The organism is Sphingobium sp. B2D3C (genome assembly GCF_025961835.1).
Taxonomy (GTDB): domain Bacteria; phylum Pseudomonadota; class Alphaproteobacteria; order Sphingomonadales; family Sphingomonadaceae; genus Sphingobium.
The window spans coordinates 1,084,479-1,139,868 of the sequence record NZ_JAOQOK010000001.1 but is presented as its reverse complement, the minus strand read 5'-3'; the positions used below and the strand labels follow the sequence as shown (position 1 = coordinate 1,139,868).

Here is a 55,390-nt window from a genome sequence, read left to right as displayed (position 1 = left end):
CTTCTGAACGGCTCGGTACATTCGCCGTTCCAGCGGCTGCGCTACGTCCTTGGCCTGGGAACGCGTCGTCGGGCTGCCGCAGCCGGCCGACCGCATGAATTGGCCTGCGCTGGCGCGGAAGTGGCGCCCGTGCGTTTATGACTGTCGGACCAGCCACCGGAGACGTCCATGCGCAATATCGATCTGCCAGGCGGCGAGCAGGTACCCTGCCTCGGACAGGGGACATGGATGATCGGGGAGCGCAAGGACCGTCGCGACGCCGAAATGGCCGCGCTGCGCGCCGGTGTCGATCTTGGCATGACGCTGATCGATACCGCCGAGATGTACGGCGAGGGCGCGAGCGAGACACTGGTCGGCGAAGCGATCGCCGGCCGGCGCGACGAGGTGTTCCTGGTCAGCAAGGCCTATCCGCAGAACGCCTCCCGCGCCCGGCTGCCGCGTTCGTGCGAGGCAAGCCTCAAGCGGCTCGGCACCGACCGGCTCGACCTCTACCTCCTGCACTGGCGCGGCAGCGTGCCGCTGAAGGAGACGATCGAGGCGATGCAGGCCCTGCAGCGGGGCGGAAAGATCCGCCACTGGGGCGTCAGCAATCTCGACACGGACGATATGGAAGAACTGGTGGCCGCCGGCGGCTCCTCCTGCGCTACCGACCAGGTCCTCTACAACCTGACCCGCCGCGGGCCGGAGCACGATCTCCTGCCGTGGCTGCATGACCATGGCATGACGGTGATGGCCTACAGCCCGGTCGAGCAGGGCCGCCTGCCGGGCAATCACCGGCTTCAGTCCCTCGCCTCGGACCTGGGCGTGACCCCAGCCAAGCTGGCGCTCGCCTGGGTGCTGCGACAGCCCGGCCTGATCGCAATTCCCAAGACGGCAACGGTCGAGCATGTGCGCGAGAATCGCGCCGCCGCCGATATTGCGCTCGATGCGGACATCCTCGCGCAGCTCGACGTGGCATTTCCCCTGCCGCGCGGGCGACGTCCGCTGGAGATGCTGTAGACCTCGTCTCCAGTCCCGGGTCACCTGGCAGCGGGGTCAGCTCGCCGGCTTGCGACGCTTGCGCCTTGGCTTGTCGGCCAGTTCGATCCAGACCGGGGCATGGTCGCTGGTCTTCTCCCAGCCGCGAACATGCCGGTCGACCTGCGCATCGACGAGCCGGTCGGCAAGCGCCGGACTGAGCAGCAGGTGATCAATCCGCAATCCGGCATCGCGCGCATAGGCGTTCCGGAAATAATCCCAGAAGGTGTAGATCGTCTCGTCGGGATGGATGGTGCGCAGGGCGTCGGTCCAGCCCTGGCCGGTCAGGCGAAAGAAGGCGGCGCGTACCTCCGGCGCGAACAGCGCGTCGTCGAGCCAGCGCTCGGGTTTGTAGACGTCGCGTTCGGTCGGCATGACGTTGAAGTCGCCCAGCAGCAGGACCGGCAGGCCGCTTTCCAGCAGGCTCGCGGCATGCTCGATCAGCGCGTCGAACCATTTCAGCTTGTAGTCGAACTTGGGGCCGGGCCTGGGGTTGCCGTTCGGGAGGTACAGGCCGCCGATCAGGATGCCATTGACCGCCGCCTCGATATAGCGGCTCTGCGTCGCGTCGGGGTCGCTGGGAAGGCCGCGCCTCGTCTCGTGGATCTCGCCGACACGGCTGAGCAGCGCGACGCCGTTCCAACTCTTCTGCCCGTGCCAGATCACATCATAGCCAAGGTCGCGGATCGCCGTCTCGGGGAACTTCTCCTGCGGTGCCTTCAATTCTTGCAGTACGACAATGTCCGGCTCGGCCTCTGACAGCCAGCGCAGCAGCACCGCAAGCCGGCCATTGACGCCGTTCACATTGTAGGTGGCGATCTTCACAGGTCGGGCAGCACCTGGTCGGCGCGGCCCCAGCCGGCCAGCACCTTCGACGATGCACGCTTCACCAGTTCGCCCGCGTCGCCAATGTGGAAATGGTTGGGCGCGTCGATCGTCTCCATTTCCTTCCATGTGATCGGCGCCGCCACGGGAGCTTCGGGCCGGGCGCGGACCGCATAGGGCATGACTGCGGTCGCGCCGCGCTGGTTGCGCAGGTAATCGACAAAGATGCGGCCCTTGCGCTGGACCTTGGGCAAGGCGGCGGTGAAGTTGGCGGGATCGCTCTGTGCGACCGCCTGGGCGAGGCGGCGGGCGAAGTCCTTGACCTCGGGCCACTCGGCCTGCGGCACCAATGGCGCGATGACGTGGATGCCCTTGCCGCCGGTCACCATCGGGAATGTCTCGAGCCCGATCGACTTCAAGATATCGCGGAAGTGGAACGCGGCCTTGCGCACCGCCTCGAAGTCAAGACCCTCATCGGGGTCGAGATCGAACACCAGTCGATCGGCCTTCTCGACATCCTCGATGCGCGCGCCCCAGCCATGGAATTCGATCGTGCCCATCTGCACGCAGGTGAGCAGGCCATCACTGGTATCGACGAAGAGATATGGCTCCTCATGGCCATCTTTCTCCATGATCCCGACATGCTTGACCGTGTCGCCGAAGCTGCCGGCATCGTGCTTCTGGAAGAAGCATTTCTTGGCGCGACCCTGAGGGCAGCGGACCAGGCTGATCGGGCGGCTCCCGGCCCAGGGCAGCATCACCGGCGCGAGCGCTGCATAATAGTCTGCGAGCTGGCCCTTGGTAATGCTCGACTCCGGGAAGATCACCCGGTCGCGATTGCTGATCTTGACCTTGCTGGCCGCAGGCGCCGCGACTTCGGCGACGTGCGCCTCGGTCTCGAGAACCACCGCCTCAGGCTTCTTGTCCTCGCGCAGGCCGAGATAGCTCGGATGGCGCAGTGTGCCCTCGTTGGTCATCTCGGTATAGGCGATCTCGGCGACCAGCGCGGGCTTCAGCCAGTGTGCGCCACGGACCTCGGCGCGCGGCGCCTTTACGGTCGGCTCCTTGCGTTCGAGCGGCTTCATCCGCTCCATGAGCGAAAGGATCTCATCCATCGTGAAACCGGTGCCGACCTTGCCGGCGTAGCGCAGTTCGCCCTTGTCATGGATGCCTAGGATCAGCGAGCGGAAGGCGCGCGACTTGTCGGACGGCGTCCAGCCGACGATCACGAATTCCTGGCGCTTGATGCACTTGGTCTTGAGCCAGCCGCCCGAGCGTGACCCGATATAGCGCGCGTCCGCCCTCTTCGAGATCACGCCCTCGAGCCCCGCATCGCAGAAGCTGTGCAACAGCTTCTCGCCATTGCCTTCGATATGCTCGGAAAAGCGGATGCGCGGCTCGCCATCTGGCAGGATCGCGCGGAGCTTCGCCTTGCGCTCGACCAGCGGCAGGTTGGTGAGGTCTTCGCCGTCCAGTTCGAGCAGGTCGAAGGCGATGAAGTCGATGATCGCGGGCGCTCCCTTGAGTGCGCCCTGCAGCGCCTGGAAACTCGACCGACCGTGCTCGTCCATGACGACGGCTTCGCCGTCAAGCAGGGCGGAGCGCACCTTCAGCCCGGCGGCCTGCGCGACGATGTCGGCAAACTTGTCCGACCAGTCGAGACCCGAGCGCGTATAAGCGCGCGCCTTACCATCGCCGATAGCCACCTCTAGCCGATAGCCATCGTACTTCATTTCGTGGAGCCAGCGGCTTCCTGTCGGGACGGCATCGACCAACGTCGCCAGTTGCACCGGACGAAACGCGGGCGGCGCCAGCGTCACAGTACGGGCCGGCTTGGCAGCCTTCGCGCTCAAGCGCGACATGATAGCTCAATGCATTCCATTGCAGTCGAAATACGTGCCGCGCCGACTCGTTCCGGCGCTCGAAAGACTCGTCTCGCCGACCTGCAAGACGGCGCGGAAACGTCATGCGCCGCGCGGCGTTTTCTGCAGCGTCATAACAGGAGAGAACCCATGGCAGACGACAAGACACTTCGCGGGCCGCAAGACGCGTCGCGCATCGCGCTCGGCGAGGACTATGAGGTCGAATATTGGACCAGCAAGTTTGGTGTGAGCCGCGAGCGGCTGGAACAGGCGGTGAAGGCGGTCGGCAACAGCGCCGACGCCGTCGAGCGGCAACTCAGGGGCTGACGGCGTCGCTCACGAGATAGTGGGGCCCGAGCGCGCGCGACCGAACTGCCAGCTGATGCCGTCGGTACGCAGGATGCCCGATGCGGCCTTGCCGATATTGCGCTCCAGCACGTCACGCCACGGCACCAGCGTAAAGTCGCGCGACCGCTCGACCACCGCGTAACTGCCACTCTCGAGGTCCACGCGGCGCGCGATCACGCCCTCGATCTTGTCGCCGTTGCCTGTCAGCGCGAAAGGCTTGCCGACGGGACGGGCAAGGCGCTCGCCCGCCGCCATCAACTCACGCTGGCGCAACTGGTTGAGCGCACCGCGCGCCAGCCGGAAATCGCGACCCTCGCCCTCGGCCAAGCCCTGCTCGACCAGCCACTGGCGGCGTGCGGTCAATGTCGTCCGCACCTCACGCCCGAACCCGGCGTCGCGAGGTGCGAGCTCTCCGGACGCGATCTCGCGGTCGACCCATGTCGGCGCGTCGATCGCGGCGAGGTCGCCGATCGCCCGTGTCGACAGGATGGACAGCGACACGGGGCGTTCGCGCTGCTGGCGCTGCGCGAAGGCTTCCGCGCGCGCCAGATGATCTTGCGGGATCGACCAGCTGCCATCGGCGGAGCGCTCGGGGCCGGCGCCGGCGCGGCGCATCGCCTCGAGCCGGCGCACGTGGCTGCTCGCATAGGCTTCGCTGGCCTGCGGATCGTGACGCAGATGCAGGTCGACCGAGTAGCGCCCGCCATTGGCGCGCGCGACGGCATCGATGGTGCGATCGGCCTGGCTGACCGTTGCCCTCGTCGCCTCGATGCGGACGGTAGCGCCTTCTGCGACGGACGGCGTCGCATCGGCCCGGCCGATATCGACATAATGGACGCGGCCATCGATGCCGTCGATCATGGCGTAGTGGCGGTTGCGGTGCTCGTCGGAGAGGCCGCGCTGGATCAACCTCCCGATGATGGGCTCGCGCACCTCGGTCGCGATGACGTGCTCGACGCCCGCCCGGTCGAGCCGGCGCGCGGTCAATTCGCGCTGCATCAGCCGGATGATGTCGCCACGCTCGCCCATGCGGCGCAGTGTATCTTCCAGTCCGTCGGCGAGCCGGTAGCGACCGCCGCCGATGTCCTCGGCGAGGTCCATCGTCTTGAGCTTCCGCAGCCGTCCGGCGGCTATCGATTGCTGGAACGGGTCGTTGTCAGCAGGTGACACTTCGCGCGCGTTGTCCGCCCGTCGCAGCAGGCGCCGGTCGATTGCGGTCAGCCGTTCCTGGTCTACATCGTGGCGCAGGCGCGCCTCGATCTCATGGTCGGTGCGTGGCCCCAGGTCGAGCGTCACAAGCTCGGACGCGCGCTCGCGCAGGCCATGCGCGATGTACTCGCGCGCGATGACGAGGTTGTCGCCCCGATCATCGACGCCGCGCAGGACGATGTGGGTGTGCGGGCGCTCGGTGTTGAAGTGGTCGACCGCGACCCAGTCGAGCCTGGTCCCGAGGTCCTGTTCGACCTGATGCATCAACCGCCGGACATAGGGCTTGAGGTCGGGATATTCGGCGCCGTCCTCGGCCGAGACGATGAAGCGGAACTGGTGCCGGTCGCCGCTCGTGCGCTTGAGGAAATCTTCGCCGTCCGCGCGGTCGGTTTCCGGGCCGTAGAGCTCGCCCGGTAGCCCCTCGCGCGTCACCCCGTCGCGCTGGATATAGCGCATGTGCGCGCGGGCGACCTGGCCGGCCTTGCCCTGGAGACGGATCAGGCTCGTCTTGACGACGGCCCGCCGACCGCGGAATCCAGCAAGCCGGTCGCGGCTCGACAGCAAGCGCCCCATGCTCGCGCCGCGCCCGATCCGGCTGCCATCGAAGCGGCGTGATCTGATGCCGGTCTTGGTGCCGGCAAGCCGCGCCGCGGCGAGGATGCGACCGACATATTTAGTGACGCGCTTGCCGTCCTTGCCGCGCTTCCTGCCGAGCCTGGGCGTGAAATCGTCGTCAGACATCGGAGAGACCCAGAGTCTCGCGATCTGGGCCGCAAAATGGCTGATTTCCGCCATTCCTGCCGCCGCTGTCTCGCGGCGCGAAGCGCCAGTCTCTATAAAAAAGGATGTGCAGACAAAGACTTATGCAGCGTCGCGAGACACTGCCTTTATCTTGTTTCCCCTCTCTTCCTTCCTTCCCACCCTCACGGCTCAAAAAAGGTGGAGAGACGCCGCCGAGCCGACGCCGCCTCTCTCCGTGGTATGCGCTGCGATCAGTGCGCATGGAGCATCGTATCCCGCGCCCTGACCAGCGACCGGAATTGCCGGCACCCCATCATTCCGTGGGCATTGCCATCGCCATCCACGAGCATGGTGGCGCAGAACCACTTGCCATCGAGCCGCCCGCAAATCGCGATCCGATCGAGTTCGAATTCCTCGTCGTCGGGGCCGTTATAGGCGCCGATCCAGCGTTCCTCGACACGCGCATCCCAGCGAAAATCCGCTTCCTCAGCCTCCAGAAACCGGTGCGCCAATGCCTCCCCGGCACCGCGCCCAAACTCCAGTTCCAGCCCAGCCTTCAAGGATTCCAGAACGCGATCCGACGCCGTTCCGATGCTCTGATACATGCTCATGATGACCTCCAACGCTGATGTTCCCATCATCGAGAACGGCGTTTGAGGGACGGGTGGCGGAGCGGCTGTCAGGGCCGCGGAGCGAAGCGCAGCGCCGCGAAGTGGACGTGGGGGGCACCGATTTTCGAAGAAAATTGGGGGGCACCCGCGGGCCTTGAGAGCCGTTCCGCCACCCGTCATGCTGGGCCTATCGAGACGAGCTTCCTCCCTCGCCGACACACGCGACATCACGATCAGTCCCGCTGCGACAGCGTGACGAACAGCGACGACGCTGGGGAAGAACTAGCGTCCGATGGACCAATCGCCTGCACGTTCCTGCGCACCGCGAAGATCGATGGCGATGGGGCTGGACGCATCGGCGCAGGCACCGGGCCGGGTACGGCAGGCGCGACCCTGGCGAGGTAGCCGACCGTCTCGGATGGCAGCCTGACCCGCCCAGCAAGATAGTCCGCATAGCGCTTCGGACCGGCGTTGTAGGCGGCGAACAAGCCCGGATAACCGAAGCGATCGTACATCAGCCGCAGGTAGAACGTGCCGGCGAGAATATTGTCGCGCGGGTCGTCGGGATTGCTGCCGAGGCCGAGCCGGGCGCGCATGTCAGCCCAGGTTCCGGGCATCAATTGCATCACCCCCATCGCCCCTGCCGATGAACGGGTCGGCTTGCCATTGAGATGGGTTCGGCCCCGGCTTTCGGCATGCATCACGCGCTCGATCCAAGCGACCGGTACGCCGAACCGGCTCGATGCCTCGAGGATGTATCGCCGCCAGTCCTGGACCGATTGCGCATGAGCTGGGCTGGAGATGGCCAGCGGCACGGCAGCGAGCAAAGCTTTCAGCGCGCCCATAGCAGCCGCGCCCCGCCGATGACGTCGTCGCCTTCTGTAACCCCGAAATATCGCCCGTCGAACGACGCCGGACTGTCCATCAGCAGGAAGAGTTGCCGGCCGCGCAGGCGAATGCATCCCAACCACATCGGCATCGGTCGCCCGGCGTGATCCCTCGACTTTCGCACGGTAAGCCACCGGCCGTTGAGGAAGATCTGGTGACCCAGCGCGCAGACTTCGTCGCCGGCCGTGGCGACGGCCCGCTTCACGAGCGGCACATTCATCGGCAGGTAGTGGCGCTCGGCCGCCATCCGCCGAAAGGCTTGCGGCGGGCGTGCAACCGCCATCTCACCCGGCTCGATGCTCGCGCCCGGCGTGATCCAGTAAAGGCCCATCGGCGCGCTCGTGCTCGCGTTCCAGACGAGGCGCGGCGTTGGCGGCACGATCGCCGGGGCGAGCAAGAGCGCGAGTGAGCAGCCAACGGCTGCCATGCGTCGCCGGAGCCGCCTGCGCCGCCGCTTTGCCGCGCGTAGGGCATCCCCCCAGGCTAGGAGCGGCGTCTCGGTGAGTGAAACAGGGCGCCGTCTCATCGTGCGAAATCCCGCCCGGCATGCTCGCTGGACCAACTGTCCAGATCGTCGATATGATATTGTACGAACCGGCTGTGCCGACGAAACACCGGTCCCTTGCCGGCGCGGCGAAGGCGCTTCAGCAGCCGGGTTGAGATCTTGAGATAGGCTGCGGCCTGGTCGGTATTGAGGAAGGGTGATCCGCGCTTGGCGCGATTCGCCCTGGCGATGTCATCGTCGCTCTCCATGAGTGCCTTATCCTTTTGAGGCGATCGCAACTGCGCGATCGAGGCACCGTGGATGGGCCGGGCGACCCTGGCTGATGAGTGCCGAAACAGGGAGCGGCTTGTTCGACACCCATGGCCCGGCCCCGCGCAGATCGCGCGGGGCCGAACGTTTCAGCGCGACCAGATGAGCTTGTGCTCGCCATCGTCACCCTGCGTGAGCGTCGCGTAGATCGGTGCAGGCAACGACGGATCGTCGAGCTTGAGGCTCACATATTCGGCACCGGATTCACGCGCCGCCTTGGTCCAGCCAGCGCCGAACTCGACGCCGCCTGCGCTGACACGATGGTCGGGAGCCTTGTCGTGGTCGCGTTCGACTGGCCGGATGCTGGCCTTGACGCGAAGGGTAAGGGTGCGAATCTCGCCATTGTAGACGCCGTCCTCGCTGCGGGTGAAACTACCGATCTGTGCCATGATAACCTCCATTTCGTGACCGATACCGCCCCATGCGGCCTCGATGCGGTTGTCACGCCGCCGGACCTTCGGCGCGCACCCCGCCAAAGGCCCCATCGCTCGCTGGCGATGGGGGGCGTGGGCCGAAGCGTAGCGGAGGACGGCATCAAGCCGAGCTTCTTGCCTCGCGAGGAGACGCGGGTACCGCGTCGGGGAAGAAGGTCGGCGTTGCCGTTGCGCGCCAGGAAAGGGACTGCGGCAGACCGCAATCGTCGAAGGCCACCGGGGCGGCGTGACAGCAAATGGAGCAACAGGGGGCTTGGCGATGGCTACACCTGCGAGACTGTAGGTCAGTGGCGGGACCTCTCCCTCTTCCGTCCCCGGACCAGGCAGACCATGCCTGACCGCCCCCAGCACCTCGCCATCACCCGTCCAGACGCGACGCTCACAGCATTCCGGACTGGATGCCCGCGCGTGCCGAAACCATCCAGCAAGCCGCCTCGAAACGCACCCGGTCGCCGTCGACATAGGGCTCGAAGGCGGCACGAACGCTGGTGACGATACGGGTGCGGGTGTCAGCGTCCGCTTCATGAAGGATCCGGCCCAAGGGGCCTAACCGGGTGAAGAAGGTTTGCAATTTCCCGCTCGGAAAGCTGCATTCGAAATCGATCGGCTGGAATTCGACGCCCGTCCAACCACCAGCTTCGAGAATGGCGCGAACGCGCGCGGTGTCGGCAAACGCAAACTGGCCTGGGCCGTCCACGCGAACGGGCACCGCCGGGAAAAGCGGCGCTGCGGCTCGCTCAGCGGTCGTCATGAACGGATTCTCGCTGGCGGTCCGGAACACCAGCAGGCGCATCTGTGCGGCGTCGCGACATGCGCGACGAAGATTGAGAAAGGCCGAGCCTGGCTCATCGAAGAACATCACCCCGAAGCGGGAAACGATCATGTCGAAAGTCGCGGCGAAAGCATGGGCCTGTGCGTCCGCGCAGACGAACTGCGCCGTGCTTTGCCGCGCGGCGGCCCGAGCCCGGGCCGCGGCGATCATTTCCTGCGATATGTCGATGCCGACGCATTCGACCGCGCCGTGGCCCATCTTGGACAGCGCCAATGTGGTCGCGCCAGTGCCACAGCCGACATCGAGGACCTTTGCCGCCCCCACCGTCCAGAGCTCCTCGACCAGGCGATCCTCCATCGGCTTGAATGCCTCGTTGATGAGGTCCTGTTCCTGTGCCCAGGCATGGCCGGCTACCCCGTTCCAGACGGCTGACTGTTCGTCATATTTCGCTTTCAGCTGTGTCATTCCTATCCTTTCGCGCTTGCCGCCAAACGGCATTGGGGGCAGCATGCCACTTCAAGCCAACTTGAGGTCAAGCATGAAAAGCCCGGATATTTCGCAAGTCGCCAAAGCCTCGGGCGTCCCTGCGTCGAGCCTGCGCTACTACGAGGAGCGCGGCCTCATTTCTCCCATCGGCCGCCGAGGCCTGCGGCGGATCTTCAGCCCGTCAATCTACGATCGCCTGGCGCTGATCGCACTCGGGCAGGCGGCCGGCTTCTCCCTGGATGAGGTTGCCGAGATGCTCGGCGACGATGGCCAGCCAGACATCGACAGGGCAACGCTTGTGGCGAAGGCTGACGAAATCGATCGACGCATCCAGCATCTCACCGCCTTGCGCGATGGCCTCCTTCACGCATCAGCTTGTCCGCAACCGCGGCTGGTCGAATGTCCGACTTTCCATCGCCTCCTCAGCGTGGCGGCCAAGGCAACGCGCCGGCGATCGATCCGATCGAAGGAAAAGCGTGCCTCACTGGCGCCAACGATTGGGACGCCGCTCGAGCGCGGCCACCTGATCGCAAGCAAGGAATGACAGCGCTGCATTGCGGTCAGGCTGTCGCGCCCCAGATGGCCCCGATCGCAGCCTGGCCAGCGCAGGACGAACGAAATGGCGTCTCCGGGATTACGCGAATGCCACAGCTTTCGAGGACATGATGATCATCATTCTAGGCGCCAGCGGACATGTCGGATCAGCGGCGGCGACAGCGCTGCTCGAACAGGGCGAAACCGTCCTTGCCGTCTTGCACAGTGCTCGGCACGAGCCAGTTTGGCGCTCGCGTGGCGCCGAGACAGCAGTCGTGGATGTGCATGACAGCGACGCCTTGCGCGCCGTGTTCCAGCGTGGCCGCCGCGCCTTTCTTCTCAATCCGCCGGGCGACGTCGCCGGGGACACCGAGCGCGAGGAGCTGGGTACGGTCCACGCCATCATGGCTGCGCTCGACGGTTCGGGCCTGGAGAAGGTCGTCCTCGAATCAACTTATGGCGCGCAGCCGGGCGAGCGTTGCGGCGATCTCAACATCCTCCATGAGTTCGAACAGGCCTTGTCTCGGCAACCGATACGCTTCGCCGTCCAGCGCGCAGCCTATTATATGAGCAATTGGGATGACCTGCTGGACGCCGCCAAGGCTGGGACGCTGCCGACGATGATCCCGGCAGACCTCGAGCTTCCCATGGTGGCGCCCATCGATCTCGGTCGCGCGGCTGCTCGGCGGCTGCTGGAGCCCGCCCGAAGCGAAGATCTGCACTATGTCGAGGGACCAAGCCGATACAGTCCGAGAGACGTCGCCGGCGCCTTCGCCAAGGCCTTGGGAACACCGGTCAAGGTCCTGGTCACGCCGCGTGAGCAATGGGTCGAGGCCTTCAAAAAGCTTGGTTTCTCCCAGGCTGCAGCGGAGTCCTATGCCAAGATGACTGCGGTAAGCGTCGATGGAGGCTTCCCGATGCCTGAGACATATGAACGCGGCGAGACCACGCTGCAGGCCTATATAGATCAACTCGTCGCGGGGGGATGACGCTGCGCCATGACGATGGGAATGGGTATCTTGGCGCTTCCGTCGATCCGCAAGGAGCAGGGTCATCGAGGCGAAGGAGACTGCTCCGGAGGGCGGCGAAACTGTGCCGTCAGGGGGGCAGCGGTCACGAAACGCTATCTAGGTAACCGAATACTGCACGCCTGACGCGGCGGCCGAGGGTCACCTGATCCCGTTCGCCACGTTGTCCGGCGGCATCGACCATGCCCTTGAGGATCGCCAGCACGTCCTGCGCCGCTGTCTCCGGATCGTCTTGCGGGGCGACATCCGGTCGGCCCAGCACGTCGAGCAGGATCGCATGCAAACGGGCTGTGACCTGAAGGGTACCCTTGTCGAATGGCAAGCGCGCCTCCTCTAGGTCCAGGATCCGCGCGAGGACCGGGCGGCGCAACTGATGGTCGACGGCTGCTTCCACCAGCATCGACAGCGTCTCATGTCCTTTTGGCGCGGTTCGTGCCGCCTCCCATTCCTTGAGGAGTTGGGAGGTTTCCCGAACGATCAGGGCGCCAATCAGCGCGTCTTTGCTGGGGAAGTACTGATAGAGCGATCCGATGCTGACGCCAGCGCGCTCGGCGACGGCATTTGTCGTGAAGGCGGCGAGTCCAGCCTCCTCCAGAATGCGAGCGGCGGCCTCGACGATCGCGCGTACGGTTTCTCCCGACCGGGCCTGTCGTGGCATTTTCCTGGGCGATGGGCGCTGCTGCTGGTCGGTCGTCCGCTGCATTTTCTATGCGAGTAGCCTGATATGAGGATTTGCTCGCATTCTAGGCGCGTCCATCAACGAGGCAAGGATGCATCATGAATTCGATCCAATCCCCTTTCGAGACGACCCTCTCGGTCTTCATGCTCGTAAAAACCAGCCCCGAATGGCTGGCATTCACGGTCGACCGCCGCTTTGAACTCTTGGCCGAACAGTTCACTCCGATCATCAAGAAGCACGCGTCCAGCGTGTCGCTCCGCTTCTTCGACGTGGAATTTTATTCGACGCGGGTCACGGATATCTGGCTGTGGGACGCAGCGGATCATCACGCCTACCAGCTTCTTGTCGAGGATCTTCGGGAGACGCCCTTCTGGGACCGCTACTTCGATATCGTCGAGATCCTTACCGGGGTCGAGAATGCTATGCCAAGAATTACGATCGCCCAGTCGTGACTGCCTGACGACTTCCTGGAGTGGGGAAGTCCGCGCGGCCGAGCCCCTCGGGCGAGGCCGCGCGGCAAAATTCTCGCAATTGCACACGGGCCGGGTTCGAGATCGAGGCGAAGGCCACTGCTAGCTGGCTCACCGCCGCCCTGTTGACCAGGGCGGTGCCGGCCCGGAATCAGGTTGGCTTTCGCGAGGGTTCGTCGTGCGCCTTTCCGGTCCGGCGCAGAAGGGTCCCGGCCCAGAGGATCGATCCGGCGCGCCGCGCCGTCTCGGTCCAGACAGTCAGCGGAAAGTTACTTTCAAACGCCAGGTCGCGCTCGATCGACAGCCCATAGGGCAAGCGTATCGATTGGATCTCCAACAGGCTGAAGTAACCGAGCTCGGGGCACCCAAAGCCAAGGTCGGCTAGCCCGAAGAGGGTGTCGTCGTCCTCGGCCAACTCGGTCGCGAGCCAGGTTGCCGCCCCGAGCGGATTGAACAGCTTCAGGACGGGCGGTGGATCGAAGCGCTCGCCCTTCGCCTCGCAGGCGCGACGGGAAAGGTCGTTAGCGCGGAGCGCAAAGCGCAATTCGGGAGTCAGAAGGGTCATGCCGCCAGCCTCCCGCCGTCGCTCGAATGCCAAGCTTCACGGTGCCGCGACAGCAGCCACTCGGCGGCCTTGCTCGCCGCGCTGGCGGCCCGGAAGATCGCGCGATTGTCTTCTCGCAACACGTCGAGCCACGCGCCGATATAATCGGCGTGACGTACCGTTGGCGTGATGCCGAGCGACGCGCATAGGAAGGCCGATCCCATTTCGGCGACGAGTTCCTCGCGGGCATAATCCTTGCTGCCGAAGCGATTGGTGAGGTCGCGCGCCAGTCGCGAAGCGTGGCCGGTCGCATGGGTCAATTCATGCAGGCAGGTCCGGTAATAGTTTACCTGCTCGAAGAATGCCGGTTGTGGCGGAACCTGCACGAAGTCATGGCTCGGCACGTAGAATGCGCGGTCACCGCCGATGCGGACGTCAATGCCGGAAGCGGCCATGACCTCCTCGGCAAGGGGCACGATCTCGCGCTCCGGCAGCGGGGCGGGATCGGGGGCGAGCCCCGCGGAAAGTCCCTCGCACTGTGCAACATTGAAAACGGTGAAGCGCTTGAGAAACGAAACGGCCCTTGCTTCACCACCCTCGCGCGAGGCGCGCTCCCTTTCGGCTTCGGGCGTGAAGCGGTCGGCATAGACGACGGCCACGCCGCGCTCGCCTTTGCGGACACAACCACCGGCGTCCTGCGCCTGGCGGAATGTCAGCCATGATTGCGAAGGCCAGCCTTGGGCGATCACCTCGCCCCAAAGGATCAGGACGTTGACACCTGAATAGTTGCGCGCGGTCACCGCGTTGCGCGGCATGCCTGGGCCCGTGCCGCCGGGCATTCCCCATGGCTGAACCCACGGCAGGCGCCCGGCCTCGAGTTCGGAAATTATCCGCGAGGTCACTTCGTCGTATAGGCTGGCCCGCGTCTCGGCTTTTGGAGCCTTCGGCGCGCCCTTGCGTCGGGCACTATGGCTGCTGGCGTTTCGCATCGTTATCCTCCTTCACGCCCAAAACCACATGGCCCCCCGGAAGGCGGGGGTGGGCGGCAAGGAGCGACCAAGAGGCCCGGCTCCAGCGGCCGGCGACACCGAAGGGCGTAACGAAGTGGAGCACCCCGGAGCGCGCGAAGGGGTTGCCGCTGGTCGCGACGGGCCTAGCGGGGCGCGCCGCCCGCACCCGCCGTAATGGGAAGCCCAGACAAATGCGCCGCCGCGTGACTCACGCGGCGACATCGTCCACCGTCAGCGATCGTTGCCTAAGGCCGAGATCCGCCAGGAACTCGGCGGCGCAGTGTAGCAAGCCGCAGAGCGCGGCCGCGTGAGCGCGGGACGGAAAAATTAGCCCACGAAAGCATTTTCAACGGATAGATTTTCCAAACGCCTTCACAGCAGATGGCAGGCCATTGCCGACTATCCAGCGAGCCCGGGCGACATGCGTATCCCAGCAGCGTCGAGCTGCGTCCTCATCAAAGCTCGGATCGAACCCCAGGATTTCAACAGTTCCGACTTGCCAGTCTACTTTTGCATCAGCGGCGTCGATCAATTGCGCATATAACGAAAGATGTTGACGGTCATACTCGACGATCTCACCTGCCGGGGCAACCTGTTGCAGCTTCAGCATTCCAACCGATCCTTACCCACTCACATGCCCTTATAACGAATAGGAACTATCGTTCCTAGAAGGATAGTTCCGGTCACGCGACCAGTGCGGGATGGAGCTCAAGGATCTTCTTGCGACAAATCTGCGCCTGTTGAGACAGGAATGCGGCATAACGCAAGAAGAGCTCGCCGATCGCACCGGTCTTAGTTCGCGCTATGTCGGGTCGATCGAGCGCGCACGCGTTTCTGCAAGCGTGACGGTCCTAGGGAAATTGGCCGTCGCCCTGAGGGTGGACCCTTGCGACCTGCTCAGGCCACCAAGGTCCTAAAAGCAGTAGAGTTACGCTATCATTCTAAGTCTCGTGATAACTCTCGATCCAGATGGAGAATGACTTGGCGAAAGAGGCTCTCGCTATGAAATTCAATCGATGGCTACTAATATCGGAAGACTCCCATCGGCCCGGTCTGTTTCAAAAGTCCCGCACGGGCCACTAGGCGCCGCACCCGCGATTTCACCCACTCCCCTTCTCCCGGCCAGTCGCAGTCGCCAAACAGCCCCCTTGCGATTTCCCGCAAACTCGCTCCTTCGCGGCGGGCATCGGCCACGCGGAGCGCCAGCACCAAGCGCTCGATGTGCACTTCATTCACTTCTGGCACGACAGCATCATGAAGCAGTGCATCCAGGCGCCGCACGGCCTTAATCTGTTCGCCCAGCGCGCTCCCGAGTTGAACCAGGGGATCAATCGTCACGGCCCCCGACAACATCGTGCCCGAGACCACGTCAAGCCGCAGCGATGTCGCTCCCAGACGGATTCGAACATGCTCGCCGGCCATCGAAACTGCGACGCATGCATCTTGTTCGACAAGGTCGAGGGCGCCTGGCCCTGCCGCCGAGGCCGGCCGGCAATGCACCGCGAGCACAGCCGGGTCCGTCCCCGCCGACCAGATCGGAGTGGCCTGGGTACAATCCTGCGCTGGATCAATCGGGAAAGTGCAACCCCCAGCGGCTCGAAGATGCGGGATTTGCCGTGACCACGCGGGACGGAGCGCTCGCTGGACCGCGGAGAGCTGCAGCGTAAACCGGGTCGCGCCGCAGCAATTCCCAGGCCAGCGCGCTGCGCCCCCCGGCGACGATTGCCCGATAGGCGACCTCGTCGCGCCATTGACCGGGAGGCACGACGCTCGTCATTTGTCGCCAGTGCGTTGGCTGGCGAGGAAGGCGGCAGCCGCCTCGACCTGGTCGGGCCTTAGCGCGTCGATCGCCGGCAGATGTTCGGGCAAGGCACCGCGGAGCAGGATCGATGGGCATTGTCCTTCGACGTTGCCGAGATTGGGCCGATGCTGCGCGTATCCGACAAGCGCGGCCAAGTCGGGTGCGAATGTACGCGCAATTGCCGGCGGGTAGACCAGCCACTGAAGCTCGAACGGCTTCAGCCAGCCCAGGCAGTAGCTTATGATTATGCCGCGCCGAACCGTCGTCGCTCGGTTTGCGCCGCCACCATGCAGTGTCGATCCAAGGAAGAACAATGCATCGCCCGGAGCGACGGCGGGCACCAGGGCCTCAGCCTCCGGCAGGACGGGCTCGTCCTGATCCTCATGGCTATGCGGCCAAAGCCTTGTACCGCCATTCTGACGGGTGAACGGCGTGAGCGGCCACATCACGTTGACGAGATATTCGATGCTCCCCTTGGGACCGGCCCACATGTCCTGATCGCGATGCGGTAGCTGCGGGAGCGCACCCGGATGGATCTCGATGGCCTGCGTAAGGTTGAGCGCGATCCGCTCGCACCATGGGGACAGGAGCCGCTCGACGACCTCCAGGACCATTGGGTGCATGACAAGTTCGGCGGCGCGAGGCGAGCGTTTTAGCAAGCCTCCGAACCGCTTGGTGCGCGCGCCATAGAAGGTGCCTTGGCACAGGGGCGTCGCCGCGAAACGCGGATCGAGATCGTGCTCTAGACTGGCGATCGTGGCGGGTGCGACGAGGCCCTCCGCCACGCACCAGCCCTCGCGTGCGAGGTCGCCGCTCAGGCGTTCCGCCTCGAGCCGGGGCCTCATGCCGCGATCCGTTCTTCAGCAGGGCGATACACGCCGGTCCATCCCAGGCGGTCGGGCGTATCGCGGTCGATGTCGATCGCGAAGGCCCCGATCATGCCGCCGCGGATACGAACGGCGGGCCCAAGCGGTTGGGCTTTCCAGCCCATGGCGAGCACGAGCTTGCGAAAGCCATCGGGTATCACCCCAGTGATGCGGTCGATGCCGCGGGCGAGCGCGAAATCGACCATGGCGGAGATGAGGCGATCGCGCAGGACGAGGCGCCGGGTTGCCCCATGCCGTTGTGGTAGACAGAGCCGCGTGCTCTCCCAGGTCGTCGGACCGGTCGGCACGCCGCGGAAGCAAAGATGGGGGAATAGCGTGTCGAGCAAATGTGGCAGGACGGTAGGCAACATCCGCATGGATGCCTCGTGCCTGCCTTCGTCGTCGGCCGCGATGATGTAGACGGCGCGCGGGCCATCGAACTGGTCGATCTCGAACCGCCCATCCACGACCGGCACGTCCCAGCCAAAGAAGTCGACGAACTGGAGTTTCCGGTCGGCGAACATGGATTCGAGAAGCGGGCGGTTGCCAGGCTCGAGATGGTTTTCGATGAGATGGATCATGGCTTGCTCCCTGATTGCGAACCGCGACAAGGAAGCACCAATCGGGTGCCTCGGCAGGCCGAGCAGTTGCTCGGGGTTGACCCGAGCGAATTCGGCGCCGCCGACCGTCCTCCCGTTGGATGGGCGGAGACTTGAAACCGTGAGGAACTGCTGCGGGCTTTGCACGCGATGCCGCGACCGGCGCGTCGTAAATAATGCGAGCGGCTATCCGGACTCGCCCTGCCTCAGCTCATCGAGGCCGACTTCGCCGGCGAACAAGGCACTCACCACCAGTTCCGTTCGACCATGCGCATCGAACAGTTCCCGAGCCTCGGTCATGTAGCCGTCGATGGTGCGGGGTGTCAGCCCGAGTGCGCGTGCGATCTGCTTGTTCGACAAGCCGCGACCGACAAGGACGACGCAGTCCCGCTGCCGGGGCTGGAGCCTTGGCAGGGCGACCAGGGGCCGTGGCCCGAGAATCAGTCGGCGGGCCGCCTGGAATGCGAAGACCCCGATCATCTGCGCCGGGCCCAGGAGACGAGCGACGCTGCCGGGCCGCCTCGTTCCTGCAAAAGTGCAGGATCCCAAAGTGTCGCCGAGCAGGCTACATGGCACGGTGATGCCTTCGTTCAGTCCCAGGGCCAGCCCTGCTTCCAGAGCGAGGCGGTCGCGGCGATCCAGGGCGATGATCCGATCGATCTCGGACCAGAGGAAGGCGGCGTCGGCGAACGCGCATGCGCGGAGCACTGGATCGCGTCGGTAGGCGCCACCGTCGATGAGCCGCGCGGTGATGAGCTCCGGATAGTGCTTGATGTTCACCCGGCCCGGGGGAGCCCCGCGCAGGTCGGCATGGTGAATGAGCGCGTAGTGGCGAAATCCCATGTCCGCGGTAACCGCTTCCATGAGCGAGGCCAGTTCCTGTGAAGAGGTGGCGGCGCGGACGGCGCGAATGAAGCAGTCGGCCAGTGCCGTGCCTGTCGCCAGCCATGGCCGCCATCGGTCCACCGGCATCCTCCGTAATCCTCCCGCCGTCAGCTAGCCGGCATCGAGCCCCCATTTTTGCAAAATCTGATCATCGAATTTCCGTCGTCGCGGCCGGCTTCAGTGCTGGCGCCCATTCAGGAGCAGCGACATTGGCGCACTTCTATGACGGGATGCACGATCGGCAGGGATCGCAGACGGCCGCGCAAGTCCTGCGGATCCAACTCTTCGTGGGCGACGACCTGGGCCGTCATCGTGAACAAGCCGGAACCAACCGACCACAGATGGAGGTCGGTCACGTGCAAGCCTGCTCCTTCGCCAATCGCCTCAAGGGCGTGCGTTCGCAGGGCGCCGGCCGCCTCGAGGTCAAGGAGTACCGAGCCGCTGGACTTGAGCAAGTTCCATGACCAGGACACGATGACCCCTGAGGCCGCGAGGGCGACCAGCGGGTCGAGCCAGTTCCAGCCAAAAGCCCATGCCGCGGCGATCGCGGTGATCGCGGCGAGCGACGTCAACGCGTCCGCGACCACATGGATGAAGGCAGCCTTGAAATTTGAGTCGTGATGATGCCCGTGGTGCCCTTTGGCATGGCCGTGGCCATCGCGGTCATGCGTGCCGCTCGTGCAATGGTCGTCCGGGGAATGATCTTCGCCAGGGCCGTGATGATGATGCCCGCTGCCAAGGATCAGCGCGCATCCCAGGTTGACGATAAATCCAAGGGTCGCGACGACAAGGGCATCGCTGTAAGCAATGGCGTGTGGTTCGAGCAGGCGCTCGCACGCCTCGACCATGATCCAGGCACCCGACGCGCCGAGAAGCAGGGCACTGGCAAAGGCCGAAAGCTCACCAATCTTTCCCGAGCCGAGGCTGAGCCGCCGGTCCTCGGCATGTCTGCGCATGAGGTAATAGGCTGCCGCCGCGAGCCCGAGAGCGGCGACGTGGGTGCCCATGTGGATGCCATCCGCCAGCAGTGCCGTCGAGCCGGTCATCCACCCTGCCACGACCTCGACGACCATGACGACCAGCGAGATAGCGGTGACGACGACCATGCTGCGCTCCGGGGCGGCCGAGCGCTCGCCGAAGCTGTGGTCCAAATGATCATGCCGCAGGCACAGCGTCACATTCCAATCCTTTCTTGTCGATGTTGGTAAGCGAGGCATGTCCGTTTCTTGGAAGCCGCAGCAACGGCACCAGGCAGATGCCGGCGAGAGCCAGGATCGCACTTGCAAGGAACGAGGTGGCGTAGCCGGCTTCCTCAGAAAGGAAGCCGGCAATCACCGCACCGCCCATTTGCGCGAATGACATGAGGCAGCTGAACGCCGTGACGTCCATGCTGCCTGACTCGCGCCCGGCGGTGGCCATGAAAGCGCTGTTGGTCCCGACGAGGACAAAGCTCATGGCAATATAGAAGCCGACGAATTCGACAGCGATCAGCATGGGGGAATTCGCGCCAATCGACGCATTCGCAGCGCTGAGCCCAGAAGCTCCGGCGAGGAGGGCGAGATCGACGGCGAGGCCCCATCGAAGACCGAGCTTCCGGATGATCCAGGCTGCGGCAGCGCCACCTATCACCCAGCTGGCGCAAGTCACGACGCCATTGAGCGTCCCGATCTCCGCCAGGGAGAAGCCGAGGTCGACTAGCCTTGGCGGCATCATCTTGAAGGTGGCGCCCATGCCGAGCCCGGCAGCGATTGAGAGCAGCGCCAAGGGAATGACGCCAGCCCTGCGCAGCAAATGAAGCGGTGCTGCGAGTCGCAACCGAGACGGTAAAGGTTGCTCGTCGCCCGACCCTGGTTCAGCAGCGCGACCTACGATCATCGCGCCGATCGCAAGGGAGGCGGCGCTGATCAGCTGGGTGCTCGCCCATCCAAGCTCGGCGAAGACAGCCAGGAGAAGCGTTCCCCCCGCCAGCGCTCCCATCCCGGCGCCCGTGCCAATCGCAACGGTGGCCCAGCAGTGCCTGTCGCGTGGCAGCGCCGCGACTGCATAGCCCCACGTTGCGGCGCGCAGCGATGCGGACGCAAAGGAAATGAGGAAGATAATCGCGACCAGGCCGGCCAGATTGTCAGCGGGCGGTGTCGCGGCCGAAAGCAGGTTGAGCAGCGCCATTGCTGCGAGGATCAGCACCAGCCAACCTCGGCGCCGTCCCAGGCCAAGCGGGTTGACCATGTCGAAGATCGGCGCCCAGATGAAACTGAGTGAATAGGGCAGGAATGTCATTGCCAGCAGGCCGATGAGATGGAGCGACATCCCTTGTTCTCGAAGGACTGCGGGCAATGACATTCCGTAGAACCAGATCGGGATGCTCTGTAGCAAACCAAGGATCGCGAGTTGGACGTATGTCGACCGGTAGGTCTCGCGGTACCCGGGATGTTCGCTCGCCGTGGTCGGCGCATGGTGGCAACTCATGTGCCAAGCTGCCAGGAAAGACCAATTCCGACCGTGCGGCGAGGTCCAAGGAAGACCGCCGCGACCGAGAGAAACTGGGTACCGAGCGTCTCGGCCCTGCGATCGAGGAGGTTGCGCGCGAACAGGTGTGCGCTGAGGCGGCCTTTCTTCCACGCTACCCTGGCGTTGATTGACGCATGGCCGGCAAGGTCGAAGGCGTTCGACAGGTCTGCCGCGCGAGCGCTGACGAACTGAATGTCGACCTGGGTGTCCAGCATGCCATCGACGAACGCGACCTTGCGGCCAACGCCCACGAAGCCGGTCGCGCCAGCCACGCCTGGGACCCGGTTCCCTCTTCGCGCCCCAGTCACGCTGCCCGTGGGGACCTCGCCGATCGACGTGCTGGTCAACCCGCCATTGGCCACGATGTCGAAGCCGACACCGGTGTCGAGGCGTCCTTCAAGCTCGATCCCATATGTCCTGTAGTCCAGGGCTTCCACGATCGTGCGGCTATTGACGAAGTCCAGCGCCTGGAGGTGTCCCGACCGCACATCGTTGTAGAAGGCGCTCACGCTGACATCCAATTTGCCGTCGAGGAGTGCGTGGCGGCCACCTATTTCGTAGGCAAGGGACATCGATCGGCGATACGGCGCTTGGCTAACTCCTTTTCCGGCGTTCGGATTGTAGCTGGCGAAGCCGGCCGGCGAGCGTCCTGTCTTGAAGGATATCCAGGCCATTCGATTACCGCCGGGTCGCCATTCAAATGTGACGCCACCGCTTGCCCAGGTCTCCTTGACGCGGGCGGCTTCGTTGAAAGCGGGGATGACCCCCGGAGTGCCGAGGGAGTCGAATTGGCTGCGAAACGTCGTGAGGTCACGGCCTGCTCGGGCGCCGAGCGTCAAGGCTGTAGTTCTGCTCAGCGGTATCCCGACCTCGCCAAAAATAGAGAGCGACCTCGTTGCGATCCGCGCGGTGACATCCGCATTGGAAGCAGGCGAGATCGAATTGGTCTGCCGGTTCCCATATGCATATCTTGACGCGTAGGCGCTCAGGCCACCGATCCACCGGACGCGTCCGCCGGGGTTGGAAGACAAACGAACCTCGGCGGACTGCACCCGTTCACGGCTCCGCACGGCGCTGAAGTCAGTCGCCGCGGAATTAGTGAACTCTTGCGGCGGCCTACCGAAAATGCGCGCATAAAGGAGGGCGTCGGTAAGCTCGAGATCGCCGTGCAAGTCGATTGCCTGCAGGCCTGCGCTCGCGGCGATCTCGAACCCTGGCGTCTCCTGGACAAGTTCCAGGGCGCCTGTCGTCACCCTGCGCGACTCGAAGGGGTCGACGTCCAGCCAGTTCAGGGCTTTGTCCTTCGTTTCCTTCACGACATAGCTGGAGGGATTGCCGGTCGTTTCCTCGCGGTAGAGCGACAGGCGCATGCGTAAACCAGATGCAGGCGTGAGGCGGAGCGAGGCCCTGCCAGCCGTCACCTCGTTGGCGCCCAGCGCGGATCCGGTTCCTAAATTGCGCAAGGATCCACGCGTCCGCGCCGATCGCACGGCGACCCTTCCGGCGAGGATCCCGTCGATCAGGCTTGCCCCCGCGGTCGCTTCAACGGTCCGGAGACCTGTGTCGCCGACTTCGAAGCTGGCATTCAGTTCGGAGGTGCCATCGGCTTGCCGAGTGACCAGATTGATCGTGCCAGCTTGCGAGCTGCGCCCGAAAAGCACATTTTGTGGACCACGCAACATCTCGACGCGCGTCACGTCGAGCGTCTGGCTGAACCCTACGTCGGACGAGAGGGGCATGCCATCGAGCGCGATGCCAATGGTGGTATCGAACGGGCTGATCGGAAGTCCAAGCAAGCCAACGCCCCGCACGAGCGCGACCCGGCGGCCTTGGCCAGCATCGGTGATGCTTACATTGGGAGCGCGCCTGCTGATTTCCGTGGCGGCATCCAGGGTGCCGTTCAGCGACGCATCGGGCGCGATTGCCGTGATCGAAACCGGCACGTCGCGTAAGCGTTCGCCGACGCGACGCGCCGTGACCACGATATCTCCATGCGCGCCGGAATTATCCTCGTGGACCGGGCAAGGCGTCACGCTGGCGAGGCAAGCCGCACATTGCGACAAGGCTAGCAATGGCGTCATAGCCCATTCCCCACGACGGCACCGTTGCTCAGTTCGATCACCCGGTCAGCAGCGCCGATGGTGGTTTGGCGATGCGCGATCACGACCAAGGTTCGGCTTCCGCGAATGGCGCCCAGAGCCTGCTGGAAGGCATGCTCGCTTTCAGCGTCGAGGTTCGACGACGCCTCGTCGAGGATGACGACGGGAGTATTGCGTACAAGCGCGCGCGCGATGGCGATGCGCTGTCGTTGTCCGCCGGACAGGCCTGTCCCGCCCGAGGCGAGCGGCGTATCATAGCCATCGGGCAAGGCCGAGATGAAGGCATGGGCTTGCGCAGCCTTGGCAGCCATGCGGATTTCGCCCGGTGTCGCGTCCGGCTTGCCGAGCGCAATATTGTCGGAGATCGTCCCTTCGAAAAGGACTACATCCTGTTCGACGATGGAGACGAGCTGGCGCAGCGATGCCAGGCTCATGGACCGAATGTCGACGTTCCCGATGCGGATCGCACCTTCGTCCACATCCCAGAGCCGGAGAAGCAGGTTGGCGCAGGTGGATTTTCCCGATCCCGAGCGTCCAACCAGCGCTACCGTCTCGCCCTGCGAGATGCTGAAGGTGGTGCCACGAAGAGCGGGAGCGCGTTCGCGTGAATAGGCGAAGGAGACGTGGTCGAAGGCGATGTCGCCACCGTCCGGCAACTGCGTGCCGGTGTCCTGGATCCGGGCCGGCTGGCGAAAGATGGTCATCAATCGCTTGGCCGCGCCACGCAGCTGGCCCAATGATCGCGCCGCCTGCCCGATTTCGCTTAAGGGTAGCAGGGCGGCTCCACCAAGGGCCACGGCGAGCGGAAGCATTTCGAGCGTCAGTTCGCCTTTCGTATATAGCCATAGCGAAATAGATGCCGCGACCACCACGGTCGCCGTCTGGACCAGCTCGATCGCACCGGTCTCCAAACCTGCGCGTCGGCCGTAGACCGCGTTCGCGACGCTGAGCTCGCGATCAATTTCATCCATGCGCGCCATCAGCTTGGGGCCGCGCCCAAAGGCGAGGATTTCACGGATGCCGGCCGCCGCCTCAACGATTTCGGCGTTCAGACGCCCCTTGATGAGAGCGAGGGCGTCGCCCTGTTCTCCGGCGCGTTTGGAAAGGACGAAAGGCGCTGCGAGAAGCAATGGTACGAGGGGCAGCAAAGCGAGGCTGATCGCGGGATGTACGATCGCCAGTGCGACCAGCGATGCGAGCGGCACAGCCAGCGCGGCGACATAGTCGCCAAGCAAATGGGCGAAGAACATCTCCATTGCATCAGCGTCGCCGACCGCCGTCGCGGCAATGTCTCCGCTTCGTTGGCCCATGACCGTGGCGGGCGCGGATCGCTCGACGCCGTCGAAAACTTCGATCTGAAGTGTCTCGATGAGCGCAAACGCGAGGTCGTGGGAAACAGCGGACTGCCACCATCTTGCGAGCGCCGTTGAAATGCACAGGAGCGCCAGCGCCATCCCTTCCAGCATCAGGTCGCGTCGGACGCCGCTCGCCACACCCCCTGCGATCCACGCGAGAAGGGCGACAAGGCCCGTCGAAAGCGAGAGGGCGAAGAGCCCGGACGTGATGGTGAGCACGAGCGCGCGGCGCTGCCGTCCCACGATGGGAAGCAGCCCGACCAGGTCGGAAAATGCCCAAGTCGTCGGGCTTGGCGTGCTCATGCCTCGATCCCCTGCAACTTGGCGAGCGTGGCGTATGTGCCGGACATCTCCAGCAACTGCGCATGGTTGCCCCGTTCGACGAGACGCCCTCCGTCCAGCACGAGGATTTCGTCGGCGTGGGCAATCGTGGCCAGACGATGGGCAATGATCAGCGTCGTCCGGCCGGCGAGTTGCTGCTGCAGCGCATGTTGAATGACGCGCTCGGTTTCGCGGTCGATGGCTGACGTCGGCTCGTCGAGGATGACGATCCGGGCGTCCTTGAGCAACGCCCTCGCGATCGAGATGCGCTGCCTTTGCCCCCCGGAAAGGCCGGCCCCGCGTTCGCCGACGAGCGTGTCATAGCCTTTTGGTAGCTGCGCTATGAAATCGTCGATCCCGGCCGCGCGGGCGACCTCGCGAAGTCGATCGACCGGTGCAGCTTCGTTGCCCAGCCGCAAATTGTCCGCGATCGTGCCGGGGAACAGGTAGGTGGCTTGCGAGACCACCGCGATCTTGGACCTGAGGTCCTCCACGGCAACCTGAGAGATATCGACACCGCCGATCCTGACCGCACCGGCGAGCGGATCCTCGAAGCGCTGAATGAGCGAGGCAATGGTGCTCTTGCCCGCGCCGGATCGCCCGACGATCGCAAGCGTTCGGCCTTCAGTTATGACGAAGCTGACATCGTCCAGCGCTTTGTCTGTTCGCGAGCCATAGGCGAAGGACACGTGGTCGAATTCAATGGTCGAACCGGATGGCAGGGTAATCGGCTCTGAGGGATCGCGAATTGGCAGGGGCATATCGAGCACGGTCCCTATGCCCTTCGCGGCATCGTCAGCGGACCAGGCGGCATGAAGCGCCTTCTGCAGCCTCTCAAGCGGACGAAAGACTTCGCGTGCGGCCAACAGCACGACCAGCAATGGCGTCGTGTCGGCAGGCGTGTGCATGGCGTCTTGGGCAGCAACCCAGACCGCGATGCCGATGCCCGAGTACGATAGGAAAGCAGTGAGTCCTTCGCGCCCTAGCCCGACGTTGAGGCTCCGCATCGTTTCGCGCCTCAAGGCGGCCGCCCTGTAGACGGCTTCCGACCTGCGCCGAGCCTGCGCATCGGAGGCCTTTAACGTGGCCATGCCCTGGACGCTTTCGAGCAAGAAGGACGAGAAGCGGCCCATGGCGGCAAAGACGCCCGCATTCTGCTGTCGACGCAATTTGAGCCAAACCTGGTCTACAAGGGGGCTCGCGCCGGCAAAAAGAAGGAGTATCGCTGCCGAGGCCGGCGCGTAGCAGCCGATCGCGATGATCGACATCGCGGATCCGATCCAGGCGGAAGCCTGGGCGACGCGGTAGGTCCGGAAATAGGAGGCCATCGCATCGACGCCCCTCGTTACCGTCCCCGCGAAATCTACGCCAGATTGGGATGGGCCAATGGCGACCAGCTTCGCCACCAGCGAAGAGCGTAGACGCGCAGCAATCAGGGTTGCTCCTTTCGAAGCGGCGATTTCGGCGCTCATTCCTGCGGCTGCGCGCGCAATAGCCAATACAAGCAGGCCCATGACCAGCATGAGGCCGCGCTGGCTATCTCCCGAGACGGTCGCACCGATCGCCTCGGCGACAAGGACAGCCTCGGCAAGATGGGCCGCTGTAACAAAGCCATGAAGCGTGATCGTGCGTACAAGGGCGCCGCCACTTAGGCGGCCAAAGGACGAAGCATGTGACATCGCAAAGAATATGACTGACCGTTGGTCAGTGAGTCAATGAACTTTTCGTCTGATACGTCCTTTGCGCGTTTCGTAAGAGCCTTGGGACTGGATTATGGAGCTGCTGACCCACGGTCATTGGGAGCCGGCTGGCAGATCAAGTCAGGCTTTGGCACGAGCGGGCCAGGCTAAACCACAGCGGACTCCATGAATCGGATATGGTTGTTGAAAGGGTCGATCACCTCCAGCGTCTGGCGCTCTCCGTCGTCCTCAATAGCAGGACTGAGGTTCCTGTAGGGTCGGCCCTCCAGTTCCTTCAGGAAATCGACGAGGCCGCGAACCGCCACGACCATGTTGCCCCCCGGCGTCGCGTCGCCGGAATGCTCGGACAGGTGAAGGCGCAACCCTTCGCGGGAAACCTGGGCGTAAAGCGGTGCGCTGGGAGCGAAGCGGTGTTCCCAGTCGACGGAGAAGCCCAGATAATCACAGTAGAAGGCATAGGCGGCGGCAACGTCGAAGATGCGAACGATCGGGATCGCTTGCGCGAAGCGGTCCGCGTCAGCCGAGCGTGGACGGCCCATGATACTGGCGCACAGCGCCTCCGCGCGAGAAACGATGCCCTTCCGATGCGCCAAGTCACCGCGCAATATTGCCCCATCGATCAGACCATGAACCCCATGGAAGATGAATGCCGAGGTGATATCGGGCTCGGGCACCTCCCAGGCACCAGCGCGCGATCCAGAAGAGATGAGGCGAGTAAGACTGTCGGTCACGGGATTGTCGCCGCTGGGACTCCTTGCTGCCGTTGGCGGTTCATGGAAGACAATATCGTGAAGAGGGACATCCTCGAGATAGCCATCCACCATGGCGCTCGACCACGCCCGTAGCCTGCCCCACCAATCGTCCGGCGACACCGCCTCGACCTTGGCCTCGATTTCCGTGACGAACCTTGCGATATAATTGGCGCGAAGTCCCGCCAGGACGTCCTCTTTCGACTGGAAATAAAGGTAGAAAGTGCCCTTGGCGACGCCGGCCTTGGTCGCGATTTGCTCGATCGTCGTCGCCGATATTCCTTTTTCAAGAAACAGGGCGGCGGCTGCACCCAGGATGTCCTCGCGTCGGATTTCAGACGGCTTTGTTCTCGGCGGCTTCATGTGGTCCTCGCGTTCATTAGTAAGCGACTCTGAGTAACCGTCGATTGCGACAATATCCAGTGTGACTGCCCGTCGGTCACTTGACCTGAGGTCAAAGGCGGTTGTCACCGCAAAGGCATGTACCGGCACCAGCCAAGCTCTCTCGCGGGACCGCGAAGTCTGGGATCTTCGAGCCAGACCCGATCTTCCAAATTCACTGGTGCGGCGGAGACCCTGATGACCCCGACCAAATTGCTGATTGGCCAGTTCCTCGTGGTAATGGCGATCATCGTCGCCAGCATTTGGGCAGCCACGCAATGGGCGGCGGCGCAACTGGCCTACCAGTCACAACTCGGGCAGCCATGGTTCTTCCTGGCCGGTGCGCCGGTCTATCATCCGTGGTCGATATTCCCTTGGTGGTTTTCATTCGACGCCTATGCGCCAGTCGTGTTCGACGAAGCGGGCGCCATCGCCGCGGCGGGCGGCCTGGCTGGATGCGGCGCAGCAGTTCTTGGATCCCTGTGGCGGGCGCGCCAGTCGAACACCCTTACCACATACGGCTCCGCCCGCTGGGGGACGCGAGGGGATATCAAGCAGGCGAACCTCCTTGATGAACGCGGTGTCACGCTCGGGCGGATCGGCAGTCAGGATCTTCGCCATGATGGCCCCGAGCACGTCATGGCTTTCGCACCGACCCGCTCGGGCAAGGGCGTCGGCCTTGTCGTGCCGACGCTTCTGACCTGGACCGGTTCGGCAGTCATCCATGATATAAAGGGGGAGAACTGGCAGCTAACGGCGGGATGGCGCGCACGCTTCTCGCACTGCCTGCTCTTCAATCCGACTGACGCCCGCTCGGCGCGGTACAATCCGCTGCTGGAGGTCCGGCGCGGGGTGGACGAGGTTAGGGACGTCCAGAATATCGCCGACATCCTCGTCGATCCTGAAGGTGCGCTCGAACGTCGCAACCACTGGGAAAAGACGAGCCACTCTCTCCTGGTCGGCGCGATCCTCCACATTCTCTACGCCGAAGAAGAGAAGACGCTCGCCCGCGTGGCAACCTTCCTGTCTGACCCGCAAAGGAACTTCGCAGCCACTTTGCGTCGGATGATGGCGACCAATCACATTGGTACAGCAGACGCTCCGCTGGTCCATCCGGTGGTGGCCTCGGCAGCCCGCGAATTGCTGAACAAGAGCGAGAACGAACGCTCGGGCGTGCTGTCGACTGCCTTGTCGTTCCTCGGTCTCTATCGCGATCCGACCGTGGCCGCCGTCACGTCCGCCTCGGACTGGCGGATCGCCGACCTGGTCGAGGCCGCGCACCCGGTTTCCCTGTATCTCGTGGTGCCGCCGTCAGACCTCAGCCGCACGAAGCCGCTTGTGCGGCTGATCCTTAATCAAATCGGTCGCCGCCTGACCGAGGCTCTGCACGGCACCGGCAAGGACGGCGAAGGGGCGAAGGGTCGCCACCGGCTGCTGATGATGCTTGATGAGTTTCCGGCGCTTGGGCGGCTGGATTTTTTCGAAACGAGCCTCGCCTTCCTTGCCGGCTATGGGGTGCGCGCGTTCCTCATCGCGCAAAGCCTCAACCAAATCGAGAAGGCGTATGGCGAGCACAACGCCATCCTCGACAACTGCCATGTTCGCATTGCATTTGCGACCAATGACGAGCGCACCGCCAAGCGGATCTCCGATGCGCTGGGTACCGCGACCGAACAGCGGGCGATGCGCAACTATGCCGGGCACCGGCTCGCACCCTGGCTCGCGCACGTCATGGTCAGCCGGCAGGAGACCGCCCGCGCATTGCTGACCCCCGGCGAGGTCATGCAACTGGCGCCGACCGACGAGTTGGTCCTGATCTCGGGCCACCCGCCGATCCGCGCGAAGAAACTTCGCTATTATGAGGATCGCCGGTTCACCGTGCGCGTGTTGCCCGCGCCGTCGCTCGACATCGACGGCTATCGCGACCTTCCCGCCGCACGGGCAAACGACTGGGCCGGACAGGTAGCCGGCGCCGACATGCGCCTCGCCGGCGGAGGCGATGTCGAGGAAGGCACCGATGCCGGCGGTCTTGAACAGGCCCGCCATCCAGCGCACGAAATCGAGCCGACCATCGTGATCGAGCCGGAAATAGCCGACCCGCTCGGTCTCGGCGAGGACGACGGCGATCAGGCCGCCGAGCGCCGAGCGATGGACCGGGTGCAGACGCTCGGCACGGTGCGTACGGTCTATGGCCTCGATGCCGTCTCCGGTCGTCCCGACGACCTGCAGCTGGGGTTATGACCATGGAAAAGGTCCGCCACCAGCTATTCCTGCCCAAGCCGCTCTCAGACCGGCTGGAAGCACTCGCCGCCAAGCCCGGGGCCAGCAAGTCGGCGATCCTTGTCGATGCGGTCACCGCCTGGCTCAATCGCCGCGGTGCTTCCGAACTGGAGGACCGGTTCGCGATCAGGCTCGACCGACTGACGCAGGCGATCGGCCGAGTTGATCGCGACGCGTACGTGATCCTCGAGACGCTGGCCCTGTTCATCCGCTTCGAACTCGCGATCCAGACGCCGCTTGCTGAGAATGACCAAGCCGGCCGCGCGCTCGGCGCGAAGCGGTTCGAAGCCTTTGTGACCCAAGTCGGCAGGCAGGTCTCGACCGGGCGTCGCACGCTCGGTGCTTCGGGAGACGGCGAGTGAGCGCTGGTCTTTCCGCCGAGCGTCGCCGACGCATGCTGATCACCGCGCTCGGTGCCGACATCGCATCTGCCATGAGCGACCAGTTGGTGGTCGAGATCATGGTCAATCCCGATGGCGCGCTGCGACTTGACCGGCTCGGCGAAGGCCGCACCGATACCGAAGTTCGCATCGAACCCGAGCAGGTCGAGCGGATCATCCGGTTGGTGGCAAGCCATGCCCGCGCCGAAGTCCATGCCGAGCATCCGATCATCTCTGCCGAGCTGCCGCCACACATCGAGGGTCGGGCCGGCGAACGGTTCGAGGGCGTGTTGCCACCTGTGTCGTCCGCACCCTGCTTCTCGATCCGCAAGCCGGCGCACAAGCTGCACACCCTCGACGACTATATTGCCGACGGGCTTATGTCGGAGACACAGGCCGATGCGCTGCGTGCGGCAGTCACCCAACGCCATAACATCCTCGTCGCCGGCGGCACGAGTTCGGGCAAGACCACCCTCGCCAACGCGCTGCTTGCCGAGATGGCCTGGGTAGATGCCCGCGTCATCCTGATCGAGGACACGCGCGAGCTGCAATGCCCGCTGCCAGACACGGTGGCGCTCAGGACGCGTCCGCCGCACGTGTCGATGACCGAGCTGGTGCGATCGACCATGCGCCTGCGGCCTGATCGTATCGTGGTCGGCGAGGTTCGCGGCCCCGAGGCACTCGATATGCTCAAGGCATGGAACACCGGGCACCCCGGCGGGATCGCCACCGTCCACGCAAATAGCGCGATCGCCGCGCTCTATCGGATCGAACAGCTGGTGCAGGAGGCGGTGGTCACCGTGCCCCGCCAGCTGATCGCCGAGGCCATCGACATCGTTGTTTTCATCTCCGGACGCGGCATCGACCGCCGCGTCTCGACCATCGCACGCGTCGCCGGGCTTGATCCCGACACCAGCGCCTATGCGCTCGCCGACTTCCCAAGCTCAACATCAAGGAGACCTCAGCTATGATCCATGCCCTTACTTCACGCCTCTCCACCAACCGGCATTTGTTGATCGGCGCCGCCGTCGGCCTTGCGCTGACGCTCGCGACCCAGGTTCAGGCGGCCGGCTCCGGCATGCCGTGGGAAGAACCCCTGCAACAGGTGCTGGAGTCCGTGCAGGGTCCGGTCGCCAAGATCGTGGCGGTCATCATCATCATCGTCACCGGCCTGACGCTCGCGTTTGGCGAGACAGCGGGCGGGTTTCGGCGGCTCATCCAGATCGTGTTCGGTCTCAGCATTGCGTTCGCGGCGTCGAGCTTCTTCCTGTCCTTCTTCAGCTTCGGCGGCGGGGCGCTGATCGCATGAGCACCAGTTCGTTCGGGGGCGGCCAGCAAATCGACGGCTTCGAAGTGCCGATCCACGGCTCGCTGGGTTCGCCGCTGCTGCTCGGTGGCGCGCCGCGCGGACTTGCGATCGTCAACGGGACGCTGGCTGCCGCCGTCGGCCTCGGCCTCCAGCAATGGATAGCCGGTTTGCTGCTCTGGGCAGTCGGCCACAGCATCGCGGTGATGGCCGCTCGCCGCGACCCGAGCTTCGCGCCGGTTCTCCTGCGGCACATTCGCCAGAAGGGATATTTCGCATGCTGAGGCACTCCTCGTGATGTTCTTGGGGGAATATCGCAACCGCGCCGAACGCCTGGCCGACCATCTGCCCTGGGCGGCGCTGATCGCACCGGGCGTGGTCCTAAACAAGGACGGCAGTTTCCTCCGGGTGCTGGCCTTCCGCGGTCCCGATCTCGAGTCCGCGACCGAAGCCGAGCTGGTCGGTGCCTGCGCGCGGGCGAACAATGCGCTCAAGCGGTTCGGTAGCGGCTGGGCGCTGTTCTTCGACGCCGAGCGGCGCGAGGCACTCGCTTACCCCGACAGCGATTTTCCCGATGCGGCGAGCTGGCTGGTGGACGGCGAGCGGCAGGCGGCGTTCGAGGCCGGGGGAACGCATTTCGAGAGCCGCTATCACTTGACTCTGACCTGGCTGCCGCCGGCTGACACGACCGACCGCGCGGGACGGAGCCTCGTCGAACGTCCCGACGGAGATCGGGAGCGCGACTGGCACGGCGCGCTGGAGAGTTTCGTCGCCGAGACCGACCGCATGCTCGACCTGCTGTCGGGCTTCATGGCCGATGTCCGTCCGCTGGACGATGGCGAGACACTGACTTTCCTCCACGGCACGATCTCGGATCGCCGCCATCCAGTCGCCGCGCCCGAAACGCCGATGTATCTCGACTGGATCCTCGCCGACACGCCGCTGGTCGGCGGGCTGGAGCCGAAGCTTGGCGAACTGCACGTGCGCACGCTGACGGTGCTCGGCTTTCCGAGCCTCAGCCGACCCGGCATCCTCGACGCGCTGAACCACCAGGATTTCGGCTACCGCTGGGTCACGCGCTTCATCGCGCTCGACAAGACTCTGGCGACCAAGACGCTGACGTCGCTCCGGCGTCAGTGGTTCAACAAGCGTAAGTCGGTGGCCGCGCTGCTGCGCGAGGTGCTCTATAACTCGCCGGCGCAGCTGCTCGACAGCGATGCCGATAACAAGGTCGTCGATGCTGATCAGGCGCTCCAGGCGCTCGGGGGCGATCATGTCGCGTTCGGATACCTGACCACGACGATCACCGTTACCGATAGCAGCGGGGCGGCCGTCGAGGACAAGGTCCGCGCCGTCGAGCGGGTCGTCAACGGGCTTGGGTTCACGTGCGTCCGCGAGACCGTGAACGCGGTCGAAGCCTGGCTCTCGTCGCTGCCGGGGCATGTCTATGCCAATGTCCGGCAGCCGCTCGTCCATACGCTCAACCTTGCGCACCTGATGCCGCTGTCGTCGGTGTGGGCCGGACCGGTGCGCAACGAGCATCTCAACGGCCCACCGCTGCTGGTTGCCAAGACTGCCGGCTCGACGCCGTTCCGGCTCTCCACCCATGTCGGCGACGTCGGGCACATGATGGTCGTCGGACCGACCGGCGCCGGCAAGTCGGTGCTTCTGAGCCTGATCGCGCTCCAGTTCCGGCGCTATCCGGGCAGCCAAGTCTACATCTTTGACAAAGGCAACAGCGCGCGCGCCGCGGTGCTGGCGATGGGCGGGGCGCACCATGCGCTGGGTTCGGCGGAAGCCGACGCCGAGACGCTCGCCTTCCAGCCGCTTGCCAATATCGACGATGCCGGCGAGCGCAGCTGGGCGGCAGATTGGATCGCGGCCCTGCTGGCGCACGAGAACGTGCCCGTCACGCCGGAAGTGAAGGACGCGATCTGGACCGCACTCGGCAGCCTCGCATCTGCACCGCGCGAGGAGCGGACCATGACCGGCCTCGCACTGCTGCTCCAGTCGAACGCGCTGCGCCTGGCGCTCCAGCCCTATACGCTCGAAGGTCCGCACGGCCGGCTGCTCGACGCCGCCGAACAGCATCTGGCGCTGGACGATGTCCAGTGCTTCGAGACTGAAGCGCTGATGAGCCAGACCGGCGCGGTCGCGCCCGTGCTGACCTATCTCTTTCACCGCCTGGAGGAGCGGTTCGATGGCCGCCCGACGCTCCTCATTCTCGACGAAGCCTGGATCTTCCTAGACCATCCGCTCTTCGCCGCCCGCATCCGCGAATGGCTCAAGGTGCTGCGCAAGAAGAATGTCGCGGTGCTGTTCGCGACACAGAGCCTCGCCGACATCGCCGGTTCGGCGATTGCGCCGGCTATCATCGAAAGTTGCCCGCAGCGCATCCTGCTGCCCAATGACCGCGCGATCGAGCCGCAGGGCCATGACATCTATGCGCGGTTTGGGCTCAACGAGCGCCAGATCGAGCTGATCGCCCGCGCGACGCCCAAGCGGCATTATTACCTGCAATCCGCGCGCGGTAACCGGCTATTCGAACTGGGCCTCGGCCCGATCGCGCTGGCGCTGTGCGGGTCGTCCGACCCTGCCGCGCAGATGCGGATCGACGCCATCCTCGCCGAGGACGGCCGCAGCGGCTTTGCCGCCGACTTCCTGCGCGATGCCGGGCTCGACTGGGCCGCCGACCTCGCCGCCGACTTCTCGGCCCCAGACCTGTCCACCTCCCAAGCCCCCCAAGAAGGAGAAGAGTAATGCGTATCCCCCGTCGAAAGCACGTCATTGCGGCGGCCTTTGGCCTCGGCACCATTGGTTCGCTCGGCATGGGCCTGGCGATGTCGGCCGCGCCAGCACAAGCCCAGTTCGGCGGCGTCGTGTTCGACCCTAGCAATTACGCGCAGAACATTCTGACCGCCGCACGTACGCTCCAGAGCGTCAACCAGCAGATCCAGCAGCTTCAGAATGAAGCGCGGATGCTGGTCAACATGGCCAAGAACCTGACCCGCATCGATTTCCCGCAGCTCGATGCGCTCAAGCGCAAACTGGCCGAGATCGACCGGCTGATGGGTCGAGCCCAGGCCATCGACTTCCGGGTCGACCAGCTCGATGACAAGTTCCAGTCGCTGTTCCCGCAGGAATTCTCCTCCGCGCTGCGCACCGATGCCCGCGTCCGCGATGCCCGGGCGCGGCTCGATGCCAGCATGGGCGCGTTCCGCCAGACCATGACGGTGCAGGCGCAGGTGGTCGAGAACATCCAGACGGACGCGCAAGCGCTTGCCGACATCGTCTCCCGTAGCCAGGGCGCCGAAGGATCGCTCCAGGCCCAGCAGGCGACGAACCAGTTGCTCGCACTTACCGCCAAGCAGCAGTTCCAGCTGCAGCACATGATGGCCGCGCAGTTCCGCAGCGAGGCGGTCGAACAGGCTCGGCGCGTCACCCAGGCCGCAGAGGCCCGCGCCGCCACCAAGAAGTTCCTCGGTTCCGGATCGGCCTACACGCCTCAATAGCCCCACGGGGCGACAGGCCCGATCCGGACCAGCGATCGGCGGTTTTCCCCTCGCCACCGGTCGCCGTCGCGGGGCGCGGTTCCGCTCCCCAGCCGCGTCCCGCGACATCCTTTAGCGACAGCAGGAAGGCAGTCCCTTTGAACGACCTCAACGTCATCGACCGCTTCCTGCAGGCGTTCATCACCTACATCGACAGCGGCTTCGGGCTGCTCGGACCCGATGTCGGATTCCTGACCGCGACGCTGATTGGCATCGACATCACGCTTGCTGGCCTGTTCTGGGCGATGGGCGGCGAAGACAATATTATCGGCCGGTTTCTGCGCAAGATCCTCTATATCGGCGCGTTCGCGTTCATCTTGAACAGCTTCTCAACACTCGCCGACATCATCTTCCGCTCTTTCGCACAGGCGGGACTGACGGCGGGCGGGGGCACGCTCTCGGCCGACGACCTGCTCAAGCCCGGACGCCTTGCCGGGACCGGCTTCTCTGCAGCCTGGCCGCTGCTCGAACAGGCAAGCGAGATGGTCGGCTTCACGACCTTCTTCGACAATTTCCTGACGATCATGGTGCTGCTGTTTGCCTGGGCGCTGGTGATCGTCGCCTTCTTCATCCTCGCCGTGCAGATGTTCGTCTGCATCCTCGAGTTCAAGCTGACGAGTCTGGCAGGCTTCATCCTCGTGCCGTTCGCGCTGTGGAGCCGCACAAGCTTCCTCGCCGAGCGCGTGCTCGGCAATGTGGTCAGCTCGGGCATCAAGGTGATGGTGCTCGCCGTCATCGTCGGCATAGGCTCTAACTTCTTCACCGAGTTCACCGACGCGCTGCAGGGCCAGGAGCCGGACATCGGCCAAGCCATGAGCCTCGTCCTCGCAAGCCTGTCGCTGTTCGGCCTTGGCATCTTCGGCCCAGCGATCGCCTCGGGTCTCGTCTCCGGCGCGCCGCAACTCGGCGCTGGTGCCGCCCTCGGCGCGACGGTCGGTGCGGCTGGCGTGACGATGCTGGCGGGTGGCACGGCGGTCGGCGGGGCGCGTGCGCTCGGTGGCGCAGCGCTCGGCGCCGTCCGCTCGGGTACCGCGATGGGTTCGGCGGCATCGACCGCGTACAGCCTCAGCAAGGAGACCGCCGCCACGCCCACGGTCGGCGCTGGCCTAGGCGGCGTCGCGCGCGCTGCCGGCAACGCGGCTCGCTCTCGCATGAGCGGAGCGCTTGGCCTGCAGGATGCCGCCGCCGGTGGCCGGCAAGCGGCCTGGGATGCCCTTAACCAGAACTCTTCGTCACCTTCGTCGGGTGGACCGGGCGGTGGCAGGGAGAGTGGCAGCCCTCCCGCATGGGCACGCGCGATGCGCGACCAGCAAACCAGCCGCCATCGCCGGCAGCTCGCGATCCACACGCTCCAGCAAGGCGACCGCGGCGGCGCCTCCGCCACCCCCGACATCAAGGAAAGGAACGACTGAGCCATGTTCTTCAAGCGAAGCGTGCAGCGCTATGGGCGCACGCCACCCCCCGAGACGCCATATCAGCGTGCGGGACAATTGTGGGACGATCGAATCGGATCGGCACGGGTGCAAGCGCGCAATTGGCGGCTGATGGCGTGCGGCTGCCTCGCCCTGACTGCGGGGACGTCCGCTGGTTTGGCCTGGCAGTCGTTGCAGAGCCGGGTGACGCCGTATGTGGTCGAGGTGGATCGCTTCGGCGAGGCCCGCGCAGTGCAGGCCGCGGACGTCGAATATCGGCCGACCGACCCGCAGGTCGCGTGGCACCTCTCGCATTTCATCACGAACGTCCGCTCCGTGTCGCTCGACCCGGTGCTGATGCGCCGCGACTGGCTCGAAGCCTACGACTTCGCGACCAAGCGGGGCGCGCAGTTCCTCGGCGAATATGCGCGTTCAGCGTCGCCATTCGCCAATGTCGGCGAGCGCACCGTGTCGGTGCAAGTGACCAGCGTCGTGCGCGCATCCGACAAGAGCTTTCAAGTGAAGTGGACTGAGACGGCCTTCGAACGCGGGTCGCAATCGGGCGTCAGCCGCTGGACGGCGATCCTCACCACGGTGACGCACCCGCCGGCATCGGCCGATGTGCTGCGAAAGAATCCGCTCGGCATCTATGTCGACGCGATCGACTGGAGCCGCGAATTCGACACCGCACCCGCTGCGCCGTCCGCGACCCGGCCTGCACCGCTACCCGATCCGCCCCTTCCGCTCGGATCGCCGCTTGACCCCACCCTTGGCGACCAGGCCGATGCGCTGACCGCGTCCACCTCGAAGGAGACAAATCCATGAAGCCTGTCATGCTGCCGGCGATGGCCGCCATGGTCATCGCAAGCCCCGCGCTTGCGCAGGAACGCCCGGCGTCACCCCTCGAGACGGTGCGTTCGGCAACGCGCAGTGCCACGATCGAGCCCGCAGCAACCGGGTTCGTCAGCGGGGCGCAAGTCTATCCTTTCAGTGAGGGTACGATCGTCCAGGTCTATGCCGCGCCAGGGCTTGTTACCGACATCATGCTTCAGCCCGGCGAGAACCTCGTCGCGGTGGCAAGCGGTGACACCGCGCGCTGGGTGATCGGCGACACCACCAGCGGCTCGGGCGACGGCAAGCAGACGCATGTCCTGGTGAAGCCGTTCTCGGCGGGCTTGCTCACGAATTTGGTCATCACGACCGACAGGCGCGCCTATCACGTCCGGCTGGTCAGCACCTCGGCGACGGCCTTGTCATCGATGCGATGGACCTATCCGCAGGACGAAATGCTGGCCCTGCGGCGCAAGGCCGACGTTGCCGAAGCCGCCGCGCCGGTAGCGACGGGACTGGCGATCGAGCAGCTGCATTTCAATTATGCGATCAGTGGCGACCGACCGGCGTGGCGGCCGCTGCGCGTGTTCGACGATGGGGCCAAGACCTATGTCGAGTTTCCGGCTTCGCTTGCCAGCGGCGAGGCGCCGCCGCTGTTCGTCGTCGGCGCGGGCGGCAAGGCGGAACTGGTCAACTACCGGCTGCGCGACCGCTTCTACGTCGTCGACCGGATCTTCGATGCTGCTGAACTGCGGCTCGGTCTAAAGAAGCAGCAGATCGTCCGCATCGATCGCGTCTCCCGCACGAGGAAAGGGAGAGGCGCATGACCGATACGCTCGCCACCGACCCGCCGATCACGGCGCCGAAAGTCGATCCCGAGACGTTGAGCATCCGATCCCGTCCCGCACGCGCGATCCGCTTCCGCCGCGGCGCGATCATCGGCGCGGCAGCGCTCGGCTCAGCCAGCCTGATAGGCATCGCCTGGATGGCGTTGAAGCCGCAGGTCCTCCGGCAAATCGCGCAGGAAAACGAGCTGTCGCAGCCGATCGCGAAGCCGGCGTCGGATGCGCTGTCGGGATTGCCGGCCAGCTACGGTGATGCGCCCAAGCTCGGCCCGCCACTTCCGGGCGATCTCGGCCGACCGATCCTTCGCGCGCAGGAGCGGGCCGAACCGACCACCGCGCCCCCTGCGGTCGATACCGCGACGGCGGCGCGGCAGCAGCGGCTTGCCGATCTCAAGGCCGCGCGGGAGTCCGGGCTGATGGTCCAGATCGCAACTGGCCGGGGTACGCTGGCGCCAGGAGGGTCCGATGGCGGCGCCGCGATGCCGGACACGCGGGGCGAGAGCCCGACGTCGACGGGCACCCGCAAAGAGCAGTTCGCTTCGAAAAGAGACACAGGCGACGATCTCAATTCTGGCGGACTGGTCACGGCGGTTTCACCGAATAGCCTGCTGGCCGGCAGCGTCATCGCGGCTAGCCTCATCACAGGCCTGAGCTCCGACCTGCCGGGGATGGTGACCGCGCAAGTAACGCAGAATACGTTCGACACGGTCACAGGAAGTGTCCTTCTTGTGCCGCAGGGAACACGCCTGATCGGCAAGTACGACAGCGTGATTGCGTTTGGCCAGCGGCGGGCGCTTGTTATTTGGCAGCGGCTGATCCTGCCCAACGGCAATTCTGTCCGTCTTGATAACATGCCGGCGACCGACCCGGCGGGATATGCCGGGCTCGCCGACGCGGTCGACTTCCACACCTGGGCGCTACTGAAGGGCGTGGGTATTGCCACGCTGCTTGGGGTCGGGTCGGAGATGTCGATCTCGGGCGAGAGCGATCTCCTCCAGGCGATCCGGGAATCAGCACAATCCAATACCGCGCGTGCTGGTGACCAGATCACGCAGCGCAATCTCGACATCCAACCTACGATTACGATCCGGCCCGGTGCGCCCGTTCGCGTGCTGGTGACCCGTGACCTCATCCTGGCGCCCTGGCGCGGAAAGGAAAGCTGACATGGTCGACCTTAAGCTAGCCAAGTTGCCTGATCGCACGCCGGTCAAGCTTGCAATTACGATTACGCCCGATCTTCAGGCGGCTCTACAGGCATATGCCGCCGTCTATGCGACAGCCTACGGCGTTGAAGAGCCAATCGTCGAGTTGATCCCGGCAATGCTGTCTGCCTTCCTCGACAGCGATCGCAATTTCGCGCGCGCACGCGACGCTGGCGAGAGGAGGTCGAGATGATCGAGCGCGAATGGGAACGAAGGCTGGATCCCTTGACGGTTCGCGTAGCGACGGCCGTGCGGATCACGGGCCTCAGCCGGTCGCGCATTTATGAGTTGATCCAGTCAGGGGACCTCGAAACGGTAAAGGTCGGCAGGGCGACGTTGATCCATTTTCGCAGCCTCAAGACGCTTGTTCGCGAAAACAACTAGCTTCAACGGATTGCGCATTTACCAAGTCCGCAAGCATCTTCGCGGAATAGTCGCCGACAAGTCCAGGGAAGGAAATCGACTTGCTGCATTATGATGTCCGTCTCCTCACGCCATCACAACATGCCGCGGCCCTCGAAATCATCAATGCCGCAGCCCAACGTTATCGTGGCCGCATCCCCGACGCCAATTGGCATGAGCCCTATATGTCTGCCGACGAATTCTACCGGGAGGTCAATGCTGGCGTGATGTTTCAGGGCATCGTTATCGAAGAAAGGCTCGTTGCCGTCATGGGCATCCAGAACGTCCGGGATGTCGAACTGATACGCCACGCCTATGTGCGACCCTCGAGCCAAGGCCAAGGCCTCGGCCGCGCATTGCTCCAGCATATTTTGGCGCAAACGAACAAACCAGTGCTCGTTGGCACCTGGAAGGCCGCCATCTGGGCTATCGGCTTTTATCAAACACAAGGGTTCGAGCTCTGCTCTGAAGATGACGCGCGGCGGCTTCTCGGTGAATACTGGACCGTTTCAAAGAGCCAGGCAGAGGCATCGGTCGTTTTGCGATGGCTACAACATGGCTAGCCAGGATATGTTGCGCCCAATGAGTGCCACCTATCTCCTCCCATCGTCAGCGGTGATCGCGCGGCACATCCATGCGGATCCGTACGCGACGCTTGTCCTGAGCGGCGGCTATGAGGAAGCGGGGGATGTCGGCCGCCACCGCGTCCAAGCGGGCGACGTACTTCTCCACGGCGCGTTTAGCGCGCACCGGGACCTCACGGTTGCGGGCGCTACGATGGTCCTGGACATCCCGCTGTCTTTCGCCTCGGTACTGCCGGGCTACCGTGGCACGGTCAGCGACCCGGATTTCATCGTAAAGGTGGCGGAGCGGGATCCCCTGGAGGCGGCGACTGCCTTGTTCGAAACATTTTGCCCGACGGGCCCGGGCGAGGATGAACCCATGGACCGGCTAGGTTCAGCCCTTGCCGACGATGTGGGGATCGGCGCTTGGGCCAGAGCCAATAGTCGGGCACGCGAGGCAGTCTCACGTCATTTTCGACAGGTGTACGGTGTAGATGCGGCCCGCTTTCGTCTGGAGGCACGCGCCCGGCGTGCCTGGCACGCAATTGTGCAGACTTCCACGTCACTCGCCGAGATCGCCGTGGCTGAAGGCTTCGCCGACCAAGCGCATATGACGCGCGCGGTTCGAATGCTGACAACGGCCACGCCGGCGGCTTGGCGCGTGAGGTCACATTTATTCAATACCGTCACGAAGGATTGCGCCATCGGTCCTTGATGGCTGACACTGCTCCGACACCATTCGCTTCAATCACCGGCGTTCGCTTCAGGGTTTGGCCGGTCGCTCTGGCAGGCTTGGCGATTGAGCCTTTGCTCATGCTGGGGCGTGAACCCGCCAGATGGTTCTGGAAGCATGGTCCATCGGAATGGATAGACCGTCCTTGGATTTTCGTAGCGTTGGCATGCGTTTTCCAGTGCCTCGTCGGCCTCTCGGCGATTTTTGCGATGCGACGAATTTTGCCGGAGGCCGACGCAAACCTTCGTTGGCCCCCTGGGAGAAGCAGTGCGGGGCTGGCTTTCATGATCGGCCTCGGAATGGGGATAGTCATGCTTCTGGCCGACTACACCCCCGATCTGGTGGGCGGGACGATTCCGAATGACTACTCCATCGAACCGGTCAATGCGGTGGGCTGGATCATTGCGGTCGCTTGCGCACCGCTCGGCGAAGAAACGATTTTCCGGGGTGTACTTGTCGGTGCGTTGGCTGTCCTGGTTCCAGGGCGTGTTCGCATCGGTCGACTCGACTTGCCACTGGCTGCCTACCTCGTGGCTTTCCTTTTCGCCGTCGTGCACTGGCGAAGCTTCATTGTGTCGCCACTTCACCTGGCGATTGCGCAGCAAAGCTACGCTGTCATTTGGGGCGTCGTCTATGCGTGGCTGATGCAACGCTCGCGCAGCCTGCTCGCGCCCGCGATCGCCCATGCGACCGGCAACGCATTCGAGGTCGCCTTGGTCATAATGTGGCGCGCGCTTGTCGTCTGAGCGCGTATCTCAGGCACCGAAATCGCAGCATTACCATCTGCAAACGCATTAGTATTGACTAACGTATTAGTGTCTGCTAATCGATTCGCATGACAATTGCTCTACAAGTCGATGATGTGATCCGGGCACTCTCCGACCCCACCCGCAGGGCGGTTTTCGAAGAGATCGCCCGATCGAGCGAGGTTTCGGTATCTCACCTGACGCGCGTCAGCGGCGTCACGCAGGGCGCTGTTTCTCAACATCTCGCGAAGCTCAAGCAGGCTGGCCTCGTCGCCTCGAAAGCGGACGGCCGGCAGGTTTTTTACTCAGTTCAACCCGAGGGCCTGAAGCCGCTTTCGGATTGGCTGGGCCACTACCAGGGTTTCTGGCGCGAGCGCTTCGACGGCTTGCGCGATCTGTTGGAAGGAATCGAAGAATGAGCAACCAAACGACTGCTGTCGAAACCAGTGACATCATGATCGAGGAAGTATTTTCCCACTCAGTCGCCAAGATATGGCGGACGCTGACCACAGGTGAGCTGATAGGTCGGTGGCTTATGGAGCCGACGGGCTTCGAGGCGGAGGTCGGAAAGCAGTTCACCTTTCAGACGACAGCGGCCGGCGCTTGGGATGGTCTGATCCGCTGCCGCGTTTTAGAGATCATTCCTGAGAAGCTTTTCTCCTTCAGCTGGCAGGGCGGCGATGCGGCCAATGTTGGATATGGTTCCCTGATGGATACCGTGGTGACCTGGACGTTGACGCCAGAGGGCAATGGTACCCGCCTGAGGTTGGTCCATTCAGGGTTTGTGCTCCCGCGCAACGAGACGGCGTATGAGAACATGACGAAGGGCTGGCGCGAAGTGGTGGAGAAGGTCTCCACAGTGTCTGGCGAGCAAACGTCCGCAAGCCTGCAGTGATCGGCGATGTCCGTTATTCTTTGGCGACATCGGAGGGCTAAATGGAAAATCGCAACATAGTCTCCCACCAGGAATGGCTGGAGGCCCGTCTCGCTCTCCTTGCGGAGGAAAAGGCGCTCATGCGCCAACGCGACGCAATCACGAGGCGACGGATGGAAATGCCTTGGGAGCGGGTCGAAAAGCCCTATCGCTTTACTGGGCCGGATGGCGAGCTGGCCTTCCTGGACCTGTTCGGCTCGTGCTCGCAGCTCGTCGTCTATCACCTGATGTTTGGTCCCGAATGGAGCGAGGCCTGCAAGTCCTGCTCTTTCTGGGCCGACAATTTCGAAGGCATCCAAAGTCACCTGCGTGCTCGTGACGTGGCGTTCACCGCCATCTCGAGGGCGCCGTTTTCCAAGCTTGCTGCCTACAAGCGTCGCATGGGCTGGACATTCGATTGGGTCTCATCATACCAGTCGGACTTCAACTTCGATTATCATGTCTCCTTCACGGAAGATGATGTGGCGCGAGGTAAGGCGCTCTACAACTATGAGGTCCGTCCGATCGGCGCCAACGAGGAACAAGGTATCAGCGTCTTCGCGCGAGATGGTGACGGCGAAATCTTCCATACCTACTCGACCCATGGGCGAGGAATCGACAATGTGAACGGGGCATATCAATTCCTTGATCTCGTTCCCAAAGGACGAGACGAAGACGGTTTCGCCTTCTCAATGGAATGGGTCAGGCGCCACGACCAATATTCGAGCTAGTGGCTTCTTCGAGCGGTCGGTGTCGGCATTCGACCAGATATCGCCGTTCCCCTGTCGGAGCGCGAACGTCCGGATCCGACAGGAGCCGCCAATCAAGTGTGGTGAAACCAACGGTCGGAAAGAGGCAGCACAGTGGGGTACGTGCCGCGTCAGATCCGCACGCGCAGCCGCTTCGCACGTTCCTTGAAAGCGTGTTCGCCGCCTTCGAGAATGTCGCAGACATGGGCACGAATGGTCGGGTTTTCGAGACCACCCGAGGTATAGCAGATCTCGGGCAACTCGCCGGGCCGATGTGGGCCGCAAGTCGCGACAATCACCTGATCAGCGTCCGCGTTGACGATGAGGTTGGCGTTGTGCGTGACGATGATGATCTGGCGCCGTTGCTTGGCGCTCCGGAATCGAGCGACCAATTCCTCGAAGATCGATTTCGGATCTAGATTTTCCTCCGGCTGATCAATCAAGAGCGGGCGACTGTCATCGAGATCGATCGCGAGATACAGCAAAAGCAGGACGATGCCGCGCGTGCCCGGTGAGAGCCGTTCGACGTCGGTGCCTTCGTACTGCACGCCATAGGCGATCTCGATATGTGCCGTGCCATAGAGCCATGCCGAAATCTGACCGGCCCACTGCCGCACCTTCGCAGCCTCGGCGGGATCGCGAAGGTCATATGGGCAGCATTCCGTCAGCGCGTTGTCGTAGGTTTCACGAAACTGGGCGAGAGCTTGTGTGACCAGCTCGGGAGTTCCGGTCGACCAGGCAGGCAAGAGCCAGCGGGTGGCCAATTCCGCGAGCGTGCCGCGTCGAAGCGTCGATCCCTTCCGCAGATCAAGAAGCTGTTCGCCCCATTCCCCCCATTGCTCGACATCGACCCGACGGCGGACGACGAAGGCCAGCTTTCTCGCTGACCCGCTCTCCGCCTCGATGCGCGCAGTCAGCGGGGCATATAGTGCCCGGAGTTGGTCCTGCTCGGCTACCAGCGCTTCGAACACCTTCTGGTAGGCGCTTACCCGGTCGCGACGAATTTCCTCAACGCGGGTCGGTGCCTTGCTCGCGGCTTCGATTTGCCGTGCCAGATTGGCCGCGCGGCCTTCATCAGCGGCGATCTTGCTGTTCAACTGGGTGAGCGCCTGTGAGGCCTGCTTGTCGACACCGATCAACGCCTCGAGACGCTTGGCTTCTGCGGCCAAGACGCTGATCGTCTGCTGGGCCAGGACGGCGCCAGTGGGCAGAACCGACATCTCCGGCGTCGCGGGCGGCGCCGGTGGCGTACCGAGGAGCGTGCCCAGTGCCAAAAGATTGGCGCGCTGCTGATCGATGATCGCGCCGTCGACGTCGCCGTCGAATCTTAGCATGAAGCGCGGCCATAGGTCAGCCGGGAGTTGGGCGGTCTGATGTCGCTGCTGAAGCTGGCGATACTGGTCGGGAAACCAGCGGGTTTTGTAGAGGGCTACCTCTGCGGCGAGGCTTTCCAATGCCGTCTTGCGGCGCTCCAGCTGCTCGAATTCCGAACGGCGGACCTGCAGGACATTTGCCAACGTGGTGTAAGCGTCGAGCCGATCCTGACTCCCGCCGTTTTTGGCCACCAAAGCGAGACGATCAGCTTGGCTCTTGCGGATCGCCTCCTGCAGCCCGGAGAGCTGTGTGCGAAGGCCGGGCGCCCTAGCGACCTTTTCCTGCTCGGCAACAAACTCATCGGCGAGTTCGCGTAACTCGTCCTCATAGTGCGACCGCGCCCTTCGAGCCGCATCCGCGCGAATATCGAGGAGCTCCGTGAAGTTGCTCGCACCTTGCCGCTCCTCGGTTGGATGGGCCATGAAGATTACGCGCTGGATCTCTTCAAGCAGCTCATCCGTCATCCCTTCGGCCGAGCAAAGCCGATCGACGAATTGCTGGCTCAGATAACGGACATAAGGATCGGAAGCATCGCCAAACCCGCCGAGATCGTCGATCGCCGTACCCGAACCGGTTTCGTCGCCCCACCCGAGGTCTACCCTCGTGCCAGCAAGATGCTGGCGGGCGCGGTCGATGAACGACAGTCGGTTCGAGTGCAGCGAAAAAGCGCCCGCTCCGACGGCGATGAAATCAGCAAGCGCTGTCTTGCCCGAACCCCGCGCGCCGATGATGCCGACAAGGCCTGGATTGAGCGGCATGACGGGCTCGGACAGAAACGTTGCATTGCTGACCGTTACCTCGTCGATAGTCTGTGACGGGGGTGCGGCGGGCGGGGCCGCCACGCCGACGAAGACTCGGATGTCGGGTTCGAGGCAGGCTTGGCGCAACGTCTCGAAGCGAAGATCGCCCTTCAACCAGCACCGGCGGTCGTTATCGGGCGCAGCGACGCGCCCGGGACGATGCGCGTCGCTGCCGTGGATGCAAGGCTTCAAGCTGCCATATTGGGTGATGATGTCCTGGGCCGACATAGCCGAATTCTGGCCGAGCCAGAACGTTCTATCGGCCGGGCGGCCAGAGAAGATGACGTGCGCAGCACTTTCGATTTCACGCCGAAGACGGGTAAGCGATGCATCGGCCTGCAAGCCTGCCGTGCCATCGGTGCTGCTCGCGGCGACGCCAATCAAAATATTTTCCTGCGCCCACGTACTATGACGAAAGGCTTCTCGAAGATTGGCGAGATCGACCTTGAACTGATTGGTGCCGACTTCGAGCGCCTGCGCATCGGTCGAAACAGAGCGATCGTGTGCACGGCCGAGCGCTCGGATCTGCTCGGGTGTGCAGCGATAGCGCTCGCCCAGAGCTTCAAATTCGAGATTGGCGAGGAAGCTGTGCAGGCGGGATAGATGGTCGCTGTCGTCTGGTGAGACGAGCAGATGCACGTTCACGGGATTGCCGTTACTCGTGCCAATTCCTAGCCTCAGCTCAACATTGGCGAAGATCAACTCGACATTCGGCATCCGGCCGGACGCCTTGTGTGCGCATGCTGTCTCGTATGTCGCTGTGCTGTAATAGTCGGTGATGCCAAGCACGCGAACTGGCGGATTGGACGCCTCGATCCGACTTAGGAACTGCTCCCATCCGTCATTGGCAGGGTATTGGTCTGAAAGAATGGTCCCCGGCGTGTGAATATGCGGATCCCACCTGTGCCACAGCGATCCTCTTTCGACTGCTCCCGCCATCCAAAACTCCGACCGCGCCCGGGGCTCGGGCATGCAAGTAGATCGAGTGTAGTATTTCAGCCGAGGCGCGCCAGCCTGTTTCAAACCAATCTTAACCTTCGGTCGTCGAAGTTATTGCTCAAGGCGGATGGGCGGCTATGGGTCGACCGGCTGGGTGGCAGTCTCATCGAGAAGCTGGAAAAGCTGTCAGCGGAAGACGGTGAACGCATTGTCCGCATGTCGGCGCCGAGATCAATGCTAGTAGCCTGCGCACGTCAATCAAGCGCCAGATGTCCGCTGTTGGCCAGACCTGTCGTTCAACGAGTAGAGAGTGAATGGCAGAAATGTCCCACATTCTGTCGTTCACACGCTTTCCATCCGCAGATGAGGCGGCAGACATCGAACTTGGATCCATGGGGTCGGCTGGTATGCCGATGCATTCAGCCGCTCTAAGTTAGGCGCTGCCGGAGCGCCCGCAGGCGCTCCGGTGACTGTCATTGCCGTTGCCGGACCATCCTAAAATCCGGGCGGAGCACCTTTCCCCCATCCCGTAGCCGGTCGAGATAGTCCGACCAGTGCTGCATCATTTCGACGCGCTCATCCCAATATTCCCCGCGCGCATAAGCCCGCCTGACCTGATTGGTATCCACGTGCGCAAGCTGACGCTCGATCGCATCGGGATTCCACTGGCCCATTTCGTTGAGAAGCGTAGCGGCCATTGCTCGGAACCCATGTGCGGTCATCTGATCGGTGGTGTAGCCGAGCTTTCGAAGGCCCTGGTTCACGGCATTCTCCGACATCGCCTTGCGTGGCTTTCCGAGGCACGGAAACAGGAATTTCCACCAATGTGTGTGCTCGTGAAGCTCCCTGAGCATCGCGATCACCTGCCGCGACAGCGGCACCCGGTGTGGCCGCCGCATCTTCATGCGCTCTGCGGGAATGAACCAGATCGCCTCTTCGAAGTCGATGTCGGTCCACTCGGCCTGCCGGAGTTCGCCCGGGCGGAGCAGCACATGTGGCGACAATCGCATTGCCATCACAGTCACCTTGTGCCCGCTGTAGCCGTCGATGGCACGGAGCAGTTCGCCTACTTCCGAAGGCTGGGTTATGGCGGCGAAATGCTTGACCTTGGGCGAGGCGATCGCCCCGCGTAGGTCGGCAGCGACATCCTTGTCGCATCGCACGGTCGCGACCCCGTAGCGGAATACCCGGCTAAGCACGCTCCGCATGCGCCGCGCGCTTTCATATGCTCCAGTGGCCTCGACTTTGCGCAGGACTGCGAGCGCCTCGTGTGGTGTGATCTGCGCTATGGGGATGTTGCCGATCACCGGGTAGGCCTTGGCTAGCAGCCACGCGATTTTCTCGATCGTCACCTTTGCGAGGCCGTCTCGCTCGCATTTGACGAGCCATTCCTCGGCCACCGCCTGGAAGGTGTTGGCTGCAGCATATTTGGCAGCGATGCGGGAGCGCTTTTTTTCCAGCGCGGGATCGATACCGTTTGCCACGAGCTTCTTGGCCTCGTCCCGCCGGACGCGGGCATCCGCGAGGCTGATCGTTGGCCACCCTCCGAGATGAAGCGTCTTCTGCTTGTCCAGGAAACGATATTTGAAGCGCCAAAGCTTGGAGCCGTTGGGCCGGACGGTGAGATGGAGGCCTTGAGAATCGGAGAGGGCGTACTCCTTGTCCCTGGGCTTGGCTGCGTTGATCTGGATATAGGTTAGCATGATCGTTTTCCCAGCAAAGCCGGGTCGATCCGTGACCACCAAATGAACCACCAACAGGGGGTGGTTTTTGGTGCTCATAGCCGGATGTCGCCGGACGGTGTCTGGCGATTCTCGGTCAAGAAATGCTGTGAAACCAGCCGCTTACTGGACTTATCTGGACGCTGCCAGAGCCAGTATTGGTGCCCAGAAGAGGACTCGAACCTCCACGACCTTGCGATCGCCAGCACCTGAAGCTGGTGCGTCTACCAATTCCGCCATCTGGGCACGGGGTAGGACCGGCGCTTTAGGGGGGCTGTTCGGGGGTGTCAACAGCCTCGGACAGATAAGATGGGATTGATGCAAAATATTGTGTTGGGGTCAGCCAGAGAGGCCGCGGAAGGCCAGAACGACGATCCAGACAGCCGCGAAAATCGCGATCCAGACGAGGATCATCTTCACCAGATGGTGGAGCGGAAGGCGGCGCAGGGCCAGGCTGCTGCCGACGAGGGCGAAGGCCAGGACGAACCAGAGGCTGTGCGCAATCATATCGGCCATGGCCAACTCTCCTGCTGGAACGGACGCCCGCGAAGGGAGATCAGATCAGGGCGGTCAGACCATCGTAGCCGGGCTCGACGCCTTCGGGAAGCATGGCGCGCAGACGGGCGTAGTCCATGCTGTTATCCATGTGGGTGAGGATGGCGCGGCCTGGGCGTATCCGCGCGATCGCCTCCAGCGTCAGAGCCAGATGGGCGTGGGTCGGGTGCGGCCGCTCGCGCAGCGCATCGATGACGAGACAATCGACGCCCGCATAGAGCGAGACCATCGCATCGGTCATCTCGTGAAAATCCGTGGCGTAGGCCAGCGACCGGCCGCCACAGGAGAATCGAAAGCCGCTCGAGGAGATGAAGCCATGGGGCTGATCGACATGGGTGACCGCGATGTCACCAACTGTCACCCCCTCATCGGGCAGATCATGGCCGGCGATCGTCGCGCGATACCCCTCGCGCCCATCGAACGCATAGTCGAAGCGGCTGCGCAACGCCGCCATGGTCGCCTTGTGACCATAGCCGGGCACAGGGGTGCCGCGATGATGCATGATCTGGCGCAGATCATCGATGCCGTGGCAGTGATCGGCATGGTCGTGGGTCCAGAAGACGGCATCCAGATGCACGACATCGGCCGCCAGCATCTGCGCGCGGAAATCCGGGGAGGTGTCGACCAGCAACCGCGTGGTCGCACTCTCGACAAGGATCGAGACGCGGATGCGACGGTTGCGCGGCTCGGCGGGATCGCACTGCCCCCAATCATTGCCGATGCGCGGAACGCCCGAGGAGGTGCCGCTCCCCAACATGACCAGCTTGAGCGTCATGGCGTCACGCGACCGGCGCGGCGCGGGAGAACAGGGCGAAGAAGTTGCGCGTCGTTGCCTGCGTCAGCGCCTCCAGAGACTCGCCACGGAGATCGGCCAGGAAGCGCGCGGTATCCGCGACGAAGGCCGGCTCGCAGGGCCGCCCGCGGTGCGGCATCGGCGCGAGGAAGGGCGAGTCCGTCTCGACCAACAAGCGGTCGGCCGGGATGCGCGCCGCCGTCTGCTGCAACGCCTTGGCGTTCTTGAAGGTCACAATACCAGAAATGCTGATGAACAGGCCGAGATCCAGCGCGATATCGGCAAAGGCATCGCTGGCGGTGAAGCAGTGGATCACCCCGGTGAATGTCCCCTGCCCCATCTCGTCCCGCAGAACAGCGGCGGTGTCCGCCTCAGCATCGCGGGTGTGAATGATGATCGGTAGACCGGTCTCCCGGGCGGCGGCGATATGGGCGCGAAAGCTCGTCTGCTGCTGGGCGCGATCGCTATGGTCGTAATAATAATCCAGCCCGGTTTCGCCAATGCCGACGACGCGGGGATTGGCCGCAGCGGCCACAAGCTTGGCGGTATCGACATGGGCATGGCTATCCGCCTCATGCGGATGAATGCCCACGCTCGCCCAGACGTCCGCCTCGCGGTCGGCCAGTCCGATAATCGCGGCCCACTCGCGCTCGCGGGTGGAGATGTTGAGCATCGTCCCCACCCCCGCCGCACGGGCACGGGCGAGGACGGCGGGCTGATCCTCCACCAGCCCCTCATAATTGAGGTGACAATGGCTATCGACGAGCATCAGGCCTCCGCGGCGGGGAGTTCAAGGCGGGGGAAGAGCGGCTGCTGCGGGCCGACGACATGGCCGCTCGCGCGCAGCGGCGTGTACCAGTCCGTGCCGATGGCGCTGAAGGTGCGCGCATCCTGGGGCAGCCCCATGCGGTCGAGCAGTTCCTCTGCGCTGCGCGGGATGACCGGCAGGGCAGAGACGGCCAGCGTCGCAATGCTGACATAGAGCGTCGCCAGCACGGCCTCCATACGAGCCGGATCGGTCTTGCGGAGCGCCCAGGGCGCCTGCGCATCCACATAGGCGTTGCAGGCATAGGCCGCGCGCAGCCAGGCCTGGATCGCGTCGTGCGGGGCGAAGCGCTCGAAGGCGCCCGGAACATCCTGCATGGCAATCTGCTGCACCTGCGCCAGCAAGGCTTCGTCATCAGCATTGGGTGCCGGTGTGGGCACACGGCCTTCCAGGTTCTTGGCAATGAAGCTCAGCACGCGCTGGGCGAGATTGCCGAAGGCGTTTCCAAGCTCGGTATTCGATTTATGAACAATGGCTTCCGCGCTATAGCTGCCATCATTGCCGAAGCCGACCTCGGCCAGTAGGAAGTAGCGCAGCGGATCGACGCCAAAGGTCTCGGCCAGCTCGACCGGATCGGCCACGTTCCCCAGCGATTTGGACATTTTCTCGCCGCGATTGAGCAGGAAGCCGTGGCCGAACACCGTTTTCGGCAAAGGCAATTTCGCGCTCATCAGGAAGGCCGGCCAGTAGACCGTGTGGAAGCGTACGATATCCTTGCCGATGATGTGGACGATATCGCCCCCTTCCGCCCAGTAGCGCGCCATGCGTTCTGGATCAGAGGGATAGCCGCAACCCGTGAGATAGTTGGTGAGCGCATCGACCCACACATACATGACGTGATCCGGCGAGCCGGGGACCTTCACGCCCCAATCGAAGCTGGTGCGAGAGACGGACAAATCGCGCAGCCCGCCCTCCACGAAACGGAGAATTTCGTTGCGGCGGCTCTCGGGCTGAATGAAGTCCGGCTGATCGAGATACAGCGCGAGCAGGCGGTCCTGATAGGCCGAGAGGCGGAAGAACCAGCTTTCCTCCACGGTCCACTCCACCGGCGTGCCCTGCGGAGAGAGCTTTTCCCCGCCATCGCTGACACTTAGCTCGCTTTCATCATAATAGGCCTCATCGCGGACCGAGTACCAACCTTCATAGCGATCCAGATACAGGTCGCCATTGTCGACCATCGCCTGCCAAATGGCCTGGCTTGCGACATGATGGGCAGGCTCACTAGTGCGAATGAAGCGATCATAGCTGATGTTCAGAAGATCATCCATCTCCCTGAAATAGCCTGACATCTCATCGGCCAGAACGACGGGCTCAACGCCGCGCGCACGGGCGGCCTGCGCCATTTTGAGGCCATGCTCGTCGGTGCCTGTCTGGAAGAACACGTCCCGCCCCATCATCCGGGCCGCGCGGGCGAAGGCGTCCGTCGCGATTGCTTCATAGGCATGGCCGATATGCGGGCGGCCATTGGGGTAACTGATCGCCGTGGTAATGGTGAAGGGTTTGGGCATGATTTCCTGCTGGATAAGGGCCGTCTGAGGCGCGGCCTTCGCTTGCGGCTTCTCTAGCGGGGTACAGTTAGGATGCCTAGACTCCTCTCCACCCCGCAGCACAGCGCCGCACGGAAAGCCGCAACCTATAGCAGCGAGCGGATCTGATCCACGCACAGCACCGCAAATAGCAGCGAAGCCAGCCCCAGCATCAGGTTCGACCACCAGCCCGAGCGCCATTGCGCTGGCACGGCTTTCGAATTCAGCAGCCACATGAGCGTGACAGCGAGGAAGGGCATGAAGAAGGCACCGAACGCGCCGTAAGCGATGATGAGCGCAAAAGGCTGGCCCAGAAACAGCAGGAGCATGGGTGGGAAGGTGAGCCAGAGGACGTAGAAGCGGAAAGCCGGCGTCCGGTCCAGCGTCGCCGCGATGGCCGGATCATGCACGGCAGTCTCCCCCGCCCGCTCCGCCCGGATACTGCGGACGAAATCCGCAAACAGCAGCGACACGCCTTGCCAGACGCCGAGCACGGACGAAAAGGTCGTCGCCGCGAACCCGATGAGGAACAAGGTCGCCACGGTGCGCCCGAAGCGCGCTTCCAGCACCGCGCCCAGGTCGAGCAGGCCCCGGTCGCCACCGGAAAGCGCGATCTGCGCGGTGTAGAGCAGTTCGGCACCGACGATGAGCATCGCGATGACGAACACCCCCGTCGCGATATAGGCCACGCGATTGTCGAACCGCATCATCGGGATCCAGGCTGGGGAGCGCCATCCCTTGGCATTGACCCAATAGCCATAGGCCGCGAGCGTAATCGTGCCGCCGACGCCGCCGATGAGGCCCAGCGTGTAGATGGCCGAGCCCTCCGGCAGCGTGGGCGCGAGGCCGATCAGTGCTGCGTCGAGATCGGGCATGACGAGGATCGCAAGCCCGACAACGACGACGAACATGACGCCGATCAGCAGCTTCATCACGGCCTCGAACACCGCATAGCGATTGAACAGGACGAACAGCGCGCCGGCGAGGCCCGACGCCATGCCCCACGCCCAGAATGGCAATAGGCCCGGGAACATCGCGGCGAGCGGCAGCGCGGTCGCGCTCATCGCCGTGCCGCCATACACGAAGCCCCAGATCAGGATGTAGATGCCGAAATACCAGCTCGTCCAATGGCCGAGCGAGCGCCAGCCCTGCAGCATCGTCGAACCGGTGGCGAGATGATAGCGCCCGGTCGCCTCGGCCAGCGCGATCTTGATGATGCAGCCGATGACGGCGGCCCACAGCAAGGCATAGCCAAAGCGCGCGCCGGCAACGAGCGTGGCGACAAGATCGCCCGCGCCGACGCCGGTCGCGGCCACGACGATGCCGGGGCCAAGGCGTTTCCAGCGCTCCAGTCCGACGGGCGGGGTTTCGTCTAGCGGTGTGGAAGGCAAGTCGGGCGCATCTCGGGTTTGCCTGTGCTCGCTCGCCATCCTGTCAGTCCCCCACGCTCACTGTCCCGCGAGGGGTATAGCGCGATTTTGGCGGGGTGGTGATTTTCCTGTACGGGGGCCGATGATGTAGGGCTGGATGTGCTCCTGCGAAGGCAGGAGTCTAAGGCGGTTAGGTCCGTCGGTTGGGCCCTGGGCTCCTGCCTTCGCAGGAGCACCCTATTCAGAAAGGCCAGCGAGCACCTATCGCCCGACTCGCGCCACGGTCTCGCACAGGGTGTAGACCAGCGCGCCGGGCTCGAGCTGCAGCGGGGTGACAGCGCCGGCGCCGAGGCGCTGCGCTTCCTCATAGGCGGCGATGCCCGGCCCGAGACTGGGTGCGGGCGCACCCCGCAGACGGCGGGCAATGTAGCGCGGCACAAGATCGACAAAGGCTTCGAGGCGGGGGCGTGCCGCGACACCCGAGAGCGCGCTCATCAGGCCGGCGCGGGCGCCCTCCCCGCCGCGTCCACCCTGCGCGATCGCATCCAGCGCGCGTTCCAGCCCGGGCAGATCCAGATCGCGATTGGCGATCGCCTGCCCCGGCGATCCCTCGGCACTGGCCGCCAGCGCAGCGCGCTCAGGCTCTGGCACCTCCGGCAGCGCGGTCGCCAGCGCCTGCGCCATGCTCGCATCATCCAGCGGTGCGAAGCGCAGCACCCGGCAGCGCGAGCGAATAGTAGGCAGCAGGCGACCGGGCCGATGCGCCACGAGCAGGAAGATCGCGCCCGTCGGCGGCTCTTCCAGGCTCTTGAGCAAGGCATTGGCCGCGCCAGCCTCCAGATCGTCCGCGCTGTCGATCAGCACGACCCGGCGGCTGCCCATGGAAGGCGCGCTGTGCAGCAGGCGTGAGAGGCTGCGCACCTGATCGACGGTGATGTTGCGGGCGAGTGCCGCGCTGTCAGTCTTGCTGTCACGCTCAAGTCGTTCGAGCCGCATGAAATCGGGATGGGCGCCGCCGTCGAACAGGCGCATGGCCGGGTCTGTGGGGTCCGGTGCAAGCCGATCCGACGGAACGGGACGTCCCGCCCCGCTGACCAGCAGCCGCCGGGCGAAATCATAGGCGATCCCGGCCTTGCCCAGCCCTCGCGGCCCGGCGAAGATCCAGCCATGATGAAGGCGCGTCGTCGCGCTCGCCTCGATCAGCGTCGCGATCTGCTCGTCATGGCCGAGCCAGCGCGTCATGGCAGCCAGTCGGCGAGCGCAGCCAGCAGCCGATCGCGCACCGTCTCCATCGATCCGCTGGCATCAATGTCCCGGAAACGCGCCGGTTCAGCGGCTGCGAACCGGCGGAAGGACTCGGCCACATCGCGATGAAAACCAGCATCGCGCCCGCCGATCCGATCCACCGCCCCGGCATCCCGCGCGCCGGCCCGCTCGCTGCTCTCATCGAGCGGCAGGGCGAGGAGCAGGGTGCGATCCGGCAACAGCCCGCCCGAGCCGATGCGGTGGAGGGTCAGAATGTCGTCGTCGCTCAGCACGCCGCCCACGCCCTGATAGGCACGGCTGCTGTCCAGAAACCGGTCGCAGATCACCCATTTGCCGGCCTCCACGGCCGGCAGAATGGTGCGCTCGGCATGATCGGCCCGTGCCGCGGCGAAGAGCAGCGCTTCAGCGCGCACACTCCAGCGATCCGCCGCACCGGAGAGCAGGAGGCCGCGAATGGCCTCGGCGCCTTCGCTGCCACCGGGCTCGCGGGTCAGCACTGTCTCGATGCAGCGCGCCTCGAGCGCGTCCGCAAGCAGACGGGCCTGCGTGGACTTGCCGACGCCCTCCCCGCCTTCCAGCGTGATGAAGCGGCCGCGCGTCATGTCGGTACTCAGCTAAAGAAGGAGAGGAAGCCGTTCCACAGGCGCGCGAAGAAGCCGCCTTCTGCGACAGCTTCCTTGGCTACAAGCGGCAAGGTCTGCGTAGTCCCGTCACCGGCATCCACCACGAGCTGCGCGATCTCCTGCCCCTGCGCGATCGGCGCCTTGATCG

59 protein-coding genes and 1 tRNA gene (1 of these 60 running past the window's edge) are annotated in these 55,390 nt (G+C 64.2%); 25 read left to right on the top strand and 35 right to left on the bottom strand.

Annotated features, from left to right (window positions below; genetic code table 11):
• The first annotated feature begins 168 nt into the window (after positions 1 to 168).
• A complete protein-coding gene (locus tag M2339_RS05295; protein WP_264606233.1) occupies positions 169 to 999 on the top strand; it encodes an aldo/keto reductase in 831 nt (276 codons plus the stop codon).
• 36 nt (positions 1,000 to 1,035) lie between these two features.
• Here M2339_RS05295 and xth read toward each other — a convergent pair whose 3' ends face one another.
• Both xth and ligD read right to left on the bottom strand, forming a co-directional pair.
• Positions 1,036 to 1,842: an exodeoxyribonuclease III gene (gene xth, locus M2339_RS05290; protein WP_264606232.1), complete on the bottom strand. Its 807-nt coding sequence runs from the start codon at positions 1,840 to 1,842 to the stop codon at positions 1,036 to 1,038.
• Positions 1,839 to 3,704 carry a DNA ligase D gene (gene ligD / locus M2339_RS05285; protein WP_264606231.1) on the bottom strand — a complete coding sequence of 622 codons (1,866 nt, stop codon included), beginning with the start codon at positions 3,702 to 3,704 and terminating at the stop codon, positions 1,839 to 1,841. Before ligD ends, xth begins: the two co-directional genes overlap by 4 nt.
• A gap of 150 nt (positions 3,705 to 3,854) precedes the next feature.
• Between ligD and M2339_RS05280 the strand changes: the two genes are divergently transcribed.
• Positions 3,855 to 4,031 carry a DUF3606 domain-containing protein gene (locus tag M2339_RS05280; RefSeq protein WP_264606230.1) on the top strand — a complete coding sequence of 59 codons (177 nt, stop codon included), beginning with the start codon at positions 3,855 to 3,857 and terminating at the stop codon, positions 4,029 to 4,031.
• Between the two features lie 9 nt (positions 4,032 to 4,040).
• Here M2339_RS05280 and rlxS read toward each other — a convergent pair whose 3' ends face one another.
• The 7 genes from rlxS to M2339_RS05245 all read right to left on the bottom strand — a co-directional run bounded on the left by rlxS (position 4,041) and on the right by M2339_RS05245 (position 10,031).
• Positions 4,041 to 6,056, bottom strand: a complete 2,016-nt coding sequence (gene rlxS, locus M2339_RS05275; RefSeq protein ID WP_413714720.1) for a relaxase/mobilization nuclease RlxS — start codon at positions 6,054 to 6,056, stop codon at positions 4,041 to 4,043.
• A gap of 197 nt (positions 6,057 to 6,253) precedes the next feature.
• Complete coding sequence (locus M2339_RS05270) at positions 6,254 to 6,613, bottom strand: hypothetical protein (RefSeq protein ID WP_264606228.1); 360 nt, start codon at positions 6,611 to 6,613, stop codon at positions 6,254 to 6,256.
• A gap of 233 nt (positions 6,614 to 6,846) precedes the next feature.
• Entirely contained in the window at positions 6,847 to 7,458 is a 612-nt protein-coding gene (locus M2339_RS05265) for a lytic transglycosylase domain-containing protein (protein ID WP_264606227.1), read from the bottom strand.
• Positions 7,446 to 8,027: a S26 family signal peptidase gene (locus tag M2339_RS05260; RefSeq protein WP_264606226.1), complete on the bottom strand. Its 582-nt coding sequence runs from the start codon at positions 8,025 to 8,027 to the stop codon at positions 7,446 to 7,448. The genes M2339_RS05265 and M2339_RS05260 overlap by 13 nt, the downstream gene beginning before the upstream one ends.
• Entirely contained in the window at positions 8,024 to 8,254 is a 231-nt protein-coding gene (locus M2339_RS05255) for a helix-turn-helix domain-containing protein (protein WP_264606225.1), read from the bottom strand. The genes M2339_RS05260 and M2339_RS05255 overlap by 4 nt, the downstream gene beginning before the upstream one ends.
• Before the next feature lie 150 nt (positions 8,255 to 8,404).
• Positions 8,405 to 8,704 carry a DUF736 domain-containing protein gene (locus M2339_RS05250; RefSeq protein ID WP_264606224.1) on the bottom strand — a complete coding sequence of 100 codons (300 nt, stop codon included), beginning with the start codon at positions 8,702 to 8,704 and terminating at the stop codon, positions 8,405 to 8,407.
• A 424-nt stretch (positions 8,705 to 9,128) separates the two neighbouring features.
• Positions 9,129 to 10,031, bottom strand: coding sequence for a class I SAM-dependent methyltransferase (locus M2339_RS05245; protein WP_264606223.1), 903 nt, complete (start codon positions 10,029 to 10,031; stop codon positions 9,129 to 9,131).
• 28 nt (positions 10,032 to 10,059) lie between these two features.
• Here M2339_RS05245 and M2339_RS05240 point away from each other — a divergent pair, with 28 nt between their 5' ends.
• Positions 10,060 to 10,551 (top strand): helix-turn-helix domain-containing protein, encoded by a 492-nt coding sequence (locus M2339_RS05240; protein ID WP_264606222.1) that lies wholly within the window; start codon positions 10,060 to 10,062, stop codon positions 10,549 to 10,551.
• A gap of 118 nt (positions 10,552 to 10,669) precedes the next feature.
• Positions 10,670 to 11,530 (top strand): NmrA family NAD(P)-binding protein, encoded by an 861-nt coding sequence (locus tag M2339_RS05235; RefSeq protein WP_264606221.1) that lies wholly within the window; start codon positions 10,670 to 10,672, stop codon positions 11,528 to 11,530.
• Between the two features lie 124 nt (positions 11,531 to 11,654).
• Here the strand turns inward: M2339_RS05235 and M2339_RS05230 are convergent, their stop codons facing one another.
• The gene (locus tag M2339_RS05230) at positions 11,655 to 12,272 is read right to left on the bottom strand and encodes a TetR/AcrR family transcriptional regulator (RefSeq protein ID WP_264606220.1); all 618 of its coding nucleotides are present in this window, start codon (positions 12,270 to 12,272) and stop codon (positions 11,655 to 11,657) included.
• A gap of 74 nt (positions 12,273 to 12,346) precedes the next feature.
• Between M2339_RS05230 and M2339_RS05225 the strand changes: the two genes are divergently transcribed.
• A complete protein-coding gene (locus M2339_RS05225) occupies positions 12,347 to 12,700 on the top strand; it encodes a darcynin family protein (protein ID WP_264606219.1) in 354 nt (117 codons plus the stop codon).
• Positions 12,701 to 12,869: 169 nt separating this feature from the next.
• Here the strand turns inward: M2339_RS05225 and M2339_RS05220 are convergent, their stop codons facing one another.
• From M2339_RS05220 to M2339_RS05210, 3 genes are all read right to left on the bottom strand, one after another.
• Positions 12,870 to 13,283: a DUF2958 domain-containing protein gene (locus M2339_RS05220; protein WP_264606218.1), complete on the bottom strand. Its 414-nt coding sequence runs from the start codon at positions 13,281 to 13,283 to the stop codon at positions 12,870 to 12,872.
• Entirely contained in the window at positions 13,280 to 14,251 is a 972-nt protein-coding gene (locus M2339_RS05215; RefSeq protein ID WP_264606217.1) for an ArdC family protein, read from the bottom strand. The genes M2339_RS05220 and M2339_RS05215 overlap by 4 nt, the downstream gene beginning before the upstream one ends.
• A gap of 367 nt (positions 14,252 to 14,618) precedes the next feature.
• Positions 14,619 to 14,882 (bottom strand): hypothetical protein, encoded by a 264-nt coding sequence (locus M2339_RS05210; protein WP_264606216.1) that lies wholly within the window; start codon positions 14,880 to 14,882, stop codon positions 14,619 to 14,621.
• 91 nt (positions 14,883 to 14,973) lie between these two features.
• Between M2339_RS05210 and M2339_RS05205 the strand changes: the two genes are divergently transcribed.
• A complete protein-coding gene (locus M2339_RS05205) occupies positions 14,974 to 15,189 on the top strand; it encodes a helix-turn-helix domain-containing protein (protein WP_264606215.1) in 216 nt (71 codons plus the stop codon).
• Between the two features lie 106 nt (positions 15,190 to 15,295).
• On the opposite strand, the gene M2339_RS05200 is transcribed toward M2339_RS05205, so the two are convergent.
• The 11 genes from M2339_RS05200 to M2339_RS05155 all read right to left on the bottom strand — a co-directional run bounded on the left by M2339_RS05200 (position 15,296) and on the right by M2339_RS05155 (position 27,518).
• Positions 15,296 to 15,610, bottom strand: a complete 315-nt coding sequence (locus M2339_RS05200) for a DUF2285 domain-containing protein (protein WP_264606214.1) — start codon at positions 15,608 to 15,610, stop codon at positions 15,296 to 15,298.
• A 229-nt stretch (positions 15,611 to 15,839) separates the two neighbouring features.
• Positions 15,840 to 16,049, bottom strand: a complete 210-nt coding sequence (locus tag M2339_RS16220) for a transcriptional regulator domain-containing protein (RefSeq protein ID WP_413714719.1) — start codon at positions 16,047 to 16,049, stop codon at positions 15,840 to 15,842.
• Positions 16,046 to 16,918: a phytanoyl-CoA dioxygenase family protein gene (locus tag M2339_RS05195; protein WP_264606213.1), complete on the bottom strand. Its 873-nt coding sequence runs from the start codon at positions 16,916 to 16,918 to the stop codon at positions 16,046 to 16,048. The genes M2339_RS16220 and M2339_RS05195 overlap by 4 nt, the downstream gene beginning before the upstream one ends.
• Positions 16,915 to 17,685, bottom strand: a complete 771-nt coding sequence (locus tag M2339_RS05190; RefSeq protein ID WP_264606212.1) for an acyl-homoserine-lactone synthase — start codon at positions 17,683 to 17,685, stop codon at positions 16,915 to 16,917. The genes M2339_RS05195 and M2339_RS05190 overlap by 4 nt, the downstream gene beginning before the upstream one ends.
• A gap of 39 nt (positions 17,686 to 17,724) precedes the next feature.
• Positions 17,725 to 18,510, bottom strand: coding sequence for a LuxR family transcriptional regulator (locus M2339_RS05185; protein ID WP_264606211.1), 786 nt, complete (start codon positions 18,508 to 18,510; stop codon positions 17,725 to 17,727).
• 107 nt (positions 18,511 to 18,617) lie between these two features.
• Positions 18,618 to 19,601, bottom strand: a complete 984-nt coding sequence (gene dmeF, locus M2339_RS05180; RefSeq protein WP_264606210.1) for a CDF family Co(II)/Ni(II) efflux transporter DmeF — start codon at positions 19,599 to 19,601, stop codon at positions 18,618 to 18,620.
• Positions 19,579 to 20,889, bottom strand: a complete 1,311-nt coding sequence (locus M2339_RS05175) for an MFS transporter (RefSeq protein WP_264606209.1) — start codon at positions 20,887 to 20,889, stop codon at positions 19,579 to 19,581. Before M2339_RS05175 ends, dmeF begins: the two co-directional genes overlap by 23 nt.
• On the bottom strand, positions 20,886 to 23,012 hold the full coding sequence (locus tag M2339_RS05170; protein ID WP_264606208.1) for a TonB-dependent receptor: 2,127 nt from the start codon (positions 23,010 to 23,012) through the stop codon (positions 20,886 to 20,888). Before M2339_RS05170 ends, M2339_RS05175 begins: the two co-directional genes overlap by 4 nt.
• On the bottom strand, positions 23,009 to 24,688 hold the full coding sequence (locus tag M2339_RS05165; protein ID WP_264606207.1) for an ABC transporter ATP-binding protein: 1,680 nt from the start codon (positions 24,686 to 24,688) through the stop codon (positions 23,009 to 23,011). The genes M2339_RS05170 and M2339_RS05165 overlap by 4 nt, the downstream gene beginning before the upstream one ends.
• Complete coding sequence (locus tag M2339_RS05160) at positions 24,685 to 26,385, bottom strand: ABC transporter ATP-binding protein (protein ID WP_264606206.1); 1,701 nt, start codon at positions 26,383 to 26,385, stop codon at positions 24,685 to 24,687. Before M2339_RS05160 ends, M2339_RS05165 begins: the two co-directional genes overlap by 4 nt.
• 167 nt (positions 26,386 to 26,552) lie before the next feature.
• Complete coding sequence (locus M2339_RS05155) at positions 26,553 to 27,518, bottom strand: glyoxalase superfamily protein (protein WP_264606205.1); 966 nt, start codon at positions 27,516 to 27,518, stop codon at positions 26,553 to 26,555.
• A 216-nt stretch (positions 27,519 to 27,734) separates the two neighbouring features.
• Between M2339_RS05155 and M2339_RS05150 the strand changes: the two genes are divergently transcribed.
• From M2339_RS05150 to M2339_RS05060, 19 genes are all read left to right on the top strand, one after another.
• Positions 27,735 to 29,777: a conjugal transfer protein TraG gene (locus tag M2339_RS05150; RefSeq protein WP_264606204.1), complete on the top strand. Its 2,043-nt coding sequence runs from the start codon at positions 27,735 to 27,737 to the stop codon at positions 29,775 to 29,777.
• Between the two features lie 2 nt (positions 29,778 to 29,779).
• Positions 29,780 to 30,178 carry a CopG family transcriptional regulator gene (locus M2339_RS05145; protein WP_264606203.1) on the top strand — a complete coding sequence of 133 codons (399 nt, stop codon included), beginning with the start codon at positions 29,780 to 29,782 and terminating at the stop codon, positions 30,176 to 30,178.
• Positions 30,179 to 30,210: 32 nt separating this feature from the next.
• Positions 30,211 to 31,167, top strand: coding sequence for a P-type conjugative transfer ATPase TrbB (gene trbB, locus M2339_RS05140; RefSeq protein ID WP_413714718.1), 957 nt, complete (start codon positions 30,211 to 30,213; stop codon positions 31,165 to 31,167).
• Positions 31,164 to 31,505, top strand: a complete 342-nt coding sequence (locus M2339_RS05135) for a TrbC/VirB2 family protein (protein ID WP_264606201.1) — start codon at positions 31,164 to 31,166, stop codon at positions 31,503 to 31,505. The genes trbB and M2339_RS05135 overlap by 4 nt, the downstream gene beginning before the upstream one ends.
• Positions 31,502 to 31,786, top strand: coding sequence for a VirB3 family type IV secretion system protein (locus M2339_RS05130; protein WP_264606200.1), 285 nt, complete (start codon positions 31,502 to 31,504; stop codon positions 31,784 to 31,786). Before M2339_RS05135 ends, M2339_RS05130 begins: the two co-directional genes overlap by 4 nt.
• Positions 31,787 to 31,796: 10 nt before the next feature.
• Entirely contained in the window at positions 31,797 to 34,262 is a 2,466-nt protein-coding gene (gene trbE, locus M2339_RS05125; protein WP_264606199.1) for a conjugal transfer protein TrbE, read from the top strand.
• On the top strand, positions 34,262 to 35,014 hold the full coding sequence (gene trbJ / locus M2339_RS05120; protein WP_264606198.1) for a P-type conjugative transfer protein TrbJ: 753 nt from the start codon (positions 34,262 to 34,264) through the stop codon (positions 35,012 to 35,014). Before trbE ends, trbJ begins: the two co-directional genes overlap by 1 nt.
• A 137-nt stretch (positions 35,015 to 35,151) precedes the next feature.
• Positions 35,152 to 36,465 carry a P-type conjugative transfer protein TrbL gene (gene trbL / locus M2339_RS05115; RefSeq protein ID WP_264606197.1) on the top strand — a complete coding sequence of 438 codons (1,314 nt, stop codon included), beginning with the start codon at positions 35,152 to 35,154 and terminating at the stop codon, positions 36,463 to 36,465.
• A 3-nt stretch (positions 36,466 to 36,468) separates the two neighbouring features.
• On the top strand, positions 36,469 to 37,290 hold the full coding sequence (gene trbF / locus M2339_RS05110) for a conjugal transfer protein TrbF (protein ID WP_264606196.1): 822 nt from the start codon (positions 36,469 to 36,471) through the stop codon (positions 37,288 to 37,290).
• Positions 37,287 to 38,123: a P-type conjugative transfer protein TrbG gene (gene trbG, locus M2339_RS05105; RefSeq protein WP_264606195.1), complete on the top strand. Its 837-nt coding sequence runs from the start codon at positions 37,287 to 37,289 to the stop codon at positions 38,121 to 38,123. Before trbF ends, trbG begins: the two co-directional genes overlap by 4 nt.
• Positions 38,120 to 39,304, top strand: a complete 1,185-nt coding sequence (locus M2339_RS05100) for a TrbI/VirB10 family protein (protein WP_264606194.1) — start codon at positions 38,120 to 38,122, stop codon at positions 39,302 to 39,304. The genes trbG and M2339_RS05100 overlap by 4 nt, the downstream gene beginning before the upstream one ends.
• A gap of 1 nt (position 39,305) precedes the next feature.
• Positions 39,306 to 39,536, top strand: a complete 231-nt coding sequence (locus tag M2339_RS05095) for a DUF2274 domain-containing protein (protein ID WP_264606193.1) — start codon at positions 39,306 to 39,308, stop codon at positions 39,534 to 39,536.
• Positions 39,533 to 39,727 (top strand): helix-turn-helix domain-containing protein, encoded by a 195-nt coding sequence (locus tag M2339_RS05090; protein ID WP_264606192.1) that lies wholly within the window; start codon positions 39,533 to 39,535, stop codon positions 39,725 to 39,727. The genes M2339_RS05095 and M2339_RS05090 overlap by 4 nt, the downstream gene beginning before the upstream one ends.
• 80 nt (positions 39,728 to 39,807) lie before the next feature.
• A complete protein-coding gene (locus M2339_RS05085; RefSeq protein WP_264606191.1) occupies positions 39,808 to 40,308 on the top strand; it encodes a GNAT family N-acetyltransferase in 501 nt (166 codons plus the stop codon).
• Positions 40,309 to 40,327: 19 nt separating this feature from the next.
• Positions 40,328 to 41,023: an AraC family transcriptional regulator gene (locus M2339_RS05080; RefSeq protein ID WP_264606190.1), complete on the top strand. Its 696-nt coding sequence runs from the start codon at positions 40,328 to 40,330 to the stop codon at positions 41,021 to 41,023.
• Positions 41,023 to 41,787, top strand: a complete 765-nt coding sequence (locus M2339_RS05075) for a CPBP family intramembrane glutamic endopeptidase (RefSeq protein WP_264606189.1) — start codon at positions 41,023 to 41,025, stop codon at positions 41,785 to 41,787. The genes M2339_RS05080 and M2339_RS05075 overlap by 1 nt, the downstream gene beginning before the upstream one ends.
• Before the next feature lie 89 nt (positions 41,788 to 41,876).
• On the top strand, positions 41,877 to 42,206 hold the full coding sequence (locus M2339_RS05070) for an ArsR/SmtB family transcription factor (RefSeq protein ID WP_264606188.1): 330 nt from the start codon (positions 41,877 to 41,879) through the stop codon (positions 42,204 to 42,206).
• Positions 42,203 to 42,682, top strand: coding sequence for an SRPBCC family protein (locus tag M2339_RS05065; protein WP_264606187.1), 480 nt, complete (start codon positions 42,203 to 42,205; stop codon positions 42,680 to 42,682). The genes M2339_RS05070 and M2339_RS05065 overlap by 4 nt, the downstream gene beginning before the upstream one ends.
• Positions 42,683 to 42,723: 41 nt before the next feature.
• Positions 42,724 to 43,431, top strand: coding sequence for a DUF899 domain-containing protein (locus M2339_RS05060; RefSeq protein WP_264606186.1), 708 nt, complete (start codon positions 42,724 to 42,726; stop codon positions 43,429 to 43,431).
• A gap of 149 nt (positions 43,432 to 43,580) precedes the next feature.
• On the opposite strand, the gene M2339_RS05055 is transcribed toward M2339_RS05060, so the two are convergent.
• The 11 genes from M2339_RS05055 to M2339_RS05005 all read right to left on the bottom strand — a co-directional run.
• The gene (locus tag M2339_RS05055; protein ID WP_413714891.1) at positions 43,581 to 46,562 is read right to left on the bottom strand and encodes a TrlF family AAA-like ATPase; all 2,982 of its coding nucleotides are present in this window, start codon (positions 46,560 to 46,562) and stop codon (positions 43,581 to 43,583) included.
• Between the two features lie 473 nt (positions 46,563 to 47,035).
• On the bottom strand, positions 47,036 to 48,265 hold the full coding sequence (locus M2339_RS05050; RefSeq protein WP_264606477.1) for a tyrosine-type recombinase/integrase: 1,230 nt from the start codon (positions 48,263 to 48,265) through the stop codon (positions 47,036 to 47,038).
• A gap of 177 nt (positions 48,266 to 48,442) precedes the next feature.
• Positions 48,443 to 48,529: transfer RNA gene (locus M2339_RS05045), tRNA-Leu, on the bottom strand.
• Positions 48,530 to 48,622: 93 nt separating this feature from the next.
• Complete coding sequence (locus M2339_RS05040; protein ID WP_264606184.1) at positions 48,623 to 48,799, bottom strand: hypothetical protein; 177 nt, start codon at positions 48,797 to 48,799, stop codon at positions 48,623 to 48,625.
• A gap of 40 nt (positions 48,800 to 48,839) precedes the next feature.
• Entirely contained in the window at positions 48,840 to 49,613 is a 774-nt protein-coding gene (locus M2339_RS05035) for an MBL fold metallo-hydrolase (RefSeq protein ID WP_264606183.1), read from the bottom strand.
• A 4-nt stretch (positions 49,614 to 49,617) separates the two neighbouring features.
• Positions 49,618 to 50,400, bottom strand: coding sequence for a TatD family hydrolase (locus M2339_RS05030; RefSeq protein WP_264606182.1), 783 nt, complete (start codon positions 50,398 to 50,400; stop codon positions 49,618 to 49,620).
• Positions 50,400 to 51,965, bottom strand: coding sequence for a methionine--tRNA ligase (metG, locus tag M2339_RS05025; protein ID WP_264587290.1), 1,566 nt, complete (start codon positions 51,963 to 51,965; stop codon positions 50,400 to 50,402). Before metG ends, M2339_RS05030 begins: the two co-directional genes overlap by 1 nt.
• A 125-nt stretch (positions 51,966 to 52,090) precedes the next feature.
• Positions 52,091 to 53,374 (bottom strand): Nramp family divalent metal transporter, encoded by a 1,284-nt coding sequence (locus tag M2339_RS05020; protein ID WP_264587291.1) that lies wholly within the window; start codon positions 53,372 to 53,374, stop codon positions 52,091 to 52,093.
• A 240-nt stretch (positions 53,375 to 53,614) separates the two neighbouring features.
• Positions 53,615 to 54,595: a DNA polymerase III subunit delta' gene (locus tag M2339_RS05015; RefSeq protein ID WP_181559774.1), complete on the bottom strand. Its 981-nt coding sequence runs from the start codon at positions 54,593 to 54,595 to the stop codon at positions 53,615 to 53,617.
• Positions 54,592 to 55,221 carry a dTMP kinase gene (tmk, locus tag M2339_RS05010; protein ID WP_264587292.1) on the bottom strand — a complete coding sequence of 210 codons (630 nt, stop codon included), beginning with the start codon at positions 55,219 to 55,221 and terminating at the stop codon, positions 54,592 to 54,594. The genes M2339_RS05015 and tmk overlap by 4 nt, the downstream gene beginning before the upstream one ends.
• An 8-nt stretch (positions 55,222 to 55,229) precedes the next feature.
• Positions 55,230 to 55,390, bottom strand: partial view of a D-alanyl-D-alanine carboxypeptidase family protein gene (locus M2339_RS05005; RefSeq protein WP_181559776.1) — the final stretch only. The gene runs 1,000 nt beyond the window's last position; only the last 161 of its 1,161 coding nucleotides appear in the window; the start codon falls outside the window, past its right edge; it ends in the stop codon at positions 55,230 to 55,232.

Coding starts and splice junctions, on each gene's coding strand:
- M2339_RS05155 (WP_264606205.1), bottom strand. CDS start 27,518: ATGAAGCCGCCGAGAACAAAGCCGTCTGAAATCCGACGCGAGGACATC.
- M2339_RS05215 (WP_264606217.1), bottom strand. CDS start 14,251: ATGCGAAACGCCAGCAGCCATAGTGCCCGACGCAAGGGCGCGCCGAAG.
- trbG (WP_264606195.1), top strand. CDS start 37,287: ATGAAGCCTGTCATGCTGCCGGCGATGGCCGCCATGGTCATCGCAAGC.
- M2339_RS05150 (WP_264606204.1), top strand. CDS start 27,735: ATGACCCCGACCAAATTGCTGATTGGCCAGTTCCTCGTGGTAATGGCG.
- M2339_RS05160 (WP_264606206.1), bottom strand. CDS start 26,385: ATGTCACATGCTTCGTCCTTTGGCCGCCTAAGTGGCGGCGCCCTTGTA.
- M2339_RS05050 (WP_264606477.1), bottom strand. CDS start 48,265: ATGCTAACCTATATCCAGATCAACGCAGCCAAGCCCAGGGACAAGGAG.
- M2339_RS05210 (WP_264606216.1), bottom strand. CDS start 14,882: ATGCTGAAGCTGCAACAGGTTGCCCCGGCAGGTGAGATCGTCGAGTAT.
- M2339_RS05295 (WP_264606233.1), top strand. CDS start 169: ATGCGCAATATCGATCTGCCAGGCGGCGAGCAGGTACCCTGCCTCGGA.
- M2339_RS05230 (WP_264606220.1), bottom strand. CDS start 12,272: ATGCAGCGGACGACCGACCAGCAGCAGCGCCCATCGCCCAGGAAAATG.
- tmk (WP_264587292.1), bottom strand. CDS start 55,221: ATGACGCGCGGCCGCTTCATCACGCTGGAAGGCGGGGAGGGCGTCGGC.
- M2339_RS05080 (WP_264606190.1), top strand. CDS start 40,328: ATGAGTGCCACCTATCTCCTCCCATCGTCAGCGGTGATCGCGCGGCAC.
- M2339_RS05055 (WP_413714891.1), bottom strand. CDS start 46,562: ATGGCGGGAGCAGTCGAAAGAGGATCGCTGTGGCACAGGTGGGATCCG.
- M2339_RS05060 (WP_264606186.1), top strand. CDS start 42,724: ATGGAAAATCGCAACATAGTCTCCCACCAGGAATGGCTGGAGGCCCGT.
- M2339_RS05090 (WP_264606192.1), top strand. CDS start 39,533: ATGATCGAGCGCGAATGGGAACGAAGGCTGGATCCCTTGACGGTTCGC.
- M2339_RS05075 (WP_264606189.1), top strand. CDS start 41,023: ATGGCTGACACTGCTCCGACACCATTCGCTTCAATCACCGGCGTTCGC.
- metG (WP_264587290.1), bottom strand. CDS start 51,965: ATGCCCAAACCCTTCACCATTACCACGGCGATCAGTTACCCCAATGGC.
- M2339_RS05030 (WP_264606182.1), bottom strand. CDS start 50,400: ATGCTCGTCGATAGCCATTGTCACCTCAATTATGAGGGGCTGGTGGAG.
- trbF (WP_264606196.1), top strand. CDS start 36,469: ATGTTCTTCAAGCGAAGCGTGCAGCGCTATGGGCGCACGCCACCCCCC.
- M2339_RS05130 (WP_264606200.1), top strand. CDS start 31,502: ATGAGCACCAGTTCGTTCGGGGGCGGCCAGCAAATCGACGGCTTCGAA.
- M2339_RS05095 (WP_264606193.1), top strand. CDS start 39,306: ATGGTCGACCTTAAGCTAGCCAAGTTGCCTGATCGCACGCCGGTCAAG.
- M2339_RS05070 (WP_264606188.1), top strand. CDS start 41,877: ATGACAATTGCTCTACAAGTCGATGATGTGATCCGGGCACTCTCCGAC.
- M2339_RS05245 (WP_264606223.1), bottom strand. CDS start 10,031: ATGCTGCCCCCAATGCCGTTTGGCGGCAAGCGCGAAAGGATAGGAATG.
- M2339_RS05185 (WP_264606211.1), bottom strand. CDS start 18,510: ATGCCGGTGGACCGATGGCGGCCATGGCTGGCGACAGGCACGGCACTG.
- M2339_RS05195 (WP_264606213.1), bottom strand. CDS start 16,918: ATGAGGCCCCGGCTCGAGGCGGAACGCCTGAGCGGCGACCTCGCACGC.
- M2339_RS05100 (WP_264606194.1), top strand. CDS start 38,120: ATGACCGATACGCTCGCCACCGACCCGCCGATCACGGCGCCGAAAGTC.
- M2339_RS05065 (WP_264606187.1), top strand. CDS start 42,203: ATGAGCAACCAAACGACTGCTGTCGAAACCAGTGACATCATGATCGAG.
- M2339_RS05225 (WP_264606219.1), top strand. CDS start 12,347: ATGAATTCGATCCAATCCCCTTTCGAGACGACCCTCTCGGTCTTCATG.
- M2339_RS05240 (WP_264606222.1), top strand. CDS start 10,060: ATGAAAAGCCCGGATATTTCGCAAGTCGCCAAAGCCTCGGGCGTCCCT.
- M2339_RS05175 (WP_264606209.1), bottom strand. CDS start 20,889: ATGAGTTGCCACCATGCGCCGACCACGGCGAGCGAACATCCCGGGTAC.
- M2339_RS05255 (WP_264606225.1), bottom strand. CDS start 8,254: ATGGAGAGCGACGATGACATCGCCAGGGCGAATCGCGCCAAGCGCGGA.
- M2339_RS16220 (WP_413714719.1), bottom strand. CDS start 16,049: ATGACGAGCGTCGTGCCTCCCGGTCAATGGCGCGACGAGGTCGCCTAT.
- M2339_RS05165 (WP_264606207.1), bottom strand. CDS start 24,688: ATGAGCACGCCAAGCCCGACGACTTGGGCATTTTCCGACCTGGTCGGG.
- M2339_RS05280 (WP_264606230.1), top strand. CDS start 3,855: ATGGCAGACGACAAGACACTTCGCGGGCCGCAAGACGCGTCGCGCATC.
- M2339_RS05270 (WP_264606228.1), bottom strand. CDS start 6,613: ATGAGCATGTATCAGAGCATCGGAACGGCGTCGGATCGCGTTCTGGAA.
- ligD (WP_264606231.1), bottom strand. CDS start 3,704: ATGTCGCGCTTGAGCGCGAAGGCTGCCAAGCCGGCCCGTACTGTGACG.
- M2339_RS05170 (WP_264606208.1), bottom strand. CDS start 23,012: ATGACGCCATTGCTAGCCTTGTCGCAATGTGCGGCTTGCCTCGCCAGC.
- M2339_RS05265 (WP_264606227.1), bottom strand. CDS start 7,458: ATGGGCGCGCTGAAAGCTTTGCTCGCTGCCGTGCCGCTGGCCATCTCC.
- rlxS (WP_413714720.1), bottom strand. CDS start 6,056: ATGGCGGAAATCAGCCATTTTGCGGCCCAGATCGCGAGACTCTGGGTC.
- M2339_RS05205 (WP_264606215.1), top strand. CDS start 14,974: ATGGAGCTCAAGGATCTTCTTGCGACAAATCTGCGCCTGTTGAGACAG.
- M2339_RS05015 (WP_181559774.1), bottom strand. CDS start 54,595: ATGACGCGCTGGCTCGGCCATGACGAGCAGATCGCGACGCTGATCGAG.
- M2339_RS05260 (WP_264606226.1), bottom strand. CDS start 8,027: ATGAGACGGCGCCCTGTTTCACTCACCGAGACGCCGCTCCTAGCCTGG.
- M2339_RS05235 (WP_264606221.1), top strand. CDS start 10,670: ATGATGATCATCATTCTAGGCGCCAGCGGACATGTCGGATCAGCGGCG.
- M2339_RS05145 (WP_264606203.1), top strand. CDS start 29,780: ATGGAAAAGGTCCGCCACCAGCTATTCCTGCCCAAGCCGCTCTCAGAC.
- trbJ (WP_264606198.1), top strand. CDS start 34,262: ATGCGTATCCCCCGTCGAAAGCACGTCATTGCGGCGGCCTTTGGCCTC.
- trbB (WP_413714718.1), top strand. CDS start 30,211: ATGCTGATCACCGCGCTCGGTGCCGACATCGCATCTGCCATGAGCGAC.
- M2339_RS05035 (WP_264606183.1), bottom strand. CDS start 49,613: ATGACGCTCAAGCTGGTCATGTTGGGGAGCGGCACCTCCTCGGGCGTT.
- M2339_RS05135 (WP_264606201.1), top strand. CDS start 31,164: ATGATCCATGCCCTTACTTCACGCCTCTCCACCAACCGGCATTTGTTG.
- M2339_RS05040 (WP_264606184.1), bottom strand. CDS start 48,799: ATGGCCGATATGATTGCGCACAGCCTCTGGTTCGTCCTGGCCTTCGCC.
- M2339_RS05250 (WP_264606224.1), bottom strand. CDS start 8,704: ATGGCACAGATCGGTAGTTTCACCCGCAGCGAGGACGGCGTCTACAAT.
- M2339_RS05220 (WP_264606218.1), bottom strand. CDS start 13,283: ATGACCCTTCTGACTCCCGAATTGCGCTTTGCGCTCCGCGCTAACGAC.